The 57,671-nt window shown below is 41.8% G+C and carries 42 protein-coding genes, 1 tRNA gene and 2 pseudogenes (1 of these 45 running past the window's edge); 26 read left to right on the top strand and 19 right to left on the bottom strand.

What is annotated here, in order from left to right:
- The 3 genes from H6G18_RS12445 to H6G18_RS12435 all read left to right on the top strand — a co-directional run.
- On the top strand, window positions 1-130 hold the end of the coding sequence (locus H6G18_RS12445) for a ParA family protein (RefSeq protein ID WP_190407413.1). It extends 503 nt beyond the left edge of the window; the window shows 130 of its 633 coding nt (coding positions 504-633); its start codon lies beyond the left edge, outside the window; the stop codon is at window positions 128-130.
- On the top strand, window positions 130-753 hold the full coding sequence (locus H6G18_RS12440; RefSeq protein WP_190407412.1) for a hypothetical protein: 624 nt from the start codon (window positions 130-132) through the stop codon (window positions 751-753). Before H6G18_RS12445 ends, H6G18_RS12440 begins: the two co-directional genes overlap by 1 nt.
- Window positions 754-886: 133 nt before the next feature.
- Entirely contained in the window at window positions 887-2,614 is a 1,728-nt protein-coding gene (locus H6G18_RS12435; RefSeq protein ID WP_190407411.1) for a hypothetical protein, read from the top strand.
- A 61-nt stretch (window positions 2,615-2,675) separates the two neighbouring features.
- On the opposite strand, the gene leuS is transcribed toward H6G18_RS12435, so the two are convergent.
- The 4 genes from leuS to gcvT form a co-directional block, all read right to left on the bottom strand.
- Complete coding sequence (gene leuS / locus H6G18_RS12430) at window positions 2,676-5,297, bottom strand: leucine--tRNA ligase (protein WP_190407458.1); 2,622 nt, start codon at window positions 5,295-5,297, stop codon at window positions 2,676-2,678.
- Window positions 5,298-5,567: 270 nt separating this feature from the next.
- Entirely contained in the window at window positions 5,568-8,510 is a 2,943-nt protein-coding gene (gene gcvP / locus H6G18_RS12425; RefSeq protein ID WP_390824879.1) for an aminomethyl-transferring glycine dehydrogenase, read from the bottom strand.
- 204 nt (window positions 8,511-8,714) lie between these two features.
- Window positions 8,715-9,107, bottom strand: a complete 393-nt coding sequence (gcvH, locus tag H6G18_RS12420; protein ID WP_190407410.1) for a glycine cleavage system protein GcvH — start codon at window positions 9,105-9,107, stop codon at window positions 8,715-8,717.
- Between the two features lie 321 nt (window positions 9,108-9,428).
- Window positions 9,429-10,559, bottom strand: a complete 1,131-nt coding sequence (gene gcvT, locus H6G18_RS12415) for a glycine cleavage system aminomethyltransferase GcvT (protein WP_190407409.1) — start codon at window positions 10,557-10,559, stop codon at window positions 9,429-9,431.
- 165 nt (window positions 10,560-10,724) lie between these two features.
- Between gcvT and H6G18_RS12410 the strand changes: the two genes are divergently transcribed.
- Window positions 10,725-11,219 (top strand): pentapeptide repeat-containing protein, encoded by a 495-nt coding sequence (locus H6G18_RS12410; RefSeq protein WP_190407408.1) that lies wholly within the window; start codon window positions 10,725-10,727, stop codon window positions 11,217-11,219.
- A 470-nt stretch (window positions 11,220-11,689) separates the two neighbouring features.
- Window positions 11,690-12,484 carry an LmeA family phospholipid-binding protein gene (locus tag H6G18_RS12405; RefSeq protein WP_190407407.1) on the top strand — a complete coding sequence of 265 codons (795 nt, stop codon included), beginning with the start codon at window positions 11,690-11,692 and terminating at the stop codon, window positions 12,482-12,484.
- A gap of 141 nt (window positions 12,485-12,625) precedes the next feature.
- On the opposite strand, the gene petJ is transcribed toward H6G18_RS12405, so the two are convergent.
- The 3 genes from petJ to H6G18_RS12390 all read right to left on the bottom strand — a co-directional run bounded on the left by petJ (window position 12,626) and on the right by H6G18_RS12390 (window position 14,984).
- Window positions 12,626-12,961 (bottom strand): cytochrome c6 PetJ, encoded by a 336-nt coding sequence (petJ, locus tag H6G18_RS12400; RefSeq protein WP_190407406.1) that lies wholly within the window; start codon window positions 12,959-12,961, stop codon window positions 12,626-12,628.
- A 147-nt stretch (window positions 12,962-13,108) separates the two neighbouring features.
- On the bottom strand, window positions 13,109-13,609 hold the full coding sequence (locus H6G18_RS12395) for a GNAT family N-acetyltransferase (protein ID WP_190407405.1): 501 nt from the start codon (window positions 13,607-13,609) through the stop codon (window positions 13,109-13,111).
- 205 nt (window positions 13,610-13,814) lie between these two features.
- Window positions 13,815-14,984 carry an RpoD/SigA family RNA polymerase sigma factor gene (locus tag H6G18_RS12390; RefSeq protein WP_190407404.1) on the bottom strand — a complete coding sequence of 390 codons (1,170 nt, stop codon included), beginning with the start codon at window positions 14,982-14,984 and terminating at the stop codon, window positions 13,815-13,817.
- Window positions 14,985-15,782: 798 nt separating this feature from the next.
- Between H6G18_RS12390 and priA the strand changes: the two genes are divergently transcribed.
- A complete protein-coding gene (gene priA / locus H6G18_RS12385) occupies window positions 15,783-18,326 on the top strand; it encodes a primosomal protein N' (protein ID WP_190407403.1) in 2,544 nt (847 codons plus the stop codon).
- On the opposite strand, the gene H6G18_RS12380 is transcribed toward priA, so the two are convergent.
- The gene (locus tag H6G18_RS12380) at window positions 18,312-19,838 is read right to left on the bottom strand and encodes an FAD-dependent oxidoreductase (RefSeq protein WP_190407402.1); all 1,527 of its coding nucleotides are present in this window, start codon (window positions 19,836-19,838) and stop codon (window positions 18,312-18,314) included. The two genes, priA and H6G18_RS12380, sit on opposite strands and share 15 nt — an antisense overlap.
- Before the next feature lie 505 nt (window positions 19,839-20,343).
- Here H6G18_RS12380 and kdpA point away from each other — a divergent pair.
- From kdpA to H6G18_RS12355, 5 genes are all read left to right on the top strand, one after another.
- Complete coding sequence (gene kdpA, locus H6G18_RS12375; protein WP_190407401.1) at window positions 20,344-22,029, top strand: potassium-transporting ATPase subunit KdpA; 1,686 nt, start codon at window positions 20,344-20,346, stop codon at window positions 22,027-22,029.
- A gap of 113 nt (window positions 22,030-22,142) precedes the next feature.
- The gene (gene kdpB, locus H6G18_RS12370) at window positions 22,143-24,248 is read left to right on the top strand and encodes a potassium-transporting ATPase subunit KdpB (RefSeq protein WP_190407400.1); all 2,106 of its coding nucleotides are present in this window, start codon (window positions 22,143-22,145) and stop codon (window positions 24,246-24,248) included.
- A gap of 33 nt (window positions 24,249-24,281) precedes the next feature.
- Window positions 24,282-24,593, top strand: a complete 312-nt coding sequence (gene kdpF, locus H6G18_RS12365; protein ID WP_242040288.1) for a K(+)-transporting ATPase subunit F — start codon at window positions 24,282-24,284, stop codon at window positions 24,591-24,593.
- Window positions 24,594-24,671: 78 nt separating this feature from the next.
- Window positions 24,672-25,274, top strand: coding sequence for a K(+)-transporting ATPase subunit C (kdpC, locus tag H6G18_RS12360; RefSeq protein WP_190407399.1), 603 nt, complete (start codon window positions 24,672-24,674; stop codon window positions 25,272-25,274).
- Between the two features lie 18 nt (window positions 25,275-25,292).
- Window positions 25,293-26,387, top strand: a complete 1,095-nt coding sequence (locus H6G18_RS12355; protein ID WP_190407398.1) for a universal stress protein — start codon at window positions 25,293-25,295, stop codon at window positions 26,385-26,387.
- Window positions 26,388-26,400: 13 nt separating this feature from the next.
- Here the strand turns inward: H6G18_RS12355 and H6G18_RS12350 are convergent, their stop codons facing one another.
- Window positions 26,401-26,889 (bottom strand): hypothetical protein, encoded by a 489-nt coding sequence (locus tag H6G18_RS12350; RefSeq protein WP_190407397.1) that lies wholly within the window; start codon window positions 26,887-26,889, stop codon window positions 26,401-26,403.
- Window positions 26,890-27,058: 169 nt separating this feature from the next.
- Here H6G18_RS12350 and H6G18_RS12345 point away from each other — a divergent pair, with 169 nt between their 5' ends.
- From H6G18_RS12345 to H6G18_RS12335, 3 genes are all read left to right on the top strand, one after another.
- Entirely contained in the window at window positions 27,059-28,237 is a 1,179-nt protein-coding gene (locus tag H6G18_RS12345) for an anhydro-N-acetylmuramic acid kinase (RefSeq protein WP_190407396.1), read from the top strand.
- A gap of 131 nt (window positions 28,238-28,368) precedes the next feature.
- Window positions 28,369-28,809, top strand: coding sequence for a hypothetical protein (locus H6G18_RS12340; RefSeq protein WP_190407395.1), 441 nt, complete (start codon window positions 28,369-28,371; stop codon window positions 28,807-28,809).
- Between the two features lie 168 nt (window positions 28,810-28,977).
- A complete protein-coding gene (locus H6G18_RS12335) occupies window positions 28,978-30,540 on the top strand; it encodes a serine/threonine protein kinase (protein WP_190407394.1) in 1,563 nt (520 codons plus the stop codon).
- A 459-nt stretch (window positions 30,541-30,999) separates the two neighbouring features.
- On the opposite strand, the gene H6G18_RS12330 is transcribed toward H6G18_RS12335, so the two are convergent.
- A complete protein-coding gene (locus tag H6G18_RS12330; protein WP_190407393.1) occupies window positions 31,000-31,197 on the bottom strand; it encodes an NblA/ycf18 family protein in 198 nt (65 codons plus the stop codon).
- Between the two features lie 601 nt (window positions 31,198-31,798).
- Entirely contained in the window at window positions 31,799-32,521 is a 723-nt protein-coding gene (locus tag H6G18_RS12325; protein WP_190407392.1) for a Stp1/IreP family PP2C-type Ser/Thr phosphatase, read from the bottom strand.
- Between the two features lie 2 nt (window positions 32,522-32,523).
- Here H6G18_RS12325 and H6G18_RS25255 point away from each other — a divergent pair, with 2 nt between their 5' ends.
- On the top strand, window positions 32,524-32,649 hold the full coding sequence (locus H6G18_RS25255) for a cation-transporting P-type ATPase (RefSeq protein WP_390824900.1): 126 nt from the start codon (window positions 32,524-32,526) through the stop codon (window positions 32,647-32,649).
- 550 nt (window positions 32,650-33,199) lie between these two features.
- Here H6G18_RS25255 and H6G18_RS25250 read toward each other — a convergent pair.
- Both H6G18_RS25250 and H6G18_RS12315 read right to left on the bottom strand, forming a co-directional pair.
- Window positions 33,200-34,126 (bottom strand): annotated as a pseudogene (locus tag H6G18_RS25250) (ABC1 kinase family protein); the annotation flags it as partial.
- A gap of 236 nt (window positions 34,127-34,362) precedes the next feature.
- Window positions 34,363-34,689 carry a DUF6825 family protein gene (locus tag H6G18_RS12315; protein ID WP_190407390.1) on the bottom strand — a complete coding sequence of 109 codons (327 nt, stop codon included), beginning with the start codon at window positions 34,687-34,689 and terminating at the stop codon, window positions 34,363-34,365.
- Window positions 34,690-34,921: 232 nt separating this feature from the next.
- On the opposite strand from H6G18_RS12315, the pseudogene H6G18_RS12310 reads away from it, so the two are divergent.
- A pseudogene (locus H6G18_RS12310) lies at window positions 34,922-35,164 on the top strand (Uma2 family endonuclease); the annotation flags it as partial.
- An 18-nt stretch (window positions 35,165-35,182) separates the two neighbouring features.
- On the opposite strand, the gene abc-f reads toward H6G18_RS12310, so the two are convergent.
- A complete protein-coding gene (gene abc-f / locus H6G18_RS12305; RefSeq protein WP_190407389.1) occupies window positions 35,183-36,793 on the bottom strand; it encodes a ribosomal protection-like ABC-F family protein in 1,611 nt (536 codons plus the stop codon).
- A 418-nt stretch (window positions 36,794-37,211) separates the two neighbouring features.
- Window positions 37,212-39,944, bottom strand: a complete 2,733-nt coding sequence (locus H6G18_RS12300; protein ID WP_190407388.1) for a CBS domain-containing protein — start codon at window positions 39,942-39,944, stop codon at window positions 37,212-37,214.
- 195 nt (window positions 39,945-40,139) lie between these two features.
- Between H6G18_RS12300 and psbZ the strand changes: the two genes are divergently transcribed.
- From psbZ to H6G18_RS12250, 10 genes are all read left to right on the top strand, one after another.
- Window positions 40,140-40,328 carry a photosystem II reaction center protein PsbZ gene (gene psbZ / locus H6G18_RS12295; RefSeq protein ID WP_190407387.1) on the top strand — a complete coding sequence of 63 codons (189 nt, stop codon included), beginning with the start codon at window positions 40,140-40,142 and terminating at the stop codon, window positions 40,326-40,328.
- Between the two features lie 193 nt (window positions 40,329-40,521).
- Complete coding sequence (ribH, locus tag H6G18_RS12290; RefSeq protein WP_190407386.1) at window positions 40,522-41,097, top strand: 6,7-dimethyl-8-ribityllumazine synthase; 576 nt, start codon at window positions 40,522-40,524, stop codon at window positions 41,095-41,097.
- 165 nt (window positions 41,098-41,262) lie between these two features.
- Window positions 41,263-41,334, top strand: a tRNA-Gly gene (locus H6G18_RS12285).
- A 672-nt stretch (window positions 41,335-42,006) separates the two neighbouring features.
- Window positions 42,007-42,414, top strand: coding sequence for a hypothetical protein (locus H6G18_RS12280; RefSeq protein ID WP_190407385.1), 408 nt, complete (start codon window positions 42,007-42,009; stop codon window positions 42,412-42,414).
- Window positions 42,415-42,418: 4 nt separating this feature from the next.
- Window positions 42,419-43,684: a glutamate-5-semialdehyde dehydrogenase gene (locus H6G18_RS12275; RefSeq protein ID WP_190407384.1), complete on the top strand. Its 1,266-nt coding sequence runs from the start codon at window positions 42,419-42,421 to the stop codon at window positions 43,682-43,684.
- A gap of 328 nt (window positions 43,685-44,012) precedes the next feature.
- The gene (locus tag H6G18_RS12270; protein ID WP_190407383.1) at window positions 44,013-44,558 is read left to right on the top strand and encodes a GIY-YIG nuclease family protein; all 546 of its coding nucleotides are present in this window, start codon (window positions 44,013-44,015) and stop codon (window positions 44,556-44,558) included.
- A 35-nt stretch (window positions 44,559-44,593) separates the two neighbouring features.
- A complete protein-coding gene (locus tag H6G18_RS12265) occupies window positions 44,594-46,063 on the top strand; it encodes a protein kinase domain-containing protein (RefSeq protein WP_190407382.1) in 1,470 nt (489 codons plus the stop codon).
- Window positions 46,064-46,231: 168 nt separating this feature from the next.
- A complete protein-coding gene (locus H6G18_RS12260) occupies window positions 46,232-47,893 on the top strand; it encodes a serine/threonine-protein kinase (protein ID WP_190407381.1) in 1,662 nt (553 codons plus the stop codon).
- 179 nt (window positions 47,894-48,072) lie between these two features.
- On the top strand, window positions 48,073-49,872 hold the full coding sequence (locus H6G18_RS12255) for a serine/threonine-protein kinase (protein WP_190407380.1): 1,800 nt from the start codon (window positions 48,073-48,075) through the stop codon (window positions 49,870-49,872).
- A gap of 109 nt (window positions 49,873-49,981) precedes the next feature.
- Window positions 49,982-50,572 (top strand): prolyl hydroxylase family protein, encoded by a 591-nt coding sequence (locus H6G18_RS12250; protein ID WP_190407379.1) that lies wholly within the window; start codon window positions 49,982-49,984, stop codon window positions 50,570-50,572.
- A 69-nt stretch (window positions 50,573-50,641) separates the two neighbouring features.
- On the opposite strand, the gene H6G18_RS12245 is transcribed toward H6G18_RS12250, so the two are convergent.
- The 4 genes from H6G18_RS12245 to H6G18_RS12230 form a co-directional block, all read right to left on the bottom strand.
- Window positions 50,642-52,108 (bottom strand): S8 family peptidase, encoded by a 1,467-nt coding sequence (locus tag H6G18_RS12245; RefSeq protein ID WP_190407378.1) that lies wholly within the window; start codon window positions 52,106-52,108, stop codon window positions 50,642-50,644.
- A gap of 411 nt (window positions 52,109-52,519) precedes the next feature.
- A complete protein-coding gene (locus tag H6G18_RS12240) occupies window positions 52,520-55,204 on the bottom strand; it encodes a type I secretion system permease/ATPase (RefSeq protein ID WP_190407377.1) in 2,685 nt (894 codons plus the stop codon).
- Window positions 55,153-55,911, bottom strand: coding sequence for a peptidylprolyl isomerase (locus H6G18_RS12235; protein ID WP_190407376.1), 759 nt, complete (start codon window positions 55,909-55,911; stop codon window positions 55,153-55,155). The genes H6G18_RS12240 and H6G18_RS12235 overlap by 52 nt, the downstream gene beginning before the upstream one ends.
- A gap of 294 nt (window positions 55,912-56,205) precedes the next feature.
- On the bottom strand, window positions 56,206-57,003 hold the full coding sequence (locus H6G18_RS12230) for a TIGR00297 family protein (protein WP_190407375.1): 798 nt from the start codon (window positions 57,001-57,003) through the stop codon (window positions 56,206-56,208).
- Window positions 57,004-57,671 lie beyond the last annotated feature (668 nt).

Below are 57,671 nucleotides of genomic sequence, written 5' to 3'. Positions count from 1 at the left end.
ATATAAAGCCCACGAAAGAGCAGCCTTGGAGGGTGTAGCTATCGACCAATGGCGAGGAAAAAATGCTAGAGAAGCCGAATCAGACTACCACCGTGTGGCTGAAGAGATACAGCGTGACTGGAGGAAATAATGCCTAGAAAACAGAACCTCTCCGATTTAATCCAAGAGGAAGCCCAAAAATTTACACCCTCTGCTGGTGAAACTGCAATTGAAGTCACCGCTCAAGAAGTGGCTGAAGAAACTGCTGCAAGTCCAGAAGAATCACAACAGACACCTGAAGCAACTACTGCTAAACGTAGCGTCCCTACTAAAGCGGATTTAGAAGCTACCATCCAAGAATTACAAGCAACTTTAAAAAAATCTGAACTACAAGAAAAATCACTCCAGCAAAAAATAGAAGATTTGCAATCAGCTTTATCCGAGCAAAAATCTTCAGTCAAAAAACTTACAAAAGAACTGGAAGAAACCAAAAAAACTGCGCTACAACTGGCAGAAGCTAACTCCCAACTCATAGAAGAACATAAATCATTAGCTTTAGCACAAAAAAAAGAGCAGCAAGAAAAACTCCAACAAGAAAAACTCCAACAAGAAAAACTCCAACAAGAAAAAGAGCAGCAAGAAAAACTCCAACAAGAAAAAGAAAGCTATAAACCAGTAACTTATAGAAAATCACACCGACTTCCTGATAAGTACCCAACACAACTGATTGAAACTAAGGATGATTTTTCTTCAAATACTTGGTTGTATGATTAAAGATATAAGGCAGTAGGCAGGAGACAGGGGACAATAGGCATAATTTCTCTACATTTTCCCCCAACTCCCTTGAATTATTTTCATGCGTAATTCCTATTGATATCAATCTGTTGCTGAATCTTGAGAATTACTCATGAAATACCGAATAATATCCCTGTTGCTATGTGTGATAGTTGTTGTTCATGCTGTTCCAGCAAAAGCCACGCCCAAAATACTAGTAGATTCTAGTGACAAATCTATACATATCACTGGTTGGTTAGGCGAAGAAAGTGCTTTAGTTGGTAACTTACGATTAACTGCTCAGGGAGAAAATATCGATAAATTTGTCTTTCTACCCTCAGATTTGCGGCGAAAAGAAGGTGATGGCATAATTAACCGCCATCAAGTAACCATTGTGGGTGAACCAAAACTTTCTGTAGGTATTCCTCAAGATTTCCAATTAAAAGTAACAGACATTCGTTTACCTGGCACTTATGAAGGCACACTCCAGATATTGTTGCCAAATCAGCGTCAGCAGCAACTGCAAACTATTCCCATTCAAGTAATCGCTAAAGCTAGACCAACCCTTATTCCTCTGGGTGGTACAGAACAAATTCAACTGCGCCTCGTGAATTGTGACGGTGTTTTGAGTTTTTTTGACTGTTTAATTGCCAAAGGATTACTACCAGCCAGTGCATTTTTAAATCAGTGGCAACTCCAATTTGACAATCCGAGCCAAGTACCTGTAACCATTGTTGATGCCAAAGTCATTCTCAAAGGTGAACAGACAGGATATCAATTAACAGAGACATCTTTGAATGTAGTTCAAAGTCCCGTCAATTTAGTGATGAATGACCTCCAGTCCGTCGGAGACAAACATCTACAGTGGGCGGAACGCGATCGCATTATTACTCTACCATTAAATTTAAATCGTTCTGCCATCCCCCCAGATCGTTACATAGGGGCTATATACTTCACCCTATCAGGACAGACTCAAAGACTAGCCATCCCAGTAGATTTAAAAATGCGGTCTGGGCCGATTTTGCCCCTGATGGTGTTAATCTTCGGCGTTATTTTGGGTCGATTATTCAAATATATGCAAGAGTCTGGTAGTGACATCACCAGAACTGTTAAAGCAGTTTATCGCCTCAAAGCCAGAATTAGACAAGAAGTAGAACATACCGAAGACCAAAATATACTCAACAACATGGTTGAATGGGTAGAACAATTAATTAAATGGGAAAAAATAGATAGAGCATTAGCCGAAATAGATGCTATTGAATCGCGGTTAGAAGCCTTAAACAAACTGCGACAAATAGAAAATCAAATAATTGAAATACAAGGACAAGATAGCTTAGATAAAATTGCTCAAGAGGTGCAGCAAAATATTATTAAAACTCGTACCTTTTTAGCGCAGAAAAATGATGCTGTTGCCCAAAGGGTTATGCAAGATGTGATGAGAGGTTTAGCCAACCTCAATCAAAAGCGGTCAGTAGATAAACATTTCATGCAAAATGAAACTTTCCTACCTCTAGAATTAGCTAATGCAGCACGTAGTTTTTTAATTCAAGCTGATGCAGTCGCGCCAATATCAATCAATCAACCCAAATGGAAAACTCGCTGTCAAGATTTTCTCATATTACTCTCTGGCGTGTCTGATGATATCCGCATCGGCGCTACATTTTGGCTCATCCGCCCATTTTTATCCCTCACCCTACTAATTGGCTTGTCCTTAGTTGGTATAGGTTCACTCTATGTAGATAACGGACTCACCTTTGGTGCTAGACCTTTCTCCGACTATTTAGGATTAATTCTCTGGGGAATTAGTGCCGATGTAGCCAGCCGCAACCTCAGCAGCTTGCAAAACAAAAATATCACTTAAACAAACATCCCTCCGTGTTTGTGTGCCTGTGTGGTAAAACAACCACACAGGCACACAGAGGTTAAGCAACCACGAAATTGACCAACTTTCCAGGCACTACAATCACCTTTTTAATCTCCTTACCTTCCAAGTGTCGCTGCACAACCTCTGACTCACGAGCATATTTTTCTAACTCAGCTTTATCTGCTTGCGCGGGAACTTGAATATCAGCACGTTTTTTGCCATTAACCTGAATTACCAAAGTAATCTCATCAGCAACTAAAGCAGCTTGATCAAAATTAGGCCAAGTTTGAGTATGAACTGACTCACTATTTCCCAACAATTGCCACAATTCATCAGTAATATGTGGCGCAAAAGGAGCTAATAACACCACGAGAGTGCGAACACCTTCAGCATAAATTGGTGAATTGCGGCAGTCAGCATCAGTGAGAGCGTTACTCAATTTCATCAACTCGGAAACAGCAGTATTAAATTGATACTCATCTTCTAAATCTTCTGTCACAGCTTGGATAGCCGTGTGAATTGCCCGGCGTAATTCCTTTTCTGGCTTACTCAAATCGGCAAGCTGAGCCGACTTACGACATACCCCAGCCGCAACATAATCTGTCACCAAACGCCAAACCCGATTTAAAAAACGGAATTGTCCTTCAACATCGGCTTCATCCCATTCCAAATCTTTTTCTGGCGGCGCTTTAAATAAGATAAACATCCGTGCTGTATCTACACCATATTTACCAATCACATCTTCCGGCGCGACACCGTTACCTTTAGACTTGGACATGGTGGCGTAAAGACGTTGCAGTGGTTCACCTGTTTGAGGGTCACGAGGGTCGTTTGGGTTAACCAGATTTGAAGGAATCCATTTATCTTTACCACCCTTGTTGGGATTCATGTAAGTGAGACCTTGCACCATTCCTTGAGTTAACAAACGCTCAAAGGGTTCATCAAAGTTCAACAAGCCGCGATCGCGCAATACTTTAGTAAAGAACCGGGAATATAATAAATGTAAAATCGCGTGTTCAATGCCGCCTACATATTGGTCTACTGGCATCCAGTTATTAGTTTTTCCTGGCTCAAATACCTGTTCTTCGTTCCTAGCATCAGTAAATCGCAAGAAATACCACGAGGAATCAATAAAGGTATCCATCGTGTCAGTTTCTCGTTTCGCAGGAGTACCACAGGTAGGACAAGGAACATTTACCCAACTTTCCAACTGCGCCAACGGTGAACCACCACGTCCAGTAAATTCCACTTCTTCTGGTAAGGTTACGGGTAAATCTTTCTCTGGCACTGGGACTATGCCACAGTTGGGGCAATGAATTACGGGAATTGGTGCGCCCCAATAGCGTTGCCGAGAAATTAACCAGTCCCGCAAACGATATTGGATGCGTTCTTTACCAAAACCTTGTTCTTCGGCATATTTAACTATGGCTTGCTTGGCATCCGTGGAAACCATGCCAGTAAAAGCCCCGGAATTAATTAAAATTCCTGGTTCTGTGTATGCTTGGTTATATTCAATTTGAACGACTTGTGTAACTTCTTCTGTTTCTGATGTCGGGCTTAAGTCGAAACCTGCCACATCATCTGGGTCGGCAATGACAAAATCAATGGGTAAACCATACCTCTGAGCAAATTTAAAATCCCGCGCATCATGAGCAGGTACACCCATCACAGCCCCAGTACCATATTCATAGAGTACATAGTCAGCAATCCAAATAGGTACTTCTTCCCCTGTAAACGGGTTAATTGCCTTAGCACCAGTATCTACACCGCGTTTGGGTTTGTCGTCGGCGGTACGTTCTAACTCGCTTTGATTTGTCACCTCTTGAATAAAGGTGTCTACTACTGCTTGTTGTGTTTTGGTGGTGACTTGCTTAGTGAGAGGATGTTCTGCTGCTAACACCACATAACTAACACCATAAACTGTATCAGGACGAGTTGTGTACACGGCGATTTTGTCAGTGCTGCCGACAATGGGAAATTCCAAATACGCCCCTGATGATTTCCCTATCCAGTTTGCCTGCATCAACTTGACCCTTTCTGGCCAACCAGTCAATTTATCCAGGTCATTTAATAATTCTTCCGCGTAGTCGGTAATCTTCAAAAACCACTGGCGCAGTAATTTACGCTCAACTATAGCACCACTACGCCAAGAACGTCCTTCATTATCAACTTGCTCATTTGCCAATACAGTTTGGTCAATGGGATCCCAGTTGACGGCTGCTTCTCTTTGATAAGCTAACCCCGCCTGCAAAAACTGTAAGAAAATCCATTGTGTCCACTTGTAATAGTCTGGCGAACAAGTAGCAACTTCACTATCCCAGTCAATTGATAAACCAAGACGCTGCAACTGTTGCCGCATTTGGACAATGTTTTGATTAGTCCATTTGGATGGTGGTACACCACGGTCAATGGCGGCGTTTTCTGCTGGCAAACCAAAGGCATCCCATCCCATTGGATGCAGTACCCGATACCCTTGCATTCGTTTGAGGCGGGCAATCACATCTGTAATTGTGTAGTTACGGACGTGACCCATGTGTAGGCTGCCCGATGGATAGGGGAACATGGATAGAGCGTAGAATTTTGGTTTATTACTCTCTGTTGGGGTCTTATCTAAACCAAGTTCTAACCATGTTTTTTGCCATTTTTCCTCAAGTGCTGCTGGGTTATATCGGGAATCCACCAAAAATTCTCCTACTGGGTCTGTAATCTTGTTTGCCTCCATATTGTAGATGATGCTAGGCAAAGGAATCAGTTTTCCTCTTATGAATACCTACTACCCTTTGTCAGAGCTTCAAGCTTCAGCTTCAAAGGCTCAAGTTTTAGCTTCAGAACCTTTGAAGCTGTAATTTTGACTATCTAGAACCTATTCTCAAATAGTCAAAGGCGATGACCTCCGATTGCTTGGAGACCATCGGCTCATTATTGAAAATTCCCAAAGCTACAACTTGAGTTAGTGATAAGCATCCATTGGTAGACAAGAACAAATAAAATTTCTATCACCAAAAGCTGCGTCAATTCTACCTACACTAGGCCAGAATTTATGTTCCCGTGTCCAAGGTGCTGGGTAGGCGGCTTGTTCACGGGAATAGGGATGATGCCATTCGGCGCTAAGGAGGCTTTCGATGGTGTGGGGGGCATTCTTCAAGGCATTATCTTGAATATCTACCTTACCTTCTTCAATTTCAGCGATTTCTTGACGAATAGCCATCAGCGCATCACAGAATCGATCTAATTCTGCTTGAGATTCGCTTTCTGTGGGTTCCACCATGATTGTACCTGCCACAGGCCAGGAGACAGTCGGAGCATGGAAACCATAGTCGATGAGACGCTTGGCTATATCATCAATTTCGATGTTCGCTGATTTTTTAAGCGATCGCAAATCTAAAATACACTCATGGGCAACTAGACCATTTTTTCCTTTGTACAACACAGGATAATAAGCTTCCAATCTCTTGGCAATGTAATTAGCATTGAGAATTGCCACCTTGGTAGCTTGTGTCAAGCCATCTGCCCCCATCATGGCAATATACATCCAAGAAATCACCAAAATACTGGCACTCCCCCAAGGCGCAGCAGCTACAGCGCCGATAGATTGGGTATTGGGTATTGTTTTCTTCCCATTCCCCATTACAGTATGTCCAGGCAAAAACGGTACAAGATGGGATGCAACACCAATTGGCCCCATACCAGGGCCACCACCACCGTGAGGAATACAGAAAGTTTTGTGCAAGTTTAAGTGACAAACATCCGCGCCAATATCCCCCGGACGACAAATACCCACTTGGGCATTCATATTTGCCCCATCCATGTAAACTTGACCGCCGTGACTATGAATCACAGCACAAATTTCTTGAATTGCTTCCTCAAACACGCCATGAGTTGAGGGATATGTCACCATCAACGCAGCAAGTTCATGACTATATTTTTCTGCCTTGGCTTTGAGGTCATCTACATCAATATTACCTTCCGTATCACAGGCAACTGCTACAACCTTCATCCCACACATCACTGCACTCGCTGGGTTTGTCCCATGTGCTGAGGTAGGAATCAAACAAACATTACGGTGTGCTTCCCCCCGACTTTCATGATATTCACGAATCACCAAAAGTCCTGTGTATTCGCCTTGAGAACCAGCATTGGGTTGGAGAGAAATCCCAGCAAAGCCAGTAATTTCTGCTAACCACCCTTCCAGTTGTTGGAACAGAATTTGATAACCCCGCGTTTGGGTTAACGGCGCAAAAGGATGTATCCTACCAAATTCTTCCCAAGTTACGGGAACCATCTCAGCCGTGGCGTTTAACTTCATCGTGCAGGAACCCAAAGGAATCATCGATGTCGTTAACGACAAATCTTTAGTTTCCAGCCTGTGTAGATAGCGCAACAACTCAGTTTCTGAGTGATAACGGTTGAAGACGGGGTGGGTGAGGTAATTACTGGTGCGGAAGGGGAGGTGGGGAGATGGGGGAGAAGTTAGTTCTTCTAGGGTGAAGGGTAACTCATCTCGGAGAGCGAAGATTTGCCAGAGGTCGATGAGGTCTTCTGGTGTGGTAGTTTCATCTAAGGAGATACCCACAGCAGTTTCATCAAAAATCCGTAGGTTAATATTACGGGCTTGGCAACCTGCGAGAATAGTCTCGAGGTTTTGTATTCCCAACTCTACCCGTAAGGTATCAAAGAAAGTTGCGGAACTGATTTTGTAACCCAGATGTTTTAAGCCTTCTGCCAGGGTGACAGTTAGCTGGTGAATATTCTCCGCGATTTGTTTGAGTCCATCCGGCCCGTGATAGACAGCATACATACTCGCCATCACCGCCAGTAATACCTGGGCTGTACAAATATTACTCGTAGCTTTTTCCCGGCGGATATGTTGTTCACGGGTTTGTAAGGCTAGGCGCAGTGCTGTTTTACCGTGAACATCTTTAGATACGCCGACAATTCGCCCCGGAACTTGCCGCTTGTACTCTTCCTTGGTGGCAAAGTATGCCGCATGAGGCCCCCCGAACCCTAAGGGAATACCAAAGCGCTGGGTACTACCTACGGCAATATCAGCACCAAACTCACCAGGCGGGGTGAGTAAAGTTAAGCTTAAAGGGTCTGCGGCTACTGTTACCAATGCACCCTGGGCATGGGCTGTTTCGATAAAAGCGCGGTAGTCGTAGATTGTGCCATCACTGGCGGGATATTGTAAAATCGCGCCGAAAATTGGCTGATCAAAATCAAATGTCTGATGATCGCCGATAATAATCTCAATCTCTAAGGGTTTAGCCCGTGTTTGTAACACGTCAATCGTTTGGGGATGGCAGTCATGAGAAACAAAATAGGCATTTGCTTTATTTTTGCTCACACCGTAACTCATACTCATAGCTTCGGCGGCTGCTGTTGCTTCATCAAGTAGGGACGCGTTAGCAATTTCCAACCCAGTTAAATCGATAATCATGGTTTGGAAATTTAGCAGCGCTTCCAACCGCCCTTGGGCAATTTCGGGCTGATAGGGAGTGTAGGCAGTGTACCAACCAGGGTTTTCGAGAATATTACGCCCAATGACGGGAGGAGTTATGGTATCGTGATATCCCGTACCAATGTATGAACGAAACACCTGATTTTTAGAGGCAATTTGTTTTAACCTTGCCAGGGCTGCATACTCGGTTTGCGCTTCTGGTAAATGTAGCTTTTTATTCAGCCTAATTGCTGTTGGTACTGTTTTTTCTATCAAATCATCTAGGCTGGGAAATCTCAACACATCAAGCATCTGTTGAATATCTGCTGATGATGGGCCTATATGTCTTTGTATAAAATGATTTAAATTTTGCTTTCTGTTTTCTATCTGTTGGCTGTGACCTACAGTAGAATGTATCCCATCGCTAGACTGAGGAATAGGGGCATAAGATACCACTAAATTAAACTCCAGAAGTAACTATTTAATATTTTGCAACAAATATTCTTGACAAGTGGGAGCAATTTGTCAACGCTTGGACGATTTATCAAAAATCATCCATTTAGGGAAATGGGGAGTGCTGAGTAGGGGAATAATTTTCTGCCTTGTCTCCTTTTCTTCCTGCTCCCTGTCTCCTAACTCTTCCCAGTCCCCAATACCCAACTACTCGCCTTCTACTTCGGCGCGATACTCGTCCGCAGTCAAAGCATCATTTACTTCATCAGGGTCATTAACGCGTAATTTTAAAAACCACCCTTCACCGTAAGGGTCATCTGCTATTGCTTCAGGAGATTCAATCAAAAGTTCGTTGCGTTCTACGACTGTTCCAGTTATTGGTGCATTCAAATCTTCGACGGCTTTGACTGATTCAATTGAGCCAAAAGTATCTCCTTTAGTCAGTAAGTCCCCAATTTCCGGGAGTTCCAAAAATACCACATCGCCTAATTGGTCTACAGCAAATTCTGTAATACCGATAGTAGCAATTTCGCCATCTAGCCTCACATATTCATGAGTATCCAAATATCGCAAATCTTGAGGGTATTCAAACGACGACATTTCTTTTCCTCTTAAAATCTCAAAAAATTAGCGTCCCAAAGGTAATTAATACCAATTCGTAATACTGCTACGCAGTGAATCCTTTTCTTACGAGACTCTTACGCAAACGGATACGCTGCGCCAAAGCAGTAGCGTTGTGTAGCAAAGCAAGCCACGTAATGATGAGGGTCGGACAGAATCTGGCTTGATAGCTTTGAATCTGTTACCGAATTTTCCAGAATTGGTTTAAGACCATATTTAGTAATTAACCATACTGTGATTGAGTATCTTACAACACATTCAGTTGGTCAACATGGATATTAGAGATTGGGGACTAAGTATTTAGCCTTTCTTGCTTGAACGATAAAAGGGACGTTTAACTACAAATGCGGGGTATGCTTTACCACGAATTTCGACTTCTAGGTGCTGACCCACTTTCGCTAGCTTGCTAGGGACGTAGGCTAGAGCAACAGGATAACCGAGTGTAGGGGATAAAGTACCACTAGTAACTTCGCCTACTACTTTACCCTCTGAGAGAACTTGGTAGCCGTGACGGGCAATGTTCCGTCCTTGGGTTTGCAAACCTACGAGTCGGCGCTGTACTCCTGTGGCTTTTTGTTGTTCTAAAACTGACCGACCAATAAAATCTCCTTTGGTATCCAGATGAACTAACCACCCTAACCCAGCTTCTAGGGGAGTGGTTTTGTCATCGATGTCTTGTCCGTAAAGTGCCATTGCTGCTTCTAGTCTGAGGGTATCTCTTGCACCTAAGCCACAGGGAGTGACACCCGCATCATACAGACTACGCCATAATTCTATCCCTACCTCTGGGTCTACTAAAATTTCAAAACCATCTTCCCCGGTGTAACCTGTACGGGCTATAAAGCCGGGTTTATCTAGTATTGTTGTCTCTAGATGTGCAAAAGCTTTGATTGGTTGTAAGTCTTTTTTGACAAAGGGTTGGAGATAGTTGATAGCTTTTGGCCCTTGGAGGGCAATTAAGACTTTTGCTGGTGAAAGGTCTTGGAATTGCACCTGATTTTGGTCTAAGTGTTGCAATATCCATGCTTTGTCTTTGCTGGTGGTGGCTGCGTTGACGATAATGAATGCCTGTTGTGTACCAGTGCGGTCTTCGCCTTGGTAGTAGACAATGATATCGTCAATGATTCCCCCTTGGGGATTTAAGAGTACAGTGTATTGGGCTTGACCTGGTTGCAACCGACTCAAGTCTGAAGGAACTAAACCTTGGAGTTGAGAAATCAGGTTTTTACCTTGGAGGGTAAATTTGCCCATGTGAGAAATATCAAACATCCCAGCAGTGTTTCTCACTGCTTCGTGTTCACGGGAAATACCAGTAAATTGTACTGGCATTTCCCAGCCACCAAAGCTGGTGAAGCGGGCTTTGAGTTCTACACCCAGTTGATATAAAGGTGTTCTCGCTAGGGTTTCGGCAGTTTCTTGTTGATTAGCCACAGATAGTTTTGCAGTTGCGATCGCACTTCAACATCTAATATCCTACGTGATGGCTTCAATTAATAGGGAGCAAGTGGCGTTGAGGAATTAGTTTTTCATCTCCACTCACCACTCTTCTGTAATGTTTAATAATGGTGGAGTATTGAGATTTATTAAGAAGACATTATGAAATATTGGCGAATAGTAGCTAGTCTTGTTTTGACTATGGTTTTATTTCTGTTTCCTCCTTCGGCGGAAGCTGCAAGTTCTTCTAGTATCACCCGTTCGGCTGGTGATGAATTGAAGGCTAAGGATTTCACTGGTCAAAGCTTAATTGGTGCTGAGTTTACCAATGTGGATTTAGAAAATGCCAACTTCAGCAATGCTGACTTACGGGGTGGGGTGTTTAACGGTACCGTGTTGGAGGGAGTTAATTTACATGGTGTAGATTTTAGTAACGGTATAGCTTATTTGGCGAAGTTTAAGAATGCTGATTTAAGTGATGCTGTTTTGACTGATGCCATGATGTTACGTTCTCTTTTTGATAATGTTAATGTGACCGGGGCGGATTTTACTAATGCGGTTTTGGATGGGACAGAGGTGAAAAAACTCTGTGTTAAGGCTAGTGGAGTGAATTCTAAAACTGGTGCTGATACCCGTGAATCTTTAGGTTGTAGGTAACGCCATGTCAAGCTTTGTCTCAAACCTAACCCCCAACCCCTTCCCTTGTAGAGAAGGGGAGCAAGAATCAAAGCCTTTGCAGAGGAGAGACACTCTGCGGGTTTGCGGTAGCCTTCCGTAAGGAAAGCAAGCTATGGAGATGGGTTTTAAGACTAAGTTGCCCATCGCCTTAGGTAGGTCTTAAAGATTGTTAGCTGAGTAGAAAAGATTTTCTATTTTCGCGCAAAGGCGCAAAGACACAAAGTTGTTATTAGCGTCTTTGCACTACATAAATCAGTAATACCAATGAAAAATTAAAATTGGTGTAGCTATTGTATTTTTACTGGATAAAAAGTGATTTTAAATACTATTGAGTAGTATTTATCAGTAAATTCAAGTTTGTCTATCAGCACAATCAATCACAAAAGACTTGCTGAAATCTTCACATTTTGTTACAAGAGTACAAAGAACTTCTAGAGACCCACAACCAAATGTTCGGCGGACTTACTGGTTTACAAGATCCTAAAGGCACTGATTGGGGCGAGAGAATGCTCAATACAGTAGCCAGCCAAACGATTCGCCACTTGTTTACCCAAAGCGAGTCAGTAGAAGTCTTCGTGCGCTGCTATCCCTCCAGCAAGCTGTTGCAAGGCAGCATTGATAGCTTCAAAATGAGCGGTCGTGGCTTAATCATCCGCAGAGATTTTGCGGTTGAGGAGATGTCTTTTGAGACTGATGCTGTTTCTATTGATTTTGGTGCTGTTTTGAGTGGTAAGTTGAATCTCAAGCAACCAACCCAGGCGATCGCTCAAATAATTTTATCTGAAGCTGGGATCAATAAAGCTTTTAAAGCTGAACTGGTGCAGAAGCGGTTAGTTAATTTAGTTGTACCTGCTTTAACTGAATTATCTGATGGCAAACCAGTCTCTTTTACCGATGTTCAAGTACAACTATTGCCTCAAAATAGTCTCCGAATTTCGGCTCAGGCAGATTTGGGTGGTGGAGAACTAATACCACTAAACATGACTTTAAGTGTGGCTGTGGAAAAGCGCCGCCGAATTTCTTTTAAAGACCCAAGAGTTGAACTTGACCTAGTTCCAGAAACACAACGAGAAATATCCCAAACCTTGAGCCTAGCACTGGCGGAAATTTTAGATAATATGGTTGACTTAGACCGTTTTGACCTTGACGGTGTGAAAATGCGCCTCAATCGGTTAGATACTGAGGGAGACAAGTTGATTTTCAGTGGCTATGCAGAAATAGAACGTATTCCGCGTAGTCCTTAAAGAAAAAGCAGGGGAGCAGGGGAGGAAATTCTTAATCAGCACGCTGCTCAATGCCCCACTATCCCTAACATCACTCCCATCACAAAAATAAATAGCGGGACAAACACCCCGCTATCTTTTAGTTAAGTATTGCGGTGGAATTTACTTCCAATCTTTATCTGCTTGGTCTAGGACATAAGCAGCTACATCTTCAATTTGGTTAGGTTTTAAGCGACCTTTGAAAGCAGGCATAGCGTTTTTACCGTTGGTTACTTGGGCAATAATTGCTTCTGCTGAATCCATCCCAAATTTTTCCAAAGCGTCTTTCTTCAGAGTTTTGTTGGCTTGAACCAAATTCTTGCCACCAGCATGACAAGAAGCGCAATTAGCACTGAATACTTTGGCTCCACTTACACTGTCTGCTGCCAATACAGGGCTACTGAAGGCAAAAGTGAAGAGTGCTATGCCTAACAGTACTAGGGAAAAAATCTTTTTCATTTCGCGTTCTCTTTGCAAATAAGGCTTATGCGGCCTAATATCTTCCTCAACAATTGTCAATTGAGGGATTACCTGCGTCAAAAGACAGGCTGTCAAACTTCATTAGTCAGTTGTCAGTTGTCGGTTGTCATTGGTTCCCCCTGCCCCCTATCTTCTATCCCCAGAGGCTAATTGGCTCATTGCATCTTCTGTAACGCGGCAAATTCGCCAATCATCTAATATTGATGCTCCCATGTGGCGGTAAAATGCTTGGGCTGATTCATTCCAGTCGAGAACACTCCACTCTAATCTTCCACAACCCCGTTCGACAGCAATTTGGGCTAATTTAGTGAGGAGTGCTTTACCAATGCCTTGTCGCCGATATTCAGGTAGAACGAACAAATCTTCCAGATAGATTCCTGGCTTGGTGAGAAAGGTAGAGTAATTATGAAAAAATAAGGCAAAACCTACACCTTGGCCTGCGGATTCCGCTAACATCGCCTCAACGTATCTCTGGGAGCCAAATAAATGCTCTTGAAGCGCAAGAACGTTGCCAGTTACAGCATGAGGTAATTTTTCGTACTCTGCCAATGCTTTAATTAAGCCAAACAATATTTCGCTATCAGCAGGTTCAGCAAAACGCACAGTCAAATCATTACGCACAGTCATTAGTTCATAGCCAATAGTCCACAATCAATAGTCTAAGCGATCGCCTCCCACGGAGTGAGCTTATCGTGTAGTTTTTTTGACTCAATACTCATGGCAGAATAAAAAATGGTCAGGTTAGTGATGAGTTCTGAGTCCTGAGTCTTGTTAGTGGTAGCGAGTCATTCAGCCTGTGATGAGTGAAAATATTAGCCCCTAATCTCTAGTCTTAAATCAACCAACCCTTAAGACGTTTTGCTATGTGAGGACGGCGTAATTTACGCATGGCTTTGCTTTGAATTTGTCGGACTCGTTCACGAGATAAGTTGAACATATTCCCGACTTCCTCAAGGGTGCATGGTTCACTGGTTGTCAAACCATAGCGTAAAGAAATTACATCTTTTTCCCTGGGAGTGAGGACATCACCCAAAACTTCCCAAATCTCCTGACGCATCATGTTTTCGTTCATTTTTGCTTCTGGAGAGAGGTTGTCTTCATCCTCTAATAAATCCATGAGTTCGGTATCTTCTTCTTTACCGACACGATGGTTAAGAGACAGTGCTTGTCGCCGGAGTTGTTGGAGTTGGCGTAGTTGGGGGACGCTAATTTCCAAAGCTTCCGCCATTTCTGCTTCGGAAGGGTTGCGGGTGAGTTTTTGTTTGAGTTCCCGTTGGGCTTTTTTGAGTTTGTTGAGTTTTTCTACAATGTGAATGGGTAGGCGGATGGTTCTGGCATCGTTAGCGATCGCTCTAGTAATTGCTTGTCTAATCCACCAGTAAGCATAAGTAGAAAATTTATATCCTTTATCGGGATCAAATTTTTCTGTAGCCCGATTTAATCCCATTGCACCTTCCTGAATTAAATCCAGAAAAGGTACTCCCCGATTGAGATATCGCTTGGCAATTGATACTACTAATCTCAAGTTCGAGCGAATCATTTTTCGTTTAGCTACTCGACCTTGATACAAACGATTTTCTAATTGCTTTTCTGTTACATCTAATTGTGCAGCTACTTGGGCTTTCGTTGGATGTTGTCCTAATTGCAATTGCAAAGCTGCTTGTAAATCTCTAAATTCTTCCAAAAATCTGACTCTTCTGGCTAACTCCACCTCTTCATCTGGTTTGAGCAGTGGATAGCGGGCCATTTCTTTGAAAAAAGCACCTACTGCATCATCATGCTCTGTTTTGTTGTATCCTGAAGGGCGAGCTGCTGCCATTTCATCCCCATCACGTTCATCTGAATCCAGATTCTCTACTATTGGGGGTTCTTCCTCTATTATTAGCTCTAAAGTTTCTAGAGATTGTTCTTCATGTTCAACAACATTTTCTAGTATTTCCATTGTTCCCAATTCAGCAATATTCATAGTTTCCTTGAGGGATTTATGCTTTGTTTGGTACATAATTTAATGACATCTGTTAACTACTGAGAATTAGTATTTTCACTAAATAAAGATGTGCTTATTTAGCAGCAAAAAAACAGATTTACATGAATTATTTTTTAGAAGTTCAAATTAATTGCCAGTCGTCTGTTTATAGCTAATACTATTTTTCAGTTCTCGGAAGTATTTAGTTTTGCACCCAAATTTTATTTTCTCAGTTTCCAACAGATATATTGCTTATTTTTTTATTAATCCTTTAGTCTGTCAAACCCCCTCCACCTTTTTCAAATTTAATAATTAGAAAAAAACAGGTAAATATTCCTTTATTCTTAATAATTATATACTTTTATAAAGTTTTTAGCTTTATCGGTTGAGAGTTATGACAAGAATCACAATATTTGTTGGTTTAGTGTTATGAGTTACTTAGTAATTTTCCTGAATGCTAATAATTGGGCAATTGATTATGTCAAAAAAATTGTTTGTATAAAAGCATCTCATAGAGACAAAGGAATGAATATCTATCAATGGGCGGAAAAAAGGCTATTCCCTATTTAGTAGTTAGATGAACTATTTCCGAAATAACTAGGCAGATAGTTTTATTCTTTATAGTGTACTTCAAATATTTATTGCACGTATGGTTGAGATAAATTTGTCTAGTAGATTACATAAGAAGAAAGTTATCAAGTATAATAAGTAATGAAAGTATTGTTAATTACAATTTACTTCTACAAAGAGAAAAATCAAAGTCTGGCAAGATAAGTAAATTTTTTAGCCCTATTTTAAGGAAATAAGAAAATTTATCTTTAATTTTCAGGAAGTATGTATATTAATGACATCAATTCGCTCGATTTAGTGGTTAATGAAAATAAGGAATTATACCGAACAACAACAAATGTAAATCACTACGTTGAAGTATTAGTAGACTTTCCTGGTAATTCAGGATTATTTACCTATCGAGTGCCAAGTCAGTTAGAAATCAAACCAGGAGACGTATTAAGTGTACCTTTTGGCTCCCAAATGTTGGGAGCGATCGCCATTCGGTTGTTGGCAGAACCCAATATTGACTTAGCACCAGAAAAAATCCGCGAAGTAGAAGATGTAGTAACTTCTGGGTTTTTTGCTAGTGCTTATTGGGAATTATTAAATCGAGTGGCTGCATATTATTACACGCCTTTGATTCAGGTAATTCGTGTGGCCTTACCACCGGGATTATTAGGGCGATCGCAACGTCGCGTCCGCTTGGTAAAAAAACAAAAAGACCAATTACCTATTACCTTTTTAAGTCCCTCAGCCCAGCAAATTCTCCAACTATTACAATCTCAACCATCTGGGGATTATAGTTTCGCTTATTTGCAACAAAAAGTTAAAGCGACCTATCGAGGAGTTCGGGAATTATTGCGTATAGGTTTAGTAGAGAGCTACTTAGAACCACCCCGTACAACTCGCCCAAAACTGCAAAAAGCAGTGATATTAATTGACACAATTGATCGTGATTTAACGAACCGCCAAAGGGAGATTTTGGAAGTACTGCGAAGACGTGGCGGTGAGTTGTGGCATAGTGAGTTGTTGCAAATTTGTAGTACCAGTTCTTCTACCCTGAAGACGATGGAACAAAAGGGTTATATTGCTATTGAAGAACGAGAAGTATTACGAACAGAACAGGGACAAGTATTAGATTTAGATACACCAAAGTCATTAAATATTGCTCAAGGAAATGCCTTAGCAACTATCCAACAGCTAGATGGATTTGCTCAAGTATTGTTGCATGGAGTCACAGGTTCCGGTAAAACAGAAGTATATTTGCAAGCGATCGCCCCACTACTCGCACAAGGTAAATCAGCCCTAGTTTTAGTCCCGGAAATCGGACTCACACCCCAGCTCACAGACCGTTTCCGCGCCCGCTTTGGTAACAATAAAATCAGCGTCTATCACAGCGCCCTCTCCGACGGTGAACGCTACGACACCTGGAGGCAAATGCTGACAGGCACACCCCAAATTGTCATCGGCACGCGCAGCGCCGTTTTTGCACCCTTACCCAACTTGGGCTTGATTATCCTCGACGAAGAACACGACTCCAGTTTTAAACAAGACTCCCCCATCCCCACCTACAACGCCCGCACTGTCGCCCAGTGGCGTGCAGAACTAGAACACTGCCCCTTGGTTTTAGGTTCCGCCACACCTTCCTTGGAAAGTTGGGTAAGTGTGAGGAGGGAGGCAGGAGGCAGGGGGCAGGAGGCAGGGGGCAGGGGGCAAGAAGAACATCAAAATTTCTCCGCAACGCACTACTCCCCCCTACCCGAACGCATCAACTCCCGCCCTCTACCGCCAGTAGAGATAGTAGATATGCGGCAGGAATTACAACAGGGAAATCGTTCTATATTTAGTCGGTCGCTACAAGAAGCTTTACAACACCTGCAACAGACAGGACAACAGGGAATTTTATTTATCCACCGTCGGGGACACAGTACCTTTGTGTCTTGCCGTAGTTGTGGGTATGTAGTGGAGTGTCCCCACTGCGATGTGTCTCTAGCCTATCACCAGACAGAAGCAGGTGCGCCGCAATTGTTGCGCTGTCATTACTGTAATTATGTGAGTGTACATCCCAAAAACTGCCCTGAATGCGCTTCACCTTACTTAAAATTCTTTGGTAGCGGTACTCAACGCGTCGCCCAAGAATTAAGCCGACAGTTTCCCGATTTGACATACATTCGCTTTGATAGCGATACCACCCGTAACAAAGGCGCACACCGTACCCTGTTGACTCGGTTTGCTAATGGGGAAGCGAATTTATTAGTGGGTACACAAATGCTCACCAAAGGCTTAGATTTACCACAAGTGACACTAGTAGGTGTTGTTGCTGCCGATGGGCTGTTGAACTTATCAGATTATCGCGCCAGTGAACGGGCATTTCAAACCCTGACTCAGGTAGCTGGTAGGGCTGGCAGAGGTGATGATCCCGGTAGGGTGATTATGCAAACTTACACCCCAGAACATCCGGTAATTGAAGCAGTCAGATTTCACGACTATCAATCTTTTGTGGAAGCAGAATTAGAACAACGACAAGTCCTCAATTATCCACCTTATGGCAGGTTAATTTTATTGCGACTGAGTAGTTTTGATCCTATTCAAGTACAGAATACAGCGCAAGCGATCGCCACAGTATTAAGTGCTAACCCAGGATTTGAATTATTAGGCCCAGCACCAGCTAGTGTAATGCGGGTAGCAAACCGTTATCGCTGGCAGATATTGTTAAAATTTGCCCCCGAAGCTTTACCACAACTACCAGACTGGGACGAAGTACGCTTACTTTGTGCCGATGGGGTCAACTTAACTATAGATGTAGACCCCTTAAATATTATGTGATGAAGCAAATAGTAAGCGATCGCCTGCAACTAACAATCCACACATTAGTAGTAGGCCAAGTACGTATAAAATCTGGGTGGTACGTTTGACTTTAGCCAAAATTTCTTGGTAAGAAAGCTGATCATTTTGGATGAGAAAAAATGCTGGGGGATTAAATAAGAAGGGTAACAGGCGACTGAGTACAAGTCTGAGAAAAAAGTTGATACTCCATAGCTTAGTGCGGAAGGGGGCTTGACCGTATTGCCAGGGAAAGGCGATTTGGGCAAGTCTGATCAAAGCTTTGACATCAGCAACCCGCAAGGATTCATATAAAGGTAGTGCTTGTGAGATATCATCATTACTTTGGGAGAGTGCTTCATCTAGAACACAAACATCTTCTAAAGCTGCATTTACCCCCTGTCCGATATCTGGCGGAAAGCAATGGATAGTGTCACCTAACAGCATTACCCCAAGAGCAGAGGAATCCTTACTTTTCGGCTTGTGTCTCAATAAAAATTGCAATCTAGGACAGTATTGAGGTTTTGGAAAATAACCGCCTTCACTTTTGGCAAATCTGTCTGCCTCTTCGGGCGATAATATTTTACGTATGGGTAACTGGGGAAAAGATTTCTCAAAAAAGCTGTAGATTGCCTCACCATCCTTTAATTCCCATATCTCATGATCTGGTGGGGTAATAACATTGGCCGTCCGTGGTTCCTCTGGGTTTTTCACGGGTAGTAAACCAAGACGTAAATAACGCTGGCGATTACGCAATGCTCCAAGGATAATATAAGCCATCTCACTCACGGCATATTCTTCACCACTATGAGCCAAAGGTGGTTTAGGTGGCAAGCTTAATACTTTATACCTCAAACCTGCACTGGCAGATGGGAAAAGCTGCATCTGAAATTTGTTTAATCCAGAAGTATCCCACTCTGCTAAGGTATTGCGAACAACTGAGCGCAGACCATCACACCCAGCTAATAAACTAGGCTCAAATCTGACAACATGATCGTTACCCACCTGAGCAACAACATCTAGTTTATCTTCTTCATTATTGATAGATATCTTGTTAATTTCGACACACTTAGCATCGAACAAGACTTTTATACAATTTTGCCAATTCCGTTCAATTTCTTCATACAACATCCTTACAAAAGCTTTTCTTGTTATCCAATATGCAGTTTTTCTTTTGGGGTCTACAATAGGCAATTTTGATGATTTTCTGCTGCCATTAGGTGCCATCCTGGTCAAATAAAATTCTTGAGTTGAAACACCAATTTCTGCAAGATTAGGCGTAATTCCCAGATAATCTGTGAACTTTTGACCACGACCATCTATTAAATAATTAAATGATTTATCAGGCTCATAATAATCTGCTGTCGCCCGTTGTTCCAATATAGTAATATTTGACCAACCACGTTTAGCTAGCATTAATGCGGTAGCTAATCCTGCGGGGCCTCCGCCCACAATTAAAATACTTTTATGAAAATACTGAGGCTCATCCGCTATAAATGATGGTTTTGCACACATATTCGGCTTAACTTTAGTATCAGCTAGTATTTTTCATATATTAATCCTCAAAACTATCAAAAATTAGATACTATTTTTGGTATTAGATTAATTTATTGATTTGCTGATCAAAAATGTTGGTGAAATTTTAAAATATACAACTTCATTTTTTATAATATTTTCTTATTAAGTACAATCATGCGAAAAAGTGTAATATTATACTAAAAGTCTGTTGACAATAAAGTAAATCTTACAGATTATAAAGTAGCCAATATTGAAGATGTGTTGTATAAACAGAGGTAATAACAGTCAAAATATATGAATAAAAGTAAAATTTAAATATTCTTAATAGAGACTTTAAACAGTATCTAAAAAATAGTAATGGCTGAAACAAGTAAATTATGTAGAGTTAATTGTGGTTAACGGAGAAGTTGCCAAATTGCTCACACTCTCATAAGTAAACAGGTTATTTTTTATATCTAATAATTAGCTTCGTAGCACTCAATTAGAATTGGGCGGGAAATAAATGGGACAAGGTTTGTTACAAATTGGCTTAACGCTATGTATTGTCATCACAATTACACCTATTTTAGGTAGATATATAGCACGGGTGTTCTTGGGAGAAAGAACAATACTTGATCCTTTAATGAATCCCATAGAACGGAGCATCTACATATTAATTGGTGTTCGTCCTAAGGATGATATGACTGGTTGGCAGTATATACGCGCAATACTATACACCAACCTATTCATGGGAATTTTAGTATATTTGCTGATATATTTTCAGAGGTTATTACCTTGGAATCCTAATAGTTTAGGTATACCTAACTGGGATATCATACTACATACAGTAATTTCATTTGTCACCAATACTGATCAGCAACACTACGTCGGCGAGACTACCCTCAGTTACTTCTCGCAAGTAGCAGCTTTGGGATTTTTGATGTTTACTTCCGCAGCCACTGGTTTAGCAGTGGGTATTGCCTTCATTCGCGGCTTAACAGGCAAAAAACTGGGGAACTTCTATATTGATCTCACCCGTGGGATCACTAGAATATTATTGCCCATCTCGGTAGTGGGTGCGATCGCCTTAGTTTTATTAGGTGTACCGCAAACATTAGAGGAAAGCTTGACTATTACTACCCTAGAGGGAGGAACACAGTACATCGCTAGAGGGCCAGTAGCATCCTTCGAGATGATCAAAATGTTGGGTGAAAACGGTGGCGGTTTTTTTGCGGCTAACTCCGCCCACCCCTTTGAAAATCCTAACAGTGCTACTAATTTCATCGAAATGATTGCCATGATTGCGATCCCCGCAGCCATGATTTATACCTATGGTGTATTTGCGAAAAACATCAAGCAAGCTTGGCTATTGTTCTGGATGGTATTTATTGTATTTGTCATTCTTGTGTGGGTAGCCGCAGGCGGAGAACTACAAGGAAATCCCCTAGTTAATGGCACTTTAGGCGTAGAACAGCCCAATTTAGAAGGCAAGGAAGTCCGCTTTGGTTGGGCAGAAACAGCACTGTGGGCAGTTATGACAACCGCTACCATGTGCGGTGCGGTGAACGGAATGCACGACTCCCTGATGCCTCAAGGACTATTTGCGACGTTATTTAACTTATTCTTGCAAATTATCTGGGGTGGTCAGGGAACTGGAACTGCTTACCTATTCATTTACCTAATTCTCACCGTCTTCCTCACAGGACTGATGGTAGGACGTACGCCAGAAATTTTTGGGCGCAAAATCGAAAAGCGCGAAATTGTTCTAGCTAGCTTGATATTACTAATTCACCCCATAGCAATATTAATTCCCAGCGCCATTGCGCTAGCTTATCCTTTTTCCCTCTCCGGCATTACCAACCCCAGCTTTCATGGTATTTCCCAAGTAGTTTATGAGTATGCTTCAGCTAGTGCCAACAATGGTTCCGGTTTGGAAGGACTGACAGATAATAGCCTCTGGTGGAATCTCAGTACCAGTGTCAGCATTCTCATCGGTCGCTACATCCCTATTATTGCCATGCTGTTGTTGGCTGATAGTATGTCTCGTAAACAAATAGTACCCCAAACCGCAGGAACACTGAAAACAGATTCCTTGTTATTTACCACCGTTACCGCCGGTATCGTATTGATATTGGGAGTTTTGACATTCTTTCCCGTCCTAGCCTTAGGCCCCATCGCCGAAGGTTTTAAACTAGCCTCTGGTAGCTAGAAGAGTTAGGGGACAGGGAGCAGGGGGAAAAACTTAGAGAAAGCTTCCCTCTTTTCTTTTTGCGCCTTGTCCCACTCCCCACTCCCCACTTCCCACTCCCCACTCCCGAAGATATGAATCCAGTTGCACCTACCCCAAAAACTAAATCCCCCCGTACTCGTCCCAGCGATCGCCGTCAAGCACGCAAGAAAGCTAAAATTAAAACCAAAGGAATTTACCTGCGGGCAATTAGGGATGCTTTTGTCAAACTCAATCCCAAATCTGCTATTAAAAATCCTGTAATGTTTTTGGTGTGGGTGGGAACACTCATCACCTTATCAGTCACAATTAATCCCAATTTATTCGGCCCCACCCAACAGGAAAATCCCCAACTTTTCAACGGCATATTAACAGGGATTTTGTTCTTCACCGTTTGGTTTGCCAACTTTGCCGAAGCAATAGCCGAGGGTAGAGGTAAAGCCCAAGCTGATACATTGCGCGCAACAAAGTTAGAAGCGATCGCTAAACAACTCTCTCCTGATGGCACAATTACACAAGTCCCTTCCAGTAGTCTCAAACAAGGCGACACTATATATGTAGTGGCTGGCGATATTATTCCCGCCGATGGGGAAGTAATTATGGGTGTCGCCTCAGTCGATGAATCAGCAATTACGGGAGAATCAGCCCCAGTCCTCAAAGAATCAGGCTCAGATATTGCCAGTTCCGTTACTGGTGGTACACGCATTATCTCCGATGAACTAATTGTCAGGGTGACGGCTGACCCTGGTAAAGGTTTTATTGACCGGATGATTGCCTTGGTAGAAGGTGCAGAACGCAGCAAAACACCCAATGAAGTAGCTCTGACAGTCCTGCTGGCTGTTTTGAGCTTGGTATTTTTATTTGTTGTCGCCACCTTACCTGTATTTGCTTACTATGCGGATACTCCAGTCAACGTGCCGATTTTAATCGCTCTGTTAGTAGCCTTGATCCCCACCACCATCGGCGGTTTACTTAGTGCTATTGGCATTGCTGGTATGGATAGAGTCGCCCAATTTAACGTCATCGCCACCTCTGGACGAGCAGTCGAAGCCTGCGGTGATATTAATACTTTAGTTCTAGACAAAACAGGCACAATCACCTTGGGTAATCGCTTGGCAGAAGAGTTTATTCCCATCAACGGACACTCAATCGATGAAGTAGCCAGTGTTGCTTGGGCAGCTAGTGTCTTTGACGATACCCCAGAAGGTAAATCAATTGTCCGCCTAGCTGAGAAATTAGGTATCAGATATGACCTCGATCCCAACTTAGCGGAAGCAGTAGATTTTTCTGCCAAAACGCGTATGAGTGGAACTAATCTACCCGGTGGACGTGAGGCACGTAAGGGAGCAGTGGGAGCAATTAAAGGGTTTGTGCGTTCTCGTAATGGACAAACTACCCCAGAACTAGATGCAGCCTATGAACGAGTTTCTCAACAGGGAGGAACACCCCTAGCAGTTTGTTTAGATAACGAAATTTATGGTGTCATCTACCTCAAAGACATTGTGAAATCAGGTATTCGAGAGCGCTTTGACCAGTTGCGCCGCATGGGGGTACGTACCATTATGCTGACTGGTGACAACCATATCACCGCATCTGTAATTGCCCAAGAAGCCGGAGTTGATGACTTTATTGCCGAAGCCACACCAGAAGATAAAATCACCGTAATTCAACGAGAACAAGCACAAGGCAAACTCGTAGCCATGACAGGAGACGGAACCAACGATGCACCAGCTTTAGCTCAAGCCAATGTCGGTGTAGCTATGAACACGGGAACTCAAGCCGCCAAAGAAGCCGCCAACATGGTGGATTTGGACTCAGATCCCACAAAACTTATTGATATTGTCAGTATTGGTAAACAATTGCTGATCACCCGTGGAGCTTTGACCACATTTTCCATTGCTAATGATATTGCTAAATACTTTGCGATTATTCCGGTCATCTTTGCGGCGGCTAATCTGCAAAGTCTCAATATTATGAATTTGACCAGTACGAACTCTGCCGTACTGTCCGCGTTGATTTACAATGCCTTGATTATTCCGGCTCTGATACCCTTAGCTTTGAAAGGTGTACAGTTTCGACCTCTCACCGCTAATCAGTTACTCCAACGCAATATTTTAATTTATGGTTTAGGTGGAGTGATTGCACCATTTATCGCTATTAAATTGATAGATGTGCTAATTACAGTTGTCGGGTTGGCTTAAACAAAGGACTTGGGGAATATGGGGAGAAAACTAATGACTAATGACTATTTAAGCTGTTATGTCAAAAAAAGTATGAAAAAAGAAATTAATGAATATGTCAAGTTTTTTATGATGGATTTTAAGCAAGCGATCGCCTATATTTGGTCACGCTTGTGTAAACAACAATTACTATTAGCGATCGCTATTATTTTGGGTTTACATCTCATCATTAATCCAGTCGTCTATGCAGCTACTAGCATTACATTAAATCAGAGCGCCGCCTGGGCTTTTGGTATTTTAGGAGTAGTGATTGCAGCACTTGTCATTTACTTATTTGCCGTCATTTTTCAGCCAGAGCGCTTTTGACAATTCAAAATAAACTAAGGGAAATCTACATCTAAATAAATTAAAAATTCAATTTTTACACTATCTGGAAAATTTTATATGTTTTTTATTCAAGAAATTTTTAGAGCAATTCGTATTACTTTAGTATTTTGGTTAATCACAGCCATAATATATCCTCTCGCTATTTTAGTAATTGGTCAAGGTTTATTTCCTTCTCAAGCTAACGGTAGCATCATGCAAAATATAGAAGCACAACCAATTGGTTCAGCTTTAATCGGTCAAGTATTTACTTCCGAAAGATATTTTCATAGTCGTCCTAGTGCAGTTAGATATAGTCAAGGTAGAAGAGCTAGACCAATTGGTATATCGGGTGGTAGCAATCTGGCTCCCAGCAACCCTGCACTACTCAACCGCGTGGTTGAAGAAGCAAATCAACTCAGCGATGAGAATATTCAACCTATTGCTGATTTAATATATACTTCTGGTTCCGGCTTAGATCCCCACATTTCTATTCAAGCAGCAAGACAACAGTTAGAGAGAGTAGCCCGCGCCCGTGGTGTCCAACAAGATGAAATTCTCAGTTTAATTAATAAGTACATTGATGGCAGATTTTTATGGATTTTTGGTGAGCCAGGAGTCAATGTTCTGCGATTAAATTATGCTCTCGACTTACAAGATATTAATCGTCAACAAAATCAATAAAATTGTTGACTATTCAAGATGAATTACGAATTAAGACGAGGAAAACATAAAATTTTTATTGGTATGGCTCCGGGTGTGGGGAAAACTTACCGGATGCTAGAAGAAGCACACGCACTTAAACAAGAAGGAATCGATGTTGTTATTGGACTATTAGAAACCCACGGACGCAAAGAGACAGCAGATAAAGCAACAGGACTAGAGATTATCCCTCGTCAGCAAATTGTCAGGGGTGGATTAACACTAACTGAAATGGATACAGACGCTATTATCAAGCGATCGCCCCAGTTGGTATTAGTCGATGAACTAGCCCATACTAATGTCCCTGGTTCCCCACGGGAAAAACGCTATGAAGATGTGGAAATGATCTTAGCCACAGGGATTGATGTCTATTCCACAATGAATGTGCAACATTTGGAAAGTCTTAATGATTTAGTAGCAAGAATCACTAGTGTAGTTGTCAGGGAGCGCCTACCCGACAGGATTCTAGAAGAAGCTGATGAAGTAGTGGTTATAGATGTTACACCGGAAACTTTACAAGAAAGGTTATTAGAAGGGAAAATTTACGCACCACAAAAAATCCAACAAGCCCTGGATAACTTTTTTCAACGTCGTAACCTGATCGCTTTACGGGAATTGGCTTTACGTGAAGTAGCAGACAGCGTAGAAGAAGAAGCCGCCTCTACTCCCAATGGAAAATTCTGTAATATTCACGAACGGGTTTTGGTCTGCGTATCCACCTATCCCAATTCAGTACAACTTTTGCGTCGGGGTGCTAGGTTGGCTGGCTACATGAATGCGCCTCTATATGTTGTGTTTGTTGCTCATCCTGAACGCTTTCTGACTAAAGAAGAAAGCTTACACATAGACACTTGTGAGAAATTGTGTAAAGAATTTGAAGGCACTTTTATTCGAGTGACTGACAGTAATATAGCTAAAGCGATCGCCCAAGTCGCAGAAAAATATCGCATTACGCAAATAGTCATCGGCGAAAGTCAGCGATCGCGCTGGCAAATTCTCGTCAAAGGTTCTTTAACTCAAAAATTAGTCCGCTTACTGAAAAACATTGATTTACACATCATCGCTACGGAAAAAACACCATTAGCCAAGCGCTGAATATTCATAACAATCATTTAAAAAAATTCTCACCAACACCTAGTGGTTTAGCTAATTCTTGTATTAAAGATTTTATTTCTTTTTCCTGATCTAAAGTATTGTTAAGTATTGCAACTATACAATAGAGATTACCAGCTATTAATCGTTTATTCTTATTTAAGTTAGTAATTTTAGATTCTTGTTGGGTAACTTCCAAATAATTATATATTTTCTTACTCTCAGGTTCTTTTAGATTTGGATATGTTTTTAATAATGACTCAATCTTTGATAATTTCTCAATTACTTCTTCTTGCCAACACTTTTGTTCTTCAACGGATTCTAAATCTCCTTCTGGTATACCCTCAGCCACTCCATTACTAAAAGTGACGCTGTATGTACAAGAACCACCCAAAACAGTCATACCATCTCCACCTACAAATTTTATTCTTCCTTCCTCTCCTTTGCTATATTCATTCCATTTAGTTCTTAAGACTACACGCTCCCCTTTCTTAAAAAGACTCATAATATAAAACCCTGTGTCAAATTAAAATTAAAGGTAACTATTGCCAGAGATATTGTAAATTATTAGTAAATAAAGAAAAATTGATTACCAAAAATAGGTGATTATTTTTTGACATGAGCGATAACATGAACTAAATTACCCCTTGCAAGTAACAAAAGAGCCTTTGTTCATGCCTTCGATTCAAGCATCTACCCTCCCCACCCGCGTCATCGGTTTAATTAGTGGCACATCTGTAGATGGTATAGATGCCGCCTTAGTAGAGATTACTGGTACAGATTTGGATCTGAAAGTTGAGTTGCTAGCAGGAGAAACATATCCGTACCCCGCAGACTTAAGAGAACGTATATTGGCAGTTTGTGCAGGAGAAGCCATCTCCATGTTGGAACTAGCACAGATAGATGATGCGATCGCTCTAGCTTTTACTCAAGCCGCCCAAAAAATTCAAATAGATCATCAGCCAGCAACTTTAATTGGCTCCCACGGTCAAACTGTGTATCATCGACCACCTAAAGAATCGGGAGTGGATCAGAAAACCCTTGGCTATACTCTCCAACTTGGTCGTGGTGACTTGATTGCCTATTTGACAGGAATTACTACTGTCAGTAATTTTCGTGCTGCTGATATTGCCATTGGTGGTCATGGCGCACCGCTTGTTCCCAGAGTAGATGCCTTTTTACTGAGTCATCCCCAGGAGAGTCGTTGTATTCAGAATTTGGGTGGTATTGGCAACGTCGCCTACATCCCACCTCGTACTGATAACTGGCTTTCGCAAATTCGTGGTTGGGATACAGGGCCAAGTAATAGCCTGTTAGATTTAGCGGTCGAACATCTAACTGCTGGTGCTAAAACTTATGATGAAGATGGTAAATGGGCAGCCAGTGGTACTCCTTGTTATCCCTTAGTAGAAAAATGGCTCACTCAAGAATATTTTCATCTCCCACCACCTAAATCTACTGGTCGGGAGTTGTTTGGTGTCGCTTACGTACACCAATGTTTCCAAGATGCTGAACCATACCAACTTAGTCCAGCCGATATGCTGGCAACACTCACAGAACTAACTGTGGCTTCGATTGTTCATAGTTATCGGACTTTTTTACCACAAATGCCACAGCGTGTATTTTTATGTGGTGGTGGTAGCCGTAATTTGTACTTAAAGCAAAGATTACAATTAGCCTTAGAAACAATACGAGTCGTGACCACTGATGAAGCAGGCTTGAGTGCAGACTTTAAAGAAGCGATCGCTTTTGCTGTGTTAGCCCACTGGCGACAATTAGGCATCCCAGGCAATCTACCAACAGCTACAGGCGCACCTCACGAAGTATTGTTGGGAGAAATTCATCAAGTATAGAAATGAGGAACCGAGCGAGAAAACTATTGACCATTGACTATTGACCAATAACTAATGACATTTTTGCTTTGCAGAATATATGTTTATAGTCTGATGACTACTCGATCAAGGCAAGGCAAGGAAGATACAAGGTGGCTCACACTTTTTTATTGGAACCAGGACGCTGGACAATACAAGGCAGTTGGCTAGAACGTAATGGTCTGCCAATCAGCGTTAAGGGTATGACCTTGGTGGCTTGGAATCGAGGTAACTGGTTCACAATGGCAGCAAAGCTAATATTTCCGGGTAGCGATCGCCCGGAAATTTCACTACAGTATAAAGGGCGTTTACATCAAGAAGAACGCCAATATACTTTTTTACTCCAACATAGTCTTTTAGGGCAGGTTGAAGGCGAGGGCTGGATTGGTCTAGATACAATTGTGCAACGTTACTGGGTCATGAGCGATCGGCAACGTCGTAGCGGATTTGAAACCATGCACCGAATTTCTGACGATGCCTATTATCTAAGTAGCGGCGTTATGTCAGGACATTTTCTAAGCAGCACAATGGAAGCCAGCCTAGAGCGTCAATGAAGCAGCAGAGAAGTCAATTCAAAATTCAAAAATATTGACTAATGACTCTTGACTATTAACCAATCCCCCAAATTTTGACATACCCTAAGTTATCTAGTGCAGAGAAATTGGGCAAACTAAAACTACAACAAAATTCAAGTGCTGTTGTATATTGGAGTCCAATTTTCTATGTCAGACCCCAACATAGGTCGTTTTCTTGCTAAACGCTACCAGCTTCAGGAATTAATTGGTACTGGAGCAATGGGGAGAGTTTACCGTGCTAAGGATGTTTTGTTGGGAGGTGTACCTGTTGCGGTAAAGTTTCTCGCCTTATCGATGCAAAATGAAAAAATGCGTTTACAAGAACGCTTTGAGCGAGAAGCAAAAACCTGTGCTTTACTGGGGCAAAAAAGTATCCATGTTGTGCGAGTCATGGACTATGGCGTAGATGAAAATAAAATTCCTTTTTATGTCATGGAATATTTACAAGGACAAAGCCTCAACCAAATAATTCGGCAGCAAAATATCTCTTTGTCCCGATTTGTGAGTATGGCACGTCAGATTTGCTTGGGTTTACAGTGCGCTCATGATGGCATTCCCGTTGATGGCACGGTCTACCCAATTATTCATCGTGATATTAAGCCTAGCAATATCTTGGTGATTCAAGACCCCAGTTTTGGAGAATTAGTTAAGGTTTTAGATTTTGGTATTGCTAAGTTACTACAGTCAAATAGCGATCAAACAAAATTTTATTTGGGGACACTTGCTTATTCATCTCCTGAACAGATGGAGGGTAAAGAATTAAATAATCGCGCTGATATTTACAGTTTGGGTGTGATGATGTTTGAAATGCTCACAGGCAAGATGCCACTAGTCGCACCTACTCATTCTTTTGGCTCATGGTACAAAACTCATCACCACCAACCACCACGGACTTTTGCTGAGGTTGCACCGGAATTAGCAATTCCTCAAGAAGTAGAGGATTTAGTTATGAGATGTTTAGCTAAGGTAGCGAAAGACCGACCGCAACATATTAAGGAAGTATTACAAATTTTAGAGTCTGTCGAACAACAACGTAGTCAATACTCATTGAGGCAGAGCAATCACAAAAACCATCAATCTACGGCTACTCTAACAATTAACGCTGTACCTGAATACAAGACAATATCTGATTTACAGTTATCCTTACCTAAAAATGACATCATTTACAATACTTCCTGGCCTCAAAATAAACCCATCGCTGATATTGTTTTTCCTCAGTCTATCCAAGTTAATAGAGAAGTCTTACCTGCGCTATGGGTAATGTTGCCAGAACGGGAAATTTTCAAACGCATAATTTGTAGTCGTTACAATCAATTTTTGTTCATCACAGCGCCTCACCCCATGCTGTTATGGATAACTGTCATCCATAACCGTAAATATGGAGCTAAATGGTTGCCTTACTATCTTGATCTCAAAACTAATATTGGACAAGAGATAGCTAGCTTGTTGGTAAAAACAGGTGGCTATCGTTTACTATTCTTTGCGAGGGAATCACCAAATCGCTGTTCTCATGTCTTAGCTGCTAGTGTCGCCTCTGTTCAATGCCAACGACTACAACAGTGGATAATGACCGCAAGAACGTTTGTCTCAAGCACTGATCCCCAATTAAGCAAAAACCTACTCAAAGGAGAATACGAAAAGATTAAGCCTCAAATTCTAGCAAAATTGTCAGCTATTGACACAGATTCTCCAATTGATCTTTCTGGTTAGAGTAGATTGATGAGGTTATGTGTAGTCTCTGTAGTATTCAACCTCGTCTAAATATGTAAACTTTTATAAATAATATATATAACTAGTTGTAACTATTATTGGTAGTAAATATAATAATCATCAGTGCGAGTGGAGAAGGCGCTGCTGGTTCAATGTAAAGCAAAGTGTTCATTATACTTATGGCATTTGAAAGTTAAATGTACACAAGTGCAACCTAGTCAAGAGTCATTCAATAGGCGAAATTTGCTAACACTATCAGCCTGGTAGGCGAAAATCTAGACAAGTTAAAGGTAAATATTGCTTTACAGCTAAAGTAGATGCCATGTCTCGTTTTGAGTCATTCACTTTTAGTTATGTGCAGTTAATTTGGTCGAAAGTTGACGCCCCAGCATCCCCAGCTCTTTTCCTCCCAGGAACTTAGCAAGAGAAGGAGGTCGCCCACTGCGACACATAGTTACTCTATGCCGGAGTGGAACCTGAATCTAAGCCCCACTGATGCTTCAGTAACTCTTGATAAGTAGCCTCGCGGACAACCATTTGCTCGTATAGTTTGACCAAGAAATCTTTTGCTTGGTCATGACTCATGTTCTGCACTTGAGTGGAGAATGAGCGAATGCTGAATTGTTGTTCCAAGGACAGTTGAATTGGTTGGTTCATAACAGACTCCTAAAAGACAACGCGTAAAAGTGATGTCGGTTACAGAATTCCTATAGGAATAGGACTTTAGTTAGTACCTGCCTTATATTGTTTATCCGTATTAAGAAAGATAACAATTATTTGACAGATTGCCTATATCCTTAATAGGTAAAAATTTTGCTTTGTTGTTTTGCATCTGAGCCTACTGATATACAACCCAAGTCTGCCAAAGGCGATTTCGGGTAAATTCACTAATTTTGTGAACTTGCAGTAGGTTCAATACCATAATTCACTTTTTTAGCCAAAAAACTTCTCTTGGCGGGAGAGGTTAAGGGCTAGATAGTAAATTAAGGGTAATAAGATCGCATTATATGCGTCTTACATTATTATGTGCAAGATGTCAACCGACAAAATTTAGTTAAACTAAACAGCCAATTGGGAAATTGATTGACTAAAAATATTTGTATCAAGTTGTAAATAGGAAAAATGCTCAGGTTGAACAAATTGCTGAGTATATTTACTAAAAAGTCAATAGTCATTAGTCAACCGTCAAAAGTCATTCTCTCCCGCTCCCTGCACCACTAATTACAGAGTGCTTAATTATTTTTTATTTGGCAGTCTCTTACTCAAGGGCGACAATGACAACGGTAATGTTGTCGTGTCCGCCTTGTTCTTTGGCGGCTTCCACTAAGGAAAGAGCAGATTTCTCTAACAAATGAGTAACTTGCAAGTTATCTGCGATGTTTTGATCGGCCAGTTCTTCTGTTAAACCATCACTGCATAACAAAAGGCGATCTCCAACTTTCACGTTTAATGGTTGCACATCAACCTGGTGTAGGTCTTCTCGACCCAAACAACGGGATAATACATGGCGAAATGGATGGACTCGTGCTTCTTCACTGGTGATGTCGCCAATTTTGATAGCTCTAGCCACCCAGGTATGATCTTCTGTGACTTGTTCTAATTGTGTCTCTCGCAAACGATACAGCCGGGAGTCACCGATGTGAGCGCACCAAGGCTCTTCACCACGGAAAATGACGACTACGACTGTCGTCCCCATATCAGCTCGTTCAGGATGATTTCGCTGATCATGGAGAATGGCTTCGTTAGCCTCCCATAAGGCTTGTTCTATCAATTCAGCCGAGGACTTGGGAGAATCCCAATTAGACGTCAAATAGGCTTTAATTTCGCTTGTGGCGATGCGACTTGCTTGTTCACCTCCTGCATGACCACCCATACCATCAGCAACGATAAAAAATCGTCCATCAGGGTCGATATAATAATCATCCTGATTATTAGAACGAATCAGACCCGGATCACTAAGACCCGTGAAGTTCAGTTTCATAAATTTTTACTGCAACAATTAATACATACGGTCATAACGGTCTAGACGGAGAAGCAGTCGAATCAGTGCTACTGAGACTGCTGCGGCAATTAAACCAGCCAGTAGTGATAACCATACATAATGATTAACTAACAAAATAGTGGCTGAAAGGGTAAATCCACTGATTATCAGCGCGTAGCCTATGCCTATTTGAATATTACCCTGTCTCCGTAGCAGGCGTTCTGATTCTATAGAACGCACCCGTAGGCGCATATCTCCCCGCTCTAATTTTTCTAAAGTATCTTCTAATCTCCGTGGTAATCCAAAAGCAGTGGTGCTAACTTGGACTGCTTGCCGGCTTAATTCATTGAGGAAGCTATTGCCGTCTGAACCATTCATGTCGGTCATGAGCTGCATTGCATAAGGTTGGGCAACTTCCATAAAGTTAAACTCTGGATCTAAGCCTTTGCCTACCCCTTCTAGGGTGGAAAAAGCCCGCATCACAAAAGTAAAAGTTGCAGGAAATCTAAATGGTTGATTATAAGCTATTTCGTATAAATCATCACTGATTGCCGCCACAGATTGATTCTCAAAGGGCTTATCCATGAAATTGTCGAGCATATACTGCACAGAACGCCGCACTGGACCCATATCGTCTACGGGTGCGATCGCTCCCAAATCTATGAGAGACTGGACTACGCGATCGCCATCTTTCTGAGCAATACCAAACAGAGTTTGCATTAGCCCTTCACGGATATTCGATTTAATCTGCCCCATCATGCCGAAGTCGTAGAAAATTAAAGCACCATCGGCACTAACAGCAATATTACCTGGATGGGGGTCGGCGTGGAAAAATCCATTATTCAGCAATTGTAGGAGGTAGGCTTGAGCGCCTTGACGAGCAAGTATTTTCCGGTCTAACCCTGCGGCTTCTATTGCTTCGTATTGGCTAATTTTAATGCCAGGGAGATACTCCAAAGTTAGCACTCGTGGCGAGGCATAACGCCAATAAACCTTGGGGACTTTCACCCAGTCGTAGCCGCGAAAATTCCGCCGAAATGTATCAGCGTTACGACCTTCGTTAAGATAATCGATTTCTTCCCAAAGAATGCGACAACACTCTTCGTAAATCCCCATCCAATCCCTTCCCCGGCCCCATTTTGGATGACTTTGAAAATAGCGGGCAATGCCTTTGAGAATTTGTAAATCTATCTCAAATAATTTTTTTAATCCAGGTCGTTGCACCTTAACAACAACAGATTCTCCACTATGTAACACAGCTTTGTGTACTTGACCTAAGCTAGCAGCAGCTAGCGGAATAGGCTCAAAACTGTGAAAGAGTTCGGGAATTTTTTTACCCAATTCTTGCTCAATTGTTTTTTCTACTTGTTCATAGCTAAACGCCGGCACTTTGTCTTGTAGCTTTGCCAACTCTTCGACATATTCACCAGGGAATATATCTGCACGGGTAGAAAACAACTGCCCGACTTTAATAAAGGTTGGTCCCAAATCCAGCAGAGTATTACGAATCCAGACTGCTTGAGCTTTGCGCCGTGCAGCCTGTTTTGTTTCTGTGACACCGCCAGGATAACTCCAAGATTTGTTGTATCGCCAAAGCTTGAACATTAAGGTCAAGACAAAAGACCAAATGTCCACAAAACGCCGCTTGCTAGAGTAGTTTTCCCGATTCCAACGGTAAGCCTTATCTGAATAACTGGTTTCCATATCCTGCGCGTACCGTCGGGTTATTACTGAATCACCTGGAAGAAAAGACACTCTGATCCCTAAACTGTTTTCATAAAGTGCCATTCGCCAGTTAACAAGTTATTCACTGACAACTGACAACTGACAACTAACTAAATTTATACAGAACTGCTGCGATAACGTTGTAATTCGTTGCGCAATAGGGCAATTTCTGCCCGTAATTCGTCAATTGTGGCTTGTAAATCTACTGATTCAGCAGGAGTTGTTCCCACACCTGTAGTTGTTTGACCTGCTTCAGCAGCAGCAGAGGCGCGGTTTGCGCGTTCTATCACTTCGTCTGTGAATTGGCGTAGCTGTTCTCTAGCCTCTGCATCAAATTTACCGATTTCACTCAAAGCATCGGTAAAAGCGACCTCTATACGTTCATTGATGACTTCGGCTACAGCTCTACCGACGAAAAAAGCTTGTACTAAGGGGTTACTCATAAATTTTTGTTACGTCTGTCCGCAAGAGAATTATAACTTGCCTGTATGCTTTGCGGCTTCTATTGGAGAGTGAGAAATTTGGCGTTACTCATGGCTTAATATTGCTTCGGGTTGCCTGAGTCCATCAATTTGTAGTTGAGCCTAGACATAGGCGATGGTCTCCGACCGACGGTCAGTCATTGCTCGAGTGTGGCTAAAATAAACCCATAACTATTGATGCCGTATTGATTCTATGACTATTGCTCAAGAATTAGATGTTCAAGAAAGCATCTCCCCAGATGTCATATTTCCGCCTGGTGATTTATATAGTGATGAGCCTCCCTTAGAAACAGAACTACATCTAAGACAAATAATTCTACTTTTGCAATGTTTAGAATGGCTGTGGCGAGATAGAAATGATTTCTATGCGGCGGGAAACTTAACAATTTATTACAGTCCGCATCAAAAAAAATCAGAATACTTTCGTGGGAAGGAAATTAACGGATATTTTTGATTAATTACTTCCTTGTAATTCTTGATAATATTTCTCTGGTGTACTAGGTAGATGATTTGTCATTTTTAAGGCTTGTTTTTTTAGTTGAAAACTGTGGGTGATGTTAATCCTACTGAGAAAATCAATATCGTGGGAAATAACCCAAAGAGCGCCTTGATATTTATTGATAGCTGAGATCATCTGCTCAACGGTTTCAATATCTAAATTATTGGTTGGTTCATCAAGAATTAGTAGGTCAATTTCTGAGATGCTAATAATAGCGATCGCTAGTCTTGCTAATTCACCACCACTCAATATGGATGCTGATTTGTGGACATCATCGTATTTAAATAAAAAGTGTCCCAGTTGTTGACGTAGCTGCTGATAGTTGAGACTAGGGTTAGCAGCCTGCATATTTTCCAGAATCGTCTGCTGGCGATTGACTAATTCATAGCTTTGGTCAAGATATACACTTTTGATTCCAGATGCAAGTGAAACTTCACCAGACTGGAAAACGGTTGTTTGTTTGTCTGTTCCTAGAATTGCCTTGACTAGACTGGATTTACCGGAACCATTTGCACCGATAATAGAGATGCGATCGCCAGTGAGTATATTTAACTGTATATTCTCAATCAGTAGGCGTTCTGACACCCAAAGATTTGCACCCTGAATATTAATCAAATTCCTGCGCTTGTGACTTTTCTGTTCTAGTTGGATACTCGTCACCTTGTGAGTTTTTACCTTAGTATCTGCAACTTTTTGACTAGCCTTAGCTACAGCCACCTCATGTTTCTTTTTAGCTGTTCCGGCTGATGCTTCGGCTTTAGTTTTAATCAGTCCGGCTGAGATTCTGTCGATACTACCATCAAGAAACTTGGTTCTACCGTTGCGGTGCGCTTGTGCTGCGCGTTGCTGTTCTTGCATCGCTGTAGTTTGGACGCGGTTAAGTTCCTTTCTAGCGACTTCGTGCGATCGCAATGCTGCTTCTAATTCTATCCCCTTCTGTTGCCGATAGTAGGAAAAATTACCTCCGTACACCTTCAACCCATTAGGTGTTAGTTCCCAGGTAATATCTGTCACCTGGTCTAGAAAAAATGGCTTATGAGAAACAATCACAAATGCACCTGAGAAATTTACTAGAAATTCCCTCAAGCTCTCTAATGCTTGTAAATCCATGTGATTAGTTGGTTCATCAAGTAACAGCAAATCTGGTTCTTGAGCTAAACCAATAGCCAAAAATAGTTTTGTCAGTTCGCCACCGCTTAAATTATTGACTGGTAGATATAAGTCAATCTCTGTATGGAATTTTGTTTGTAAAATCTCATGAATTTGCCACCATTCATCAGATATAGAACTTAAGAAATTCAATACTGTATCTGTATTAAGTTCTTCCCTAATAGTACTAATTTGAGGCAAATAGTAGATAGAACTATGCTGTGATACTGAACCTGCATCTGGATGGAGTTGACCTGCCAGTATTTTCAGCAAAGTTGATTTACCGACACCATTGCTAGCAACTAAAGCAATCCTGTGACTTTCTTCAACACTTACATTAATCCCTTGGAACAAAGTTTTCTCTAAGCTGAGTTCATAAGTTAGATTCTCAGCTACTAATATTGATTTTTTCTGCATTCTTATCAAACCTCTATTGACAAAAATCCACCTGTCTCTGCCAAAAAATACGGGTAGATCAGGCAAACAAAAAACTAGCCGCAACAACTTATCAAGCAGCCAAATGTAGATATTGAGTAATGAAAATTTTTAGCTCATGACTATGGGGAAGTAACCTGTCAAATATGTTTTGCTGATTTGGGTTTGACATTTGTTGCCGAGACGCAACATTACTTCGTTACTACTTCATTGCAGCTATCTCGATAGAGGTTTGAATATAAACTAGAGTGTAACACAAAAGAATTTCGCAACGTTAACAAATTCTCTTTGTGCTTCTGTGGTTGATAAACATTGATTAATCGAACTGCTCCTGATAACTTAAGTATATTTGCTTAATACACAGCAAATTTGGCATATCATAAATTAGTTGCCCTTTTAATTATTTAGGATATTGTTTGGCTAAAAACTCTTCTGCTTCTCTTTGATTGGTAATATCTCCATCCAAAGTACCCGCGAGTAAATCATCTAGCATTTGTTTATACTGCGGACTTGGCTTGTATCCTAACTTTTTGAGGTCATTGCCGTTGAGAATTGGCTGAATGTTAGTCAAAACTGTCAAGTAATTCCATATCTGTCGCCTAATTTTTTGCTGACTTTGTAAGGCAATTAAAATTAATATTTCTAAGTCATAATTGCGTAGTAGTTTAACTACTTGGCTGTGGTGTTGATATTTAAGTAAAGACCCTATAATCTCAGTTTTAGCTGTAGCTAAGTTTTGCAAATGCTTAATGCTATCTTCTTGTAATTGCAGGTTTTTGGCGACTTTACCCCGATGGGTTGGTGCGAGGTGGGCAATAATTGCTTCTAAGCGCATTTGCCAATGAATTAAATTTTGTTGCGGATCAAATCGCCGCAAACAACGTTCTAGTAAACGCAGTTGTCGTGTGAGTTCACTATCTAGTTTCAGGGTAGGGTGGATGCACTGCAACGCCCCTAAATCGTCGAGTAACTGCAAAGCCGATCGCCAGTAGGGTGCTTCTAAAATGTGTTTGAGTTCAGTTTTGAGTCGAGTTTGTAGGGCTGGGGTTTTGGTGTTAGTTTGGGCAGTGCGATCGTAAACGCCACTGTTGATGGCATAGCGGATATATTCTTCGGTGCGCGGTTCAATGGCAAATCCCAACCGCACTGCAAAGCGTACACCACGATAAATGCGGGTGGGATCTTCGATAAAGCTATTGGCGTGCAGCACTCGGATTTGCTTGGCTTTTAAATCTAATAAACCGCCGAAGAAATCGAGTAATTCACCAGCACGGGGAGGGGTGAGGCGCAGGGCGAGGGCGTTGATGGTAAAGTCACGGCGATATAAGTCTTGGCGAATGGAACTGGCTTCAACTTCGGGATTGGCGGCTGGGTAAGGATAAAATTCTGTTCTGGCGGTGGCGATATCCACCCACAAGGAATCTAAGTCGGGGTCTTTATGCCATAACAAAGCAGCCGTTTGAAAAGCGCCGTGGATTTCTAAACGGGCGGCTGGGTACATTTCTTGGAGTGCTTTTGCTAGTTCCACACCTGCGCCCACATCTGCTGATTTGTGGAAACCATCAACTACTAAATCTATATCTGTAATCATGAGAGTGCCTGCTGTGGCTTCAGCTAACAGCAAATCTCGCACCGCACCACCCACCAAATAGAGATGCCAACCCCGTTTCTCGGCGGCTTGGGAAGCGGTGGTGAGTAATTGCCAGAGTTGGGGAGTAAGGCGCGATGTCTGCGGCGGACTATGCCTATTCAATTCAGTACTGAGTTTTGAGTTTTGAGTGCTGAGTGAGGTTTTAAAATCAGGTCTGATATCTGGGAATTCAGCACTATTTTGATGCAATTCCCGCAAGACATCAGTCCGAGTGACGATACCCACTAACTGCCCATTTTCCAACACTGGCAAGCGACCAATATCATACGTCACCATCAACGACTCAATTTGTGGCAATGTCGTGTCTGAGGTGATGGTTTTTAAATCAGTAGTCATGTAGCCTTTGACAGGCGCATGACTAAATCCGTGGTGTAGGGCGATATCCAAATCACGGCGGGAAATAATCCCTACCAATTGCCCTTGGGGATCAACTACAGATAAACCAGAGTGTCCGTAGCGTAATAAAATGCGTTGTGCCTCGGCAATTGTGGTTTCTGGGCGAATTGTGCGGACTGGGGAAGACATCAAATCCCTGGCTGTGGGGGGATGGGGAATAGCAGCTTTGATACCTTTTAGGAGTTGTTGAAGAATATCTTGGGTATCAACGCCACGTAAATTGAGTGATGCTGCTTGGGAATGACCACCACCACCAAAGGGTTGAAATAATTGGTTAAGATGCAGACCCGGAATTTGCGATCGCCCAATTACTGTGAAGCGGGAATCATCTTTATTTGAGGGGTGTTCATTCGCCAACAACAAAGCATCAATTTCTGTTAACTCTATTAGCTGGGAGGCTAAACTTGATAACCCAGGGACAAAACTATTTGTTGTTAATGTCACCCAAGCAATAGTATAACCACGCAAACAAAGATATTCTAATTTTTCCAATGCTTCCGTTAATAGCTTCTGTAATTGGGGAGATAAGCCAGGGTCACGGTAACTAGAAATTACCGATAAACTAGCGCCTTGTTCCATCAACCAAGCTAAAGCCAAAGCATCCCGTGGTGTGGACTGGTCATAAGTCAGGGAACCCGTGTCTACATGAATACCCAAAGCCATGACAGTTGCTTGAGCAGAATTGAGAGTGATTTGCTGCTGTTGTAGTTCCTCCACAATTAGCGTTGTGGTTGCACCCACTGGGGCAATATGAAACTCGGTAGCTGGGATATCTGATACTTGTCCGGTGTGATGGTCGTAAACCTTAATTATCTTAACTTGAGGTAAGTCGAACCATTCAGCCGGTTTACCCAAGCGATCGCGCTGTTGTGCATCCACCACTGTCAGCGAACGAATCTTTTCGGAATTTACTGAACGTCTTTCAATCAAAGGATACTCATCCCGATGCAGCGCCAAAAAATCGCGCACAGGTGGATGTGCGCCACCAGTCAACACAATCTTACTTCCGGGTAGTAGGCAAGTTAACCCTACGGCTGCGCCCAAGGTATCAAAATCAGCTGTTGTGTGACAAAGAATTAGATCCATAATTGTCAATAGTCAGTAGTCAATGGTCAGTGGTCAGCAGCGACAACAAACAACTGACAACTGACAACTCACTATTGACTATAGTGACGCAATTTCTGCTAGCTTACAATTAAGGAAAAACTGTCAGTGTCGCCAGTTACGATATTCTATTTTTAGTACTTTCTTTAGTATGTTGCTGTCTTGGGAGAAGTCAAAATGACCATAATATTCCAATTTGCTTTGGTAGCGCTTGTGTTTGTGTCTTTTGTCCTAGTCGTGGGTGTGCCTGTTGCTTACGCCACTCCGCAAAACTGGGTTGAATCGAAAAAGCTACTCTGGGTTGGTTCTGGTGTTTGGATCGCCTTGGTGCTGTTAGTCGGACTGTTAAACTTTTTTGTGGTCTAGGCGATCGCTTTGTCTTAGATCAGATAAATAATATCAAGACTACAAGGGCAGGAGAGCCACCAACACAGGTAAACGATACAAGAGAAATTCACTCTTTTTCTTGTTGTTCTTACCTAATTGTGTTCTCCTGCTCTTCAACATTTAAAGAACAAATGTATATTGACAAGAAGTATAGTAGATTTCAGGTAGAGTCATGGCAGTTTTCGAGGGAACTTTTACTCAAACAGAACCTTTGCGCTTGGCGGTAGTGATTGGTCGATTCAATGACCTGGTGACTGCAAAGCTGCTAGCAGGATGTCAAGATTGCTTAAAACGTCACGGTGTAGATCCTGATCCCCAAGGAAGTCAGGTAGATTATGTTTGGGTTCCGGGGAGTTTTGAAGTGCCTCTGGTTGCCCGTCAACTAGCCCTTACCCATCGTTACGACGCAGTAATTTGTCTTGGTGCAGTTATTCGTGGTCAAACACCCCATTTTGATTACGTATCTTCAGAGGTAGCCAAAGGGATTGCGGCTGCTAGTTTTCAGACTGGAGTACCCGTAATTTTTGGGATTTTGACAGTGGATACTATGCAGCAAGCCTTAGAAAGGGCAGGTATTAAGGCTAATCATGGTTGGGACTATGCTATGAATGCTCTAGAAATGGCTAGCCTTATGCGCCAATTGCGGTCTAATTTGAGTGATCCCTACTCGCGCACCCAATCCTTACCAGCCGCATTCCCCAATGCTAACGTCGGCGACTTAACCGCAGAGTCTGAAGAAGTAGTTTGAGTAAAAAGTGCTGAGTGATGAGTGATGAGTGCTGAGTAAGAAATTCTTGAATTTTGAATTAATTAGTCCCCACTTCCCAGATTTTGCACTCAGCAAACAAAATTTCTAAGTTTAAACAGTTGACAAATAAAAATTAATCTGGCATAGTTAAATATAGTGAAGTTTGCGGGTATAGCTCAGTGGTAGAGCGTCACCTTGCCAAGGTGAATGTCGCGCGTTCGAATCGCGTTACCCGCTTGTGAGAAAAGTAAAGTCAGCATAGCTCTTGGGAAAACGATGTAGGAAAATAACTGCCATAGCTGGTAGTTTGAGTGGATCGTTTTTGTAGAGGGTGGACTACACTAGATAGTAGGTAGGTAGATAGTGGTGTTATCAGGTGCATAATCAGCCTAAAAACTTCGAGGAATAGTCAGGGAAACTGAGGATTGTCTCTTGGCGATCGCCAAGAAAAGGCACCCATAGTTTTCTGCTCGAACGAAATCCTGATACTGGAAAGATGGCTGCAAAGATGTAAATGAATCATCCTGTTCATCCTTAAAAGAATAGCGATGCCCATTTGTGAATTTTTCCACAGAAAAAGCGGGGCAGAGTCTGGTCGCTAGTTACTAAAGAGCAACTTAAATAAGCACTTATTTAAGCACAGCTTGCCATAATGGGTTGTCTTCAGAGAGTTCGCCACGTAAGCTTAAAAATATACCCCTTATGCCTGCACTATCAATGCCTAATGAAGAGCAATACATTAATTGTGTAACTTAGATATGAAAATGCAGAAAATTTTAAACAAGAAGTTAACGTAGTTTTAATCCGCATATACATACAATTCAAACTAATTACCATGTATGGGTTTCTTCCTTGCGGGACACTACGCGACAGTTTTAAATTTTAAATTTTGAATTGCTGATAAAGCTTGTGCAATCTAAAAAACCGGAAAAAATCGACTTCAACACCGAATATCCGTGTCCTTGCCGTCGTCGAGGACGGTTAGTACCGATTACGCTGACAGAAGCCTTTGGTTGCGATCGCTGTCAGCAAATCTTTGTCGTAGAAGATAATGGTCATGTGTTAGAACAGCTTTCCACAACCTATCCCTACAAACGTGCTTGGCGTTGGACAGGGGGTAATTGGCACGTTGTCCACCCAAAATTGGGAGAAAGCTATTTACCTATAGCCTTAGGCATTATTTTCGTGCTAGTGATTATATGGCTACCATTAGCACTGCGATTGGCCAATGGTTCTAGTATCATCGCTTGGGCAATGGTGGCAGTATTGTTGGCGATTTTGCCAGCACTCATGGTCTGGCTTACTTACAGACGATAACTCAATGACCGTTGCAGTTTTAGAAGATTATCCCGAACCCATGAAAAGCGCCAAACGTGCTTTTCAAGCTTCCCTGAAGTTAGGCACTACCAAGGGAGTAGACCGTAGTCGCGCTGTTTTGGCAATGGCGCAGGCGCTAGAACAGGCATTTGACGACATTTTAGAAGCCAATACGTTGGATCTAGAGGCCAGTCGAGAAATGGCAGTACCAGACTTGATTTTAGATTGGCTAAAGCTAACCCCCACTAGGTTAGAGACGACAGTAGAAATCCTCCAAAGGTTGGGAGAAATATCCGACCCCTTGCGCCGGGTGAGAAACGCCGACTATCAACCAGAAGATTCTCAGAGTTATTCTCAGTTAATGCCATTGGGAGTAATTGGCTTTATTTATGAAGCGTTTCCTGATTTAGGAGCGATCGCCGCAGGTTTGTGTATTAAAACTGGTAATAGTATCATCCTTAAGGGTAGTACCGAAGCTAGTCATTCTAACGCAGCGATCGTTGAAGCATTACAAAATGCCATTGTGGAAGTTGGACTACCATCAGGCTGTGTAGAACTAGTCACCACAGAACATGGAGGTTCACTGCGAGATTTAATCACCCAAGACCAATATGTGAACTTGGTGATTCCCTATGGACGTACCAGCTTAGTACAGCAGGTCATGCGGCAAGCGACTTGTCCAGTGTTAAAGTCAGCAATGGGTAACTGTTACCTCTACTGGTCGTTAAATAGCAGCTTAGAGATGGTACGCTGGATGATTCTCGATAGCCATGAAAGCGAACCCGATCCCGTTAACGCTATTGAGAAAGTGCTAATTCATCGCCAAGCCGTGCCATCATCTTTAGCCGTATTATGGAACAGCTTAAAAGAAAAAGGTTTCGAGATTAAAGGCGACGAGGAACTAGTAGAAGCTTTTCCTCAGTTGCAGTTGGCAAAAGATAACGAATGGGGCAACGCTTATTTAACTAAAACAGTAGCATTTAAACTGGTAGATAGCTTAGATGGGGCGATCGCCTGGATAAATCAATACAGTAGCGGTCATGCTGATTCCATCGCCACTGAATCATATCAAGAAAGTCGCCAGTTTGCCTTAGGAGTGAATAGCGCCTCCACCTATATCAACACATCTCCCCGCTTCTCTCGCAACCCTTCACGAGGTGATTCAGTGTTTTTAGGTATGTCTAACCAAAAAGGTCATCGCCGGGGATTTATCAGCTTAGAAACCTTGACTACTGCCAAGCATATTATCCAGGGAAATGGCAGGTTTTAGTTTTAGTCAATAGTCCATAGTCAATAGTTAAGAAATTTTCATGTAGGGAGTGTTGTCGCGCAACACACCGTCAACAATTCAAGGTACGTTAGCCTACGGCATAAAACACCCTACCAACCATTTACATTTCTTCATATCAGTTGGATTTTTCTCGCCGACTTGCTTAATTGGTGACTGGTGATTAGTTAATAGTCTCCAAGAGTTTTGTAATTTTGAATTGATTTGTCCCGTGCTACCATAGCAGGCGATCGCAGGTCATGATAAGTTGATCGAATACCCGTGTAGAGAAATGCTTGGGTTTTGCACAAAAAAGTAAACTAGTAAATTTATGATGACTGAAATTAATATTCATAATTTAGCCAATCTTGAATATATACCCTACATTGATGAAAACGGTCAATTACCTGAAAATTATCAGGGAAAGATAGGAGTATATGCAATTTTCGACCAAGCAAAAACATTGCAATTTGTGGGATATTCCCGTGATGTTTACTTGAGTTTGAGACAGCATTTAGTCCGTCAACCACAACAATGTTACTGGGTGAAAGTTCAAACCATTGAACGTCCTAGTCGGACAGTTTTAGAAAATATTGAAAAAGCTTGGATGGCTGAAAATGTTGCTATACCTGTGGGGAATGGAGAACAAAAAGATAAATGGTCACAACCTGTAGACGTGAAAACATTGATGACAGATGAAGAACAAGCAAATTATCAAAAACCTACCAATGATGAATTAACACAAATTAAAATTATCAAAAATGTAGCTCGACGAGTGGAAGCGGAAATTTTAGCGGCTTTAGAATTACGTGGTTTAAAAACTCCATTGCGTTTTCATCCAAAATTAAAGGAAGAAGGATTACTAGATTTGAAATGAGATTATATTGAACTAGCTAGTTTTTGAAGTCTGCTATGAGCATACAGATGTTGAACGATCGCTATCAAGTTATCCGCACACTCGGCGCTGGTGGGTTTGGTGAAACCTATCTTGCAGAAGATAGTTATATGCCTTCCAAGCGGCTGTGTGTAGTCAAACAATTACGACCGATTCAAAATAACCCACAAATATACCAGCTAGTACAAGAACGGTTTCAACGGGAAGCAGCAATTTTAGAAGAACTGGGTGGTACAACTGACCAAATTCCTGCCTTGTATGCTTACTTTTCAGCTAATGATCAATTTTATTTAGTGCAAGAATGGATTGAAGGGGATACTCTCACAGCAAAATTGCAACAGCAAGGGTTATTGACGGAAAGTGCTATTCAAGAACTGTTGATAAATTTGTTACCTGTTTTGGAATACGTCCATTCTCAGCACATTGTTCACCGGGATATTAAACCAGACAACATTATTCTGCGTCATCGTGACGGTAAACCTGTACTGATTGATTTTGGTGCAGTGCGGGAATCAATGGGAACAGTCGTAAATTCCCAAGGTAATCCTACCAGCTCGATTGTGATTGGAACACCCGGATATATGCCCAGTGAGCAGGCGGCTGGTAGACCAGTATATTCTAGTGATTTATATAGTTTAGGTCTGACAGCAATTTATCTGTTAACTGGAAGACAGCCACAACAATTAGAGATAGACTCTCAGACTGGTGAAATGATTTGGCGACAATACGCCAGTCACATTAGTTCTATTTTAGCCAGTGTACTTGATCGAGCGATCGCCTATCATCCCCGCGATCGCTACTCCACTGCTAGAGTCATGTTAGATAGTTTACAAAGCATCAACACTCCTGTTGCGCCCACGCAGCCTTATTTTGCACCACCACAGCCGACTGTTCCCGTAGCTCCCCAAGTGAGTGTTTCAGGTAACAATCAAAAAGGTATCCTCTTAGGTAGTGTGATTGCAGGCGGTTTAATCGGTGCATCGGTAATTGCTGGCTTGGTCTTTACAAGACCATCTCAACCTGTAGCTGAACAGAATATCACCTCTCCAGTAAAATCAATAACTGTCACACCAGTAGTTACACCAAATTCTGTGGTGTCTCAATCTCCAGTCACTACACCACCTATTGTCCAACCTCCCATACAAAAGATTAACCCTCCAACCTCTCCCTCTATTACATCCACACCAATAGATGTAAACACAACTGACAATAATTATTTTTGGCTTTCGCAAAGGGCTGTAACCGACGCAGATTTAAATGGTAAGAATGGTTACGCCTTAGATATTATGCGAAATAGTATCTTCGCTCGTCATGGTCGCCGTTTTGATACTCAGGGTTTACAGAATTACTTTAATAATCAACCTTGGTATAACCCCAGATATTCACCTAAAGATTTTCCTGTAAGATTACTCACAAGAGTAGAGCAGAGAAATGTAGACTATATTGCCGCATATCAAAAACGTTATAATCTGAGACATTTTAAGTAATCATCTCTGATATGTGTGTAGTTATTACATGATTAAACACTCCTGATTTAGTTGACTGCTTGAGAAATGCTCAACTTAAGATTTGAGTAACAATTTTTAAGCAAGTACTGACAATCGGTAAAACGTAAAGTATATAAAAATTATTCTTGTACTGCTTGGCGCTAAGTTATGGAAACGCTGTTAGATAATCGTTATCGGGTAATTCGGACTTTAGGTGGTGGTGGATTTGGGGAAACATTCCTTGCAGAAGATAGCCAAATGCCCTCCAACCGTCGCTGTGTAGTAAAACAGCTCAGACCGATTCAAAATAATCCCCAGATTTACCAACTAGTACAAGAGCGTTTTCAACGAGAAGCGGCAATTTTAGAAGATTTGGGTAGCTACGCAGACCAAATCCCTACCTTGTACGCTTATTTTCAATCTAATACGCAATTTTATGTAGTCCAAGAGTGGGTTGAAGGGGATACACTCACAGATAAAGTCCGGCAGCAAGGAGTACTAAGTGAAAGTGCAGTCCGGGAAATTTTGATAAATTTGTTACCTGTATTAGAATATGTCCACTCTAAACGCATCATTCACCGCGACATCAAACCAGACAATATTATTTTGCGTCATCGTGATGGTAAGCCTGTACTAATTGATTTTGGTGCAGTACGGGAATCGATGGGAACAGTCGTAAATTCCCAAGGGAATACTACCAGCTCGATTGTGATTGGAACACCCGGATATATGCCCAGTGAGCAAGCAGCAGGTAGACCAGTTTATTCGAGTGACTTATATAGTTTAGCCATGACAGCAATTTATTTGCTGACAGGGAAACAGCCACAGGAATTAGAAACAGACCCCCGCAGTGGAGAAATTATTTGGCATAGACACGCCTTGAGTGTAAGTCCTACATTAGCAGGTGTGATTGATCGAGCGATCGCCTACCACCCACGAGAACGTTTCGCCACGGCCAGAGAAATGCTCGAAGCCTTGCAATTAGGAGTAGTCAGTTTCCCTCCCACAGTCGCTTATCAGCAACCACAATCATTGCCCACAGTTCCTTATCAACAACCACCTGTAGCAACTGCATCGCCTGCTGTAAACCTACCTAATACAGTTGCTGTCAGTCCAGGGACTGCACCAACACCTCAACCCATAACCCAAAACAATGGTAGTAAAGGAATCCTCCTCAGTAGTCTAATTGCTGGTGGTTTGATTGGGGCTTCTGTAGTCGTTGGTTTTGCCCTCACTAGACCAAATCAGCCTGTAACCCAGTCAACGGCATCGTCTAATGAATCCACTCTTAACAGCAATGTCACCCAGACTGTAGAACCATCTCCATCTGAAACATCCACCAATCAAAATACAACTCAAAACCCCACACCACAAGAATCTTCCCAATTTCCCAGAAATTTACGCCCTTTTACCACACCCCTAGATTCCCAAACTTCCATTAACACAGAACCCACTACACCATCACAAACTCCTGTTGCAAACCAACCGGAAGTAAATAGACCTTCACCAGAAGAAGCCGTACAAAACTATTATGAAACTATCAATCAAGGTGAATATAATACCGCCTGGAATCTGTTAGCTCCCAGTTTCCAAAATAATAGAAAGCTGCACCCCAAAGGTTATCTTTCCTATGTTGATTGGTGGGGTGGACAAGTGCAAAATGTAGATATTGAACAAGTAACCTTGGAACAAGCTAATGCAGACACAGCAACAGTTAACGCCAAGTTGCGATATTTTATGAAGAATGGCAAGCAATCACCTAGTTCTGTGCGTTTCTCCCTATTATGGGATGCAGGAAATAACAGATGGGTTGTGAGTGGTGCTAGATAGGTTAATTCGTAATCTGAGTCTAAGTTTAGCCCAGCGATGCAGTCAGTCAGACAAAGCGAATTTCTCTTGTAACTTCTTTGCGTACCTCTGCGTTTAAAAATAACCCCCAAATTGCAGGAACATAACCTATCGCCGCGTCGTGATGTAAATTGAGAAAGGGCGGATACTTTTAACATTGCATGACATCTATTCTGCTGAACAATCGCTATCAAGTTATTCAGGTACTCGGTGCTGGGGGGTTTGGAGAAACCTGGTTGGCGGAAGATACTCATATGCCTTCTCGTCGTTGCTGCGTGATTAAGCAACTCAAACCGATAAGCAATGACCCACAAACTTATCAGATAATTCAACAACGGTTTGAAAGGGAAGCAGCAACTCTAGAGTTTTTGGGCGAACACAGTGACCAAATTCCCCGACTCCATGCTTACTTCTCCGAAAATGGGCAGTTTTACCTTGTGCAAGAATGGATTCATGGTCAAACCCTGAGAAGTCTTGTTGAAGCCACAGGGTATCAGAATGAAAGCACTGTTAGGGCAATTTTGTTGAGTCTGCTATCAGTTTTAGATTACGTCCACAGTAAGGGTATTATTCACAGAGATATTAAGCCGGATAATATTATTCTCCGTGATGTTGACCAAAAGCCAGTTTTGATTGATTTTGGTGCAGTTAAGGAAACGATTCGTTCAGTGGTGAGTTCTCCAAAATATGCTACTCAATCGCTCGTCATTGGTACACCTGGATATATGCCGAGCGAACAAGCTGTAGGTAGACCTGTTTACGCCACGGATATTTATAGCTTAGGTTTGACAGCAATTTATTTATTAACTGGTAAAAGTCCTGAAGAATTGCCAACTCACCCGCAAACAGGAGAAATTCTTTGGCAAAACTTTGCTCCTCATGTTTCGCCACAATTTGTAACAGTGTTGAATCAAACTATTAAACCACAGGCAGGCGATCGCTTCAGTACTGCTAGTAAAATGCTGTATGCTTTATCATCTGGTTTGACGACTCAACCTAGCGTATCTCCCACCACTGCACCAACCCAACAAACCCAAGCCTTATCTGTTCCCTCTATTAAACCTCAAGGCGATCGCCTACCGTGGATAGAGAGCGATCGCCAAAAATCTATTTTGGTCTTTGGTAGTTTATTAGTCGGTGGTTTAATGGCTGGAGTTGCAATGTCTACTCTTACACGCCAGTCACCATCGGAAACACCTGTTGTTAGTAATCCTCTCCCCTCACCAGTCTCTCCGAGTTCCATTCCTGAACCCATCACCCCTATCACCCCTAGTGTTCCTACTCCCACTCAGCCACCAGTCTTTTCTGACACGAGAACTCAGGAAAATCGCCAAGATAACGCCAATTCCCCAGAAGCATTTACACCAACACCAGACAACACACCCATAACCACTGATACGCCAGCACCACAACCTAGCTCAACAACAGAACCAGAAAATCAACCTGTTCCCGAACCCCCAATTCAGCCAGATTCATTACCAGAAACAAAACCACCACAGCCAAGCAAAGCCAATACAACTAGGCCAAGCGTTCCCGCATTTCCCACAGGCACAGCAAGAAGCACGGTGGAAGCCTCACTCGGCAAGCCAAATAGAGATTTACGAGGCTTGTGGGGCAATACCCGTGCTGTAGTTTATAGGTTAATCCCAAACCAAGTTGACTTAGGCTACTTATTTGATCGCAACTCTGGAGTTCTACGCCAAACTGAGGTATCTTTTGCTCAGTCGGTAGACCCTGAAGTCATGCAAGCTACGTTAAATGGGATGTTAGGCGGTCAATCTAGTACAAAAATCCAGCAGGGTTTGGAACAGATACAACAACGTCAGTCAGATAACTTTAGATTTACCGCAGGTGGAGTTAAAGGTCAAATTGTGCGCCAGAACTGCGATTTAATTTACATCAGTGTTTGGGAAGCAGATTTACATGATTTTGTCAATCCTGCATCAGCAAAACGATGTTAGGAAACACCAAAAGTAAGATTATTCTGCTTGTTTCAAATTCTTATTGCTATTACACTCAATTTGGTTGACCCCGAACATTCAAAAAACTGGTTTACAAACTGCTGTAACCATGATCAAAAAAAATCTGCTTAACAACGAAATTTTTACTTTAGACAATATTCTTCTACCACAAGAGTGTGCTGAGTATATTAATTTAACTGAAAGTATTGGTTATACAAAGGCTCCGATCAATACTATTCGAGGTGTGCAAATACGTCCTGATATCCGCAATAATGAGCGCGTTATCCTCGATGATCACCAACGGGCTTTTGACTTATGGCAGCGTGTGTCAGATTATATTCCTAAGACCATTGGCAGGTGGCAAGCAGTCGGATTAAATGAGCGTTTTCGTTTTTATCGCTATGATCCAGGGCAGAGATTTGCAATACATCATGACGGTTGTTATCGACGACCGAATGGGGAGGAAAGTCTGTTAACTTTCATGATTTACCTAAATGAAGGTTTTGAAGGTGGTGAAACCCGTTTTCATCTTTCGCCTCGCTACTATGAAGAATTATCTAATATTACTGTGGTTCCAGTCACAGGTATGGCTTTATGTTTTGTTCATGAGCTGGTGCATGAAGGTGTTCCTGTTATTCAAGGGCGAAAGTATGTTTTACGGTCAGATGTCATGTATCGTCAACAGTCGAGAATCTATTAGAGAGTCTGATGCGGGGGCTTCGCCCCCGCGAGGATAAGATAATATCGTGATTTAGCAATTCCAACTAAATCATATACCTAAAAATCTTTGATACTCCTCAAGTTGTCGAACGATTTGATTGATTAACTGTCCAAAATCAAGATTATTATCGTCATTGATATCAGTTGGGCTGTTGGCTAGGCTATTGGCTACAGAGTCTTGATAATATCGGCGTGTAACCTCCACGTTGGAAATAGTGGATGTTTGATTATTAGACACTACAGATGGGATATTTGAGCTTTCAGTGAGAGTGTTGTTCTGTTCAAAAGACTGATACTTAAAGCTAGAGGTACTAGTTAATGTGTTTTTTGCACTTGAACCGCCAAAGAATTCATCTAGAATAGGGCCAAAATCAAAGCCAGGGTTGGTTGTGGGCGTACTGTTGCTGTTGTTATTGCCTGCTGTTCTGGTAATAATATTACGTACTTGGGCTTCAGTTAAATTAGGGTTAGCACTCAGCATGAGAGCTACTACACCAGCAACATAAGGAGCTGCCATAGATGTACCGTTATAACTGGCATATTGATTATTTGGTACTGAGGAATAAATACCTTGTCCTGGGGCTGTGACATAAGCCATTTCTGTATTACCAGAACGGTTCGAGAAATTAGTTAAATTACCATTTGCATCTACAGCGCCAACGGCAATTCCTGTTTGATTAGCATAACGAGCAGGGTAGTCTGGTGTTGAACCACCACTATTACCTGCGGCCATAACAACAACTACCCCTTTGCTACTGGCATATTCAATTGCAGACTTGAGAGTACGATTGGAGAAACTACCACCTAAACTGAGGTTAATGACGTTTGCACCATTATCTACAGCATAGTAAATTCCGTTAGCGATCGCACTATAAGAACCAGAGCCAGATTCATCCAAAACTTTTATGGGCATAATCTGGGAATTATAAGCAACACCAGTCACACCCACACCATTATTTGATCCAGCAATAATCCCCGCAACATGAGTTCCATGTCCATTATTGTCTAGGGTGTTGTTATTGTTGTTGTTAAAATTCCAACCGTGGACATCATCTATATAGCCATTCCCATCATCATCTATGCCATTACCAGGAATTTCTCTAGTATTAGTCCAGATATTATTGCCTAAATCCTGATGGTTGATATCTACGCCCGTATCTATCACCGCCACAATCACACCTTGGCCAGTATGTCCATTTTCCCAGACTTCTGGGGCTTTAATCATATCTAATCCCCAATTATTCCCGCCAAGGTTAGGAACATCACCGTAAGGATTCTGTCCAGCCGCTTCAGATACAGCTGCGCCAGCATTAACTAAGCCATAACCATCTGTAGAGTTATAAGTGCTAGTGCTGGTAGCTATAGTATTATCATCTACATCTGAAGTGTAGCTACTACGAGAACCTAAGTTAAAAGTATAATTATTTTCTGTATTAAAAGCATCCGATGAGGAGAGGTAAGGAGAATTTTGCCCGTCAATTGAAAGTGGATTTTGATGATTCTGATTTGTGGGCATAGGTATTTGCTCCTCAACTAAATATAAGTTTTTTTTTGCAGCTTTAATTGTTAAAACCTTAAAATTAAGGTTTCCAGTAAATGACTTTGCCCTCCTAGTCAATAACTACTATGAATTAATTTTGTAAAATGCCTTTTTCTTTACCAAAAATATCTTTGGACATTTTAATTATTTATTTATGATTGCTCAAAAACATACTTTTGAGAGTATTTACTTTGCGAAAATAAAATTATAATATTGAGGTTTTTATGACAATGGAAGACACATTAAATATCAAACTATTCAAGGCCTGAATAATCTTGGCAATACATAAATCAAGGCAACGTTTCTGCTCACCCATAACCTTAACCGAACGTTATTGAGGAATGGGTTGGGGTTAGGTTCGACTATCACCCCAACCCACAAGATTGATTACACGTTGGCTTGTTGACGTTGATACAGTGACCAATACAAACCTTTTTGTTGCAAGAGTTCTGGATGGGTTCCCCGTTCAGCAATCACACCTCGTTCCAAAACTAAAATTTGATCTGCTCTTTTCAAGGGTGCAAAGCGGTGAGCAATCAGGAATACAGTCCGGTTGGCGGAAATTGTTTGCAGATTTTGCAAAACTTGTTGTTCAGTTTCACTATCTAAGGCGCTGGTAGCTTCATCTAACACTAAAATCGGTGCGTCGCAGAGAAACAACCTCGCCAAAGCAATGCGTTGTCTTTGTCCGCCAGATAAAGCTGTACCCCTTTCTCCTACGTTAGTTTCGTAACCATACGGCAATTGACTAATAAAGTCGTGGGCTACGGCTAGTCTAGCGGCTTCTACTACCTGCTCGGCAGTAATATCAGGATTACCAAGGGTGATATTTTCCAAGACGGAACCATTAAATAAAAAGTCTTCTTGGAGAACTACGCCAATTTGTTGTCTTAAGGACGCTAAATCTGCGCTCTTGATATCAAAACCATCAATGAGGATGCGTCCTGATTCAATTTGATAAAGTCTTTGCAGCAACTTAGACAGGGTACTTTTCCCAGAACCACTGCGTCCAACAATTCCCACAAATTGCCCTGGTTCCACATTAAAAGAAATGCCTCGCAGGACTGGTTCTGTATTGCTTTTGTAACGGAAAAACACCTGCTCAAAGTTAACTTGACCTTTCAGTGGTGGTAAAACTAAACCAGTCCCCATCTCTGCTTCAGGGGCAACGTTGAGAATATCACCAATCCGGTCTACAGAAAGTAGGACTTGTTGCAGGTTTTGCCATAACTGTACTAGGCGCAAAAGTGGCCCTGTAACCCTGCCAGAAAGCATTTGAAAGGCTACCAATTGACCAATTGTCAGTTTTTGGTCAATAACTAATTTTGCACCAAACCAGAGAATTAGTAAGGAAGAAAAATTAGTGAGAAAGTCACCAATATTACTGCTAATGTTAGATGTGGTCGAAGCTTTGAAACCAGTACGCACAAAACGAGCAAATAAACCTTCCCAGCGATCGCGTGCTACTGATTCAGCTGCATGAGCTTTGACAGAATGGATACCTGTAACTGTTTCTACTAAGAATGATTGGCTGTCAGCACTGCGGTTAAAGGTTTCGTTTAGCCAGTTACGTAAAATTGGTGTGGCAACTATAGTCAGTGTGGCAAATAAGGGTAACACTGCTAAGGCTACAAAAGTCAGAGGAATATTGTAATAAAACATCAATGCCAAATAGACGACGGCAAAGATGCTATCTAAAATTACAGTTAATGCTGTACCTGTGAGAAACTGGCGAATTTGTTCCAGTTCCTGGACTCTAGCTACTGTATCACCTACACGCCGTGACTCAAAATAAGCCAAGGGTAGGCGCATCAGATGGCGGAATAATTGTGCTGATAAGCTTAAATCTAGACGCCTGGCTGTGTGGGTAAAGATAAATAACCGCAGAATCCCCAGTATCGACTCAAATACAGCGATTAACAAAAGTGCGATCGCCATGACATCGAGAGTTGGTAAACTCTCTTGTACCATGACTTTATCGATAACCACCTGGGTAATTAGTGGCGTTCCTAAACCCAATAGCTGCAATGTAAAAGACGCTAATAATACTTCTGTTAACAGCTTGCGATATTTCCAAACTGCTGGGGTAAACCAATTCAGGTTAAATTTTTCTTGTTTGGATATCAGTTCTACTTGCCACAACTGACCATCCCAGCATTGCTCTATGATCGATTGTGGTACACTTTCACAAAGATTATCAGGATTTAAGGGATTAGCAATAATTAAGCGATCGCCTTTTATCCCATAGGCAATAACCCAAGAAGGTTGAGGAACTGACTCGGTTTGCAACTGCAACAAAGCTGGGAAGGTTAGCTGTCGCAACTCAGCCCAAGTTATTTGCACTCTTCGCAGAACTAAACCTAACTTTTCTCCCGCTTCTACAACTTGCTTGGGACGTTGACCCCTGAGTTGGCGTTGTACCCATTCCAAGTTCACAGGATTTTCCAGGTGCTGAGATGCCATTGTTAAACAAGCCGCACCTGTATTCCAACTGCTAACAAAAGGATAACTGAGTGTGACAGGTGTAGGAATTTGCGGAGTTGTCTGTTCTGGAGGAGTAGGAGGTTGTTGCAAAATGGGAGACTGAACAGATGTCACCTCATTCTCAATTGCTGTATTATCCTGTTGAGCCAATCCCAACCAGAAATCCTCCATTGCTGGGGTGGATATTTCTGCCCACAGATGTGTATCCCAACAAGCTACTATCACTTCTTTACTAGCAGCTACGGCTTTGTATTCTCCGGGTAGCTTTTGTAAATCACCAAACCAATCACCCATCTGGATGGCTGCTAAGGATTGACCGCTTCCTTCCTCCCGCAAACGGACTTTCCCAGTCACAAGGAAAAACTGATAACCACCCGCTTCGCTTGACCAGATTTTTTCTCCCAGTCGATAACGACGGATTTCTAAACGCTCCTCTAAGAGGGATCTTTGCTCAGGAGTGAGCCAATTTAGGGGAGGTTGATTCCAAGGTATGGCAGCTAGCACTTTGATTTTTAGTGATTCATTATCCAGAAGTTTTAACTCACTTGTAATTTCACTGTCAGCTTTTGAATTTTCTCTGCTAACCATTTTTCAAATAATTCGTTTTGTAATGCTTGCTTGAGCTGAATATCATCTAAAGACGCTGGTAAAAATTGTTCTACTCGAAACAAACCATAACGTCCATCAATTTCTATAGGCCCGACTAATTGACCAGGACTAGCCGCATCAACAGTCGCCCGCAATTTATCTGGCATAGTTCCCCGACTAATTGGCCCCATCATGCCATTAACGAGGCGATCGTCTAATACAGAATACTCTTTAGCTAATTGTTCAAAACTACCTCCTTCGGCAATTTGCAGTTGTAATTCTTCTGCCAATTCTCGACTATCCACTACAATCCGCGATATTACCACCCGATCCAGAAAAATCTTCTGTTCAATAAAATATTCTGGTAGTTTGGTTTCTGTCACCAAAGTTTTTAATCTTTCTAACTTAAAGTTGAAACTAATTGAAGCATGGAACCTGGGATAGTCTGTACCATTTTTCGTTAACCATTCCTGAAAAGCTTGGGGGTCTGCTAGTTGATTTTTGAGGCGAAAATCAATCACTGTTTGTTCGGTTAAGGCTGGATTAATTTCTACATCCTCTCGCCCTGCGATTTCTTGCTCAATGACATACTGACGGAGGACATCACTAATGAATTGACCCAACTTCCCTGAAGATTGCAGATATTTTATGGTTTGTTCAATCGAAATTGGTTGGTCATCAATACTCAAAAAGGATAGAGTTTCCATGAGATCACCTGGTAAAAACAGCTAAAAATAAAATTCTATTGACTAGAAATAAGTAATGGCAACTTTCAGAAATAAAAATATTTAATAATAATTGAATTTTCTATTTCAATTGACATTAATTTACATGGCTATAGTTTTCAACTCCAGATATGAAGTTGAAAGCGACTTGAAGCATAGTTATCGTTAGTAATCTGAGTCCTGTTTGTTAGCGGTGGCGGCGCGTTCAGCCTGTGATGAGTTTAGGAGTAAAATAATTCTTTTGATTTCCCCCTGCTCCCCTGCCTCTTCTACTCCCTAACTAAAAGAGCTTGCCCAAATAAAGGCAACTAACATCGCAGCGATCGCACCAATTAAGGTATTAAGAATATTAACAATTTCATTAGTTAACCAGGTATATTTTGATTGTAGGGTTGCACCAATCACACTTTCTAAATTAGTGGCAATCAAAGCAGCCAGCACACACCAAACAATTCCCAAGGGTGAAATTAAACCGACACCCCAACCTATAATAGCGATCGCCACTGAACCCACCACACCAGCTAAAGTCCCCTCTAAACTCACAGCACCCTCTGTACCTCTGGGAACCGGTTGCAAGGTAGTAATCAAGAAAGTGCTTTTACCGTAAGCTTTACCCACTTCACTGGCACAGGTGTCAGAAAGTTTTGTGCTAAAGCTGGCGACGTAACCTAATAATAATAGGGACTGGACACTAGGAACTAGAGATTGGGGACTAAGTGAGAAAAGTTCAGCATTAATAATTCCTATACCTAAAGCACACAGCGCCGCAGTTAAAGCAGAACCCCAAACATTTTCCGGGCCTCTTGCTCCCGAACGCTTTTCAGCAATCCCAAGGGCTTCTTTTTGTGCCATACCAATGCGTGTGACACCGGAACCCACAAGAAAATAGAACATCACTACTACGTATCCCTGCCAGCCTAAAATACCCCAAATCAGTATGCCCAATAACCAAGCGTGAAACACACCAGCAGGGGTCAGTAGTTTTTTAGGAGCGAACCAGACTAAACTCAATAAAATTGTATTTAGTCCTACTCCCACTAACCAAGGATTTGCAGAGCTAATAAATGACAACATCAGCCAAAAACCACGAGTAGTTTTGCCAGGATATCAAAAGAATAACTAATTTTAGGACTTCTGTGGTTAATTTTCTGATACCCCCTCATCCCAAGAGTGCATAGTTTATTTTCCCTTTACGGGTGGAGTTAACCATCAACAGGCAAAAAACCATGAATAAATTTGGTTCATAAAGTGGGGAGAGGGGAAAATGAGCAATCACTAATGATTCATGCAAACATCGTCATCAGGATATAAGCTAAATTCATGAAAAACTGTATTTCAATTAACTACTATCAAAATTTAAAACGCATCTTATTTAACAAAACCTCTTATTCTCAACTCCCCATGCTCTGACAAGTTTTTAACTAAGGAATGAGTGATGACTATAAAACCAACTACAGAATCATAGTTTTATCAACCCCTACACCCTAAAACCATATTTTAGGTACAAACAAAGGGTAAAAACTTACACCTGTGAGATCCCTATTCCCCAGATCCCAATTTATGCCTAATGTGAATTAGGAATCACAACTCATCACTCATCACTAATCACTCGTCACTCATTACTCATCACTCGTCACTCATTACTCATTACTCATTACTCATTACTCATTACTCATTACTCATTACTCATTACTCATTACTCATTACTCATTACTCATTACTCATTACTCATTACTCATTAC

The organism is Anabaena subtropica FACHB-260 (assembly GCF_014697105.1).
GTDB classification, from domain to species: Bacteria; Cyanobacteriota; Cyanobacteriia; order Cyanobacteriales; family Nostocaceae; genus Trichormus; species Trichormus subtropicus.
The sequence above is the reverse complement of the archived record's forward strand: the minus strand, read 5'-3'. Positions and strand labels throughout refer to the sequence as shown.

Coding starts and splice junctions, on each gene's coding strand:
- H6G18_RS12440 (WP_190407412.1), top strand. CDS start 130: ATGCCTAGAAAACAGAACCTCTCCGATTTAATCCAAGAGGAAGCCCAA.
- H6G18_RS12435 (WP_190407411.1), top strand. CDS start 887: ATGAAATACCGAATAATATCCCTGTTGCTATGTGTGATAGTTGTTGTT.
- gcvH (WP_190407410.1), bottom strand. CDS start 9,107: ATGTCGTCGTTTGAATACCCTCAAGATTTGCGATATTTGGATACTCAT.
- H6G18_RS12410 (WP_190407408.1), top strand. CDS start 10,725: ATGAAATATTGGCGAATAGTAGCTAGTCTTGTTTTGACTATGGTTTTA.
- H6G18_RS12405 (WP_190407407.1), top strand. CDS start 11,690: ATGTTCGGCGGACTTACTGGTTTACAAGATCCTAAAGGCACTGATTGG.
- petJ (WP_190407406.1), bottom strand. CDS start 12,961: ATGAAAAAGATTTTTTCCCTAGTACTGTTAGGCATAGCACTCTTCACT.
- H6G18_RS12395 (WP_190407405.1), bottom strand. CDS start 13,609: ATGACTGTGCGTAATGATTTGACTGTGCGTTTTGCTGAACCTGCTGAT.
- H6G18_RS12390 (WP_190407404.1), bottom strand. CDS start 14,984: ATGTACCAAACAAAGCATAAATCCCTCAAGGAAACTATGAATATTGCT.
- priA (WP_190407403.1), top strand. CDS start 15,783: ATGTATATTAATGACATCAATTCGCTCGATTTAGTGGTTAATGAAAAT.
- H6G18_RS12380 (WP_190407402.1), bottom strand. CDS start 19,838: ATGTGTGCAAAACCATCATTTATAGCGGATGAGCCTCAGTATTTTCAT.
- kdpA (WP_190407401.1), top strand. CDS start 20,344: ATGGGACAAGGTTTGTTACAAATTGGCTTAACGCTATGTATTGTCATC.
- kdpB (WP_190407400.1), top strand. CDS start 22,143: ATGAATCCAGTTGCACCTACCCCAAAAACTAAATCCCCCCGTACTCGT.
- kdpF (WP_242040288.1), top strand. CDS start 24,282: ATGACTAATGACTATTTAAGCTGTTATGTCAAAAAAAGTATGAAAAAA.
- kdpC (WP_190407399.1), top strand. CDS start 24,672: ATGTTTTTTATTCAAGAAATTTTTAGAGCAATTCGTATTACTTTAGTA.
- H6G18_RS12355 (WP_190407398.1), top strand. CDS start 25,293: ATGAATTACGAATTAAGACGAGGAAAACATAAAATTTTTATTGGTATG.
- H6G18_RS12350 (WP_190407397.1), bottom strand. CDS start 26,889: ATGAGTCTTTTTAAGAAAGGGGAGCGTGTAGTCTTAAGAACTAAATGG.
- H6G18_RS12345 (WP_190407396.1), top strand. CDS start 27,059: ATGCCTTCGATTCAAGCATCTACCCTCCCCACCCGCGTCATCGGTTTA.
- H6G18_RS12335 (WP_190407394.1), top strand. CDS start 28,978: ATGTCAGACCCCAACATAGGTCGTTTTCTTGCTAAACGCTACCAGCTT.
- H6G18_RS12330 (WP_190407393.1), bottom strand. CDS start 31,197: ATGAACCAACCAATTCAACTGTCCTTGGAACAACAATTCAGCATTCGC.
- H6G18_RS12325 (WP_190407392.1), bottom strand. CDS start 32,521: ATGAAACTGAACTTCACGGGTCTTAGTGATCCGGGTCTGATTCGTTCT.
- H6G18_RS12315 (WP_190407390.1), bottom strand. CDS start 34,689: ATGAGTAACCCCTTAGTACAAGCTTTTTTCGTCGGTAGAGCTGTAGCC.
- abc-f (WP_190407389.1), bottom strand. CDS start 36,793: ATGCAGAAAAAATCAATATTAGTAGCTGAGAATCTAACTTATGAACTC.
- H6G18_RS12300 (WP_190407388.1), bottom strand. CDS start 39,944: ATGGATCTAATTCTTTGTCACACAACAGCTGATTTTGATACCTTGGGC.
- psbZ (WP_190407387.1), top strand. CDS start 40,140: ATGACCATAATATTCCAATTTGCTTTGGTAGCGCTTGTGTTTGTGTCT.
- ribH (WP_190407386.1), top strand. CDS start 40,522: ATGGCAGTTTTCGAGGGAACTTTTACTCAAACAGAACCTTTGCGCTTG.
- H6G18_RS12275 (WP_190407384.1), top strand. CDS start 42,419: ATGACCGTTGCAGTTTTAGAAGATTATCCCGAACCCATGAAAAGCGCC.
- H6G18_RS12270 (WP_190407383.1), top strand. CDS start 44,013: ATGATGACTGAAATTAATATTCATAATTTAGCCAATCTTGAATATATA.
- H6G18_RS12265 (WP_190407382.1), top strand. CDS start 44,594: ATGAGCATACAGATGTTGAACGATCGCTATCAAGTTATCCGCACACTC.
- H6G18_RS12260 (WP_190407381.1), top strand. CDS start 46,232: ATGGAAACGCTGTTAGATAATCGTTATCGGGTAATTCGGACTTTAGGT.
- H6G18_RS12255 (WP_190407380.1), top strand. CDS start 48,073: ATGACATCTATTCTGCTGAACAATCGCTATCAAGTTATTCAGGTACTC.
- H6G18_RS12250 (WP_190407379.1), top strand. CDS start 49,982: ATGATCAAAAAAAATCTGCTTAACAACGAAATTTTTACTTTAGACAAT.
- H6G18_RS12245 (WP_190407378.1), bottom strand. CDS start 52,108: ATGCCCACAAATCAGAATCATCAAAATCCACTTTCAATTGACGGGCAA.
- H6G18_RS12240 (WP_190407377.1), bottom strand. CDS start 55,204: ATGGTTAGCAGAGAAAATTCAAAAGCTGACAGTGAAATTACAAGTGAG.
- H6G18_RS12235 (WP_190407376.1), bottom strand. CDS start 55,911: ATGGAAACTCTATCCTTTTTGAGTATTGATGACCAACCAATTTCGATT.
- H6G18_RS12230 (WP_190407375.1), bottom strand. CDS start 57,003: ATGTTGTCATTTATTAGCTCTGCAAATCCTTGGTTAGTGGGAGTAGGA.